Origin of the sequence: Roseivirga sp. BDSF3-8 (genome assembly GCF_041449215.1) — a bacterium.
Classification (GTDB): Bacteria; Bacteroidota; Bacteroidia; order Cytophagales; family Cyclobacteriaceae; genus JBGNFV01.
The window spans coordinates 2,576,130-2,633,800 of the sequence record NZ_JBGNFV010000001.1 but is presented as its reverse complement, the minus strand read 5'-3'; the positions used below and the strand labels follow the sequence as shown (position 1 = coordinate 2,633,800).

Below are 57,671 nucleotides of genomic sequence, written 5' to 3'. Positions count from 1 at the left end.
AGGTGACCGACGAGACCGGTGAAGCGCTGCCGGGTGTGAACGTATACGTGGCAGGCACCAACCGCGGTACTACCACAGACGTGGACGGTAACTACTCACTACAGGTATCCGCAGATGCCACCACCCTCGTCTATTCATTTGTTGGCTATACGCAGGAGACCGTCGATATCAACGGAAGGTCTACCATGAACGTACAGCTATACCCTTCTGTAGAGACCCTGCAGGAGATAGTCGTGGTCGGTTATGGTGAACAGCGAAAGCGCGATGTTACCGGGGCTATCAACTCCGTAGATGGCGAGCGAATAAGCCGAATACCCACATCCTCAGTGGCACAGGCCCTGCAGGGCCAGGTAGCCGGTGTCACCGTCACACCCACCTCCGGAGAGCCAGGCGCCTCAGCAGCCATCAGGATTCGCGGTGTCGGTACCCTTAATAATTCCAACCCTATATTTGTCGTGGATGGAATGATCGTAGACAATATCGACTTCCTCAACCCTAACGACATCAAGTCCATAGAAGTACTGAAAGATGCCTCCGCTACCGCCATTTACGGTACCCGGGGCGCCAACGGAGTAGTCATCGTGAGCACCAACCAGGGCGCATATGACCAGCCCACCAAGGTAAATTTCAGTGCCAGCTACGGCGTACAGCGTGTAATAGACGAGATAGACCTCGTAAATGCCAGTCAGTTTGCCGAACTCGCCAACGAACTTGCCGTAAACGAAGGCGGCACCCCCCTCTATCCCAACCCTTCATCTTTCGGAGAAGGCACCAACTGGCAGGACGAAGTATTCCGTAATGCCGCCATCCAGGACTACCAGGTAAACCTCTTCGGCGGATCCGAAAAGATCAACTACAATGTAGCCCTTAACTACTTCAGGCAGGAAGGCATCATCATTGGCAGTGACTTTGAGCGCTACACACTCAGGATAAATAACGAGTACAAGCTCGCCGACCCCGTTACACTGGGCCACAACCTTGCCTTTATATACAATAACAGCAACACCAGCCCCAACCTCGTCGTCAACGCCTACCGGGCCTATCCCATCTTCGAGCCATTTGACGAAGACGGATTTGCGCCCCTGGATCCCGTAGGCAACCCCATTGCCGCACAGTTCTACGACCGCAACGACAACTTTGCCCTGCGCTCAGTTGGTAACATCTACCTCGATGTAGACATTCTTAAAGACCTTACCTTCCGTACCAACTTTGGTGTAAACCTGGGCAGACGCGAACGTAAGAGCTACACCCCAGAGTTCTTTGTATCCCCCATACAGCAGGCACAGCAGGATCGCCTCACCGTATCCGGTACTAACGACCGCGACATCCTCTGGGAAAACACCCTGCGCTACAACAAAGAGTTCGGCGATCACAGCCTCTCCGCAGTAGTCGGCTATACCGTCCAGGACATTTACATCGAAGAGTTTAACGCCAGTATATCAGGGCTACCTGGTGAAGGCAAGAACTTCTGGTACCTATCCGCTGGCGATGCCACCACCTTTGCACTAGGTAGTGCCGGTGACAACGAGGCCGGGGAGAACCAACTCGAATCATACCTCGCCAGGGTAAACTACGCATACAAAGGGAAATACCTCCTTACCGCCAGCTTCCGCCGGGACGGCTCCAGCCGCTTTGGCGATGATAACCGCTACGGTAACTTCCCCGCCGTAGGGGTAGGCTGGAGAATCAGCGAAGAGCCCTTTATGGCCAATGTAGCCCTTATCAATGACCTCAAGCTAAGAGCCAGCTACGGTATCACCGGTAACGAACGTATTGGAAACTACCAGTTCGTACCCCTCGTACAAGGCAACCTCAATGCCGTATTCGGAGTAGATGAGACCGTAGTATTCGGCGCTACCCCCGTAGCCGCTGCCAACAGCAATCTGCGATGGGAAGAAACCGAGCAACTTGATATAGGAATTGAACTCGGTATACTACAGAATCGCCTCACCTTCGAAGCTGACTACTACCGCAAGCAAACGAACGACATCCTTGCCGTACTTCCACAGCCAGACTTCCTCGGTTTCGATTCAGATCCCACCATCAACTCCGCTTCAGTCACCAACAACGGCTGGGATTTCTCCCTTGCCTGGCAGGACGAAGTCAGTGACTTCACCTACGGCGTACAGGCCATCGCCTCCGTAGTAGATAATGAAGTCAACGAACTCGGCCAGGGGCTTGATGTCATCTTCGGCGGCCCTACAGGAGAAGGTGGTAAGCTCGCTACCCGCACCGTCGTAGGCGAACCCATTGCACACTTCTACGGCTACCGCACCATTGGCGTGTTCCAGTCAGAAGAACAGATCAATAACACCCCCAGCCTCCCCGGTACCGTACCCGGTGACCTCATCTTTGAGGACATAACCGGCGACGGCGAGATCAACGGAGACGACCGCACCAACATAGGCAACTCATTCCCTACCCTCACCTTAGGCCTTAACCTTAATTTTGCCTACAAAGGAGTAGACCTCAGCATGCTCTGGAACGGTAGCTACGGGTACCAGATATACAATGCCAAAAAGACCCAGCGGTTCAATACCTACAACTTTGAAACCTCCTACCTCGACAGGTGGACCGGTCCCGGCACCAGCAATACCGAGCCACGCGTCACCAACGGCGGTATCAACTACAACGTGTCCGACCGCTTCCTCGAAGACGGTGACTTTACCCGCCTGCGTAACCTGCAGATCGGTTACACCTTCCCACAGACACTCAGCGAGCGCTGGGGAATGGAGAAGCTCAGAGTATATGTGAACGGCACTAACCTGCTTACCATTACCGATTATTCCGGCTACACGCCCGAAATCAATCCCAACAGTTCCAACGTTTTTGATGTCAATATAGACAGAGGCGTCTACCCCATCTCACGCGTCTACACCGTAGGCCTTGATGTCTCATTCTAAAGAATAAACAATATGAAGAAGTGGTTTTTATACATCTTTCTAGGCACAGCCGCCACCTGCACCGTGAGCTCCTGCGGAGAAGATTTCCTTGAGCAGGACCCATTGGTACAGCAAACAGCCAGCAACTTTTTTGAAACAGAAGAACAGGCCATAGAGGCCACCAATGCCGTGTACTTTATGCTACGCGACTGGTCCGTTCACGTATTCAGCTACATAGGGCTTACCGACATCCACTCCGATGATGCAGTAAAAGGAAGCACCCCCAACGATGCAGCCTTCCTCCGTGAGCTCGACGACTATACATACGACCAGTTCAATATCGCATTCGGAGGCGTATGGAGTGGCTACTACCGGGGCATACGCCGGGCCAATGAAGTCATAGACAAAGTACCCCGGGCCAATATCAATGATGACCTCGGACAGCGCCTCGTGGGCGAGGCTAAATTCCTGCGCGCCTACTTCTATTTCTTTCTCGTAAGAGGATTCGGAGGCGTGCCCCTCCTTACCGGGCCCACCATCAGCGCGGAGGGCATCACCAGGGCCACCGAGGCCCAGGTACTAGACCAGATAGAGCAGGACCTCATTGATGCAGCAGCCGTACTTCCTGAAAAAAGCGAGTACCCAAGCACCGAACTAGGCCGTGCCACCCGCGGCGCAGCCCTCGGTTTCCTTGCCAAAGTATATCTCTGGCGTGACAACTATGATGATGCCCTTACCACTGCCGAGCAAGTCATCAACTCCGGTGAGTATTCACTGGCTCCTGATTTTGCCATGATCTTCCGCGTTGCCGGCGAGCATGGATCAGGGTCCATATTCGAAGTATCGGCCACCAGCTCACAGGTCGGTCACGGACAAGGCGGAGGTGGCTCACAGTTCAACCAGGTACAGGGCGTACGCGGTAACCCCAACCTCGGATGGGGCTTTAACTGGCCCTCACCCGAACTCGAAGCCTCATTCGACCCCCAAGACCCACGCCGCGATGCCACTATTCTCTACGTAGGGGAAGAACTGCCCGACGGTTCAGCCGTCATCGTAGACAACCCCAACCTCGAAGGGGAGCGCTATAACCAGAAAGCATGGGTATCCGAGCAGATAAACCAGGGAGCAGCCGAAGGCAATATCCGACTCCTCCGCCTCGCCGACATACTCCTTGTAGCCGCCGAGGCAGCCAATGAGCTTAACCAGACAGGCAAAGCCCAAATGTACCTCAACATGGTTCGCCAGCGTGCCCGCGGGGGAGACATGGACATCCTGCCCGACGTCACTACCAGCGACCAGGCACAGCTACGCACCGCCATATGGAATGAACGCCGCTGGGAACTCGCCATGGAGCAGCAAAGATGGTTTGACCTCAAAAGTCAGGGACGTCTCGAAGAAGCCATGCGCGCAGTCGGTAAGACCAATTTCGACCCCACGCGCCACATTTACTGGCCCATTCCCCAGCAGGAAGTAGACCTTACCGGGGGCGACCTCAGCCAGAACGACGGCTGGAACTAAGCCCCTTAATGCCTTAACTCAGAACCAAGGGAAGCCGGGGTGCCCGTATCACCCCGCTTCCCGCAGGTTCCCCATTTTTTCACCCTTACCCATAACAGAACCCTTCATGTTCAAATACACCGGTATACTCTGCCTCTGCAGTATCTGGCTGCTCATAGCTTGTTCCGATGAACAAACCGCTACAAACTCCGGCCAGAACCCCCCACCCGACACAGTACCCTCCCTTAGCGACCAGGAGCTGTTCGACATGGTGCATGAGCAGACCTTCCGCTACTTTTACGACTACGCCGAACCACAGTCCGGGGTGGCCCGCGAGCGTTTCCATGCCGACAATGTATACCCCCAGGACGATAAGAATATCGTTACCTCAGGCGGTGGTGGCTTTGGCGTTATGGCCCTCCTCGTAGGAATAGAGCGCGGCTGGATCACCAGGCAGCAAGGCTACCAACGACTACGTCAAATTGTCGACTTTCTCGAAACAGCCGACCGCTTTCATGGCGTGTGGCCACATTGGATGAACGGCGAAACCGGGCAGGTGAAGCCCTTTAGCGCCAAAGACAACGGCGGCGACCTCGTGGAGACCTCCTTCATGATACAGGGACTCCTTTGCGTAAGACAATACTTTAAAGACGGCAGCCAGGAAGAACAGCAACTTGCCGCCGATATAGACACCCTCTGGCAGGAAGTCGAATGGGACTGGTACCGCCGCGACGGAGAAAACGTGCTTTACTGGCACTGGTCACCCAATTTTGGCTGGGACATGAACTTCCCCCTCCGCGGCTATAACGAGTGCCTCATCACCTACGTACTCGCAGCCTCATCACCCACCCACGGCATACCCGCAGAAGTATACCATGAGGGCTGGGCACGTAACGGAAACATCGTAGACCCCGTCGAAGCCTACGGACACCGCCTAGACCTCCACCATAATGGCGCCGAAGCCTATGGAGGCCCCCTATTCTGGGCACACTACAGCTACCTCGGGCTAGACCCCCGCAACCTCAGCGACCGCTACACCAACTACTGGGAGCACAATACCAACCATAGCCTCATCAACTATGACTGGTGCGTCGAAAACCCCAATAACTACGAAGGCTATGGCGAAAACTGCTGGGGGCTTACCGCCAGCTACAGCGTAAACGGCTACGCCGGCCACCGGCCCGGCAACGACCTTGGCGTGATATCACCCACCGCTGCCCTCTCCTCCATACCCTACACACCCGATAAAAGCATGGCCGCCATGCGCTACTTCTACGAAGAGCTCGGCAGCAAAGTATGGGGCGTGGCCGGATTCTATGACGCCTTTAGCGAAGAGAAGAACTTCTATCCCCAGCGCTACCTCGCCATAGACCAGGGCCCCATTGTCGTAATGATGGAAAACCACCGTACAGGACTCCTGTGGGACCTTTTCATGTCTTGCCCCGAAGTACAGCAAGGGCTCGATAAGCTTGATTTCACCTATTAAAGAAACCCGAAAAATCTACAGATGCGATACATTTTATTTTTTGCAGGCCTCTTTTTCATCTGCCTGCCCGGATGCCAGTCCGATGCCCAGCCCCGCAAAACCGGCATCGCACAGGGCGGCAACGACTTTATAGACTCTCTGATGGCCGAAATGACCCTTGAGGAAAAGATAGGCCAGCTTACCCTATACACCAGCGGCTGGGACGTTACAGGTCCCACACTCAATGATGATTACAAACAGGAACTGGTGTCCGGCAGAGTAGGAGGATTATTCAATGCCCATACGGTAGGCTATGCCCGTGACCTGCAGCGCATGGCTGTGGAAGAAACACGGCTCGGCATACCCCTGCTGTTTGGCTATGACGTCATCCATGGCTACAAGACGATCTTCCCTATTCCGCTGGCCCAGGCCTGTTCATGGGACCTCGACATGATGCGCGAGTCCGCCCGCCTATCCGCCAAAGAAGCCGCTTCCGCCGGGCTCAACTGGACCTTTAATCCCATGGTAGACATTGCCAGAGATCCACGCTGGGGCCGTATTGCCGAAGGCGGAGGCGAAGACACCTACCTCGTAAGCCGCATTGCCGAGGCAAAAGTTAAAGGCTACCAGGGCGACGACCTCACAGACCCCTTCACACTCCTCGCCTGCGTCAAGCACTTTGCCGCCTACGGGGCCGCACAGGCAGGACGCGATTACCATACCGTAGACATGTCCGAGCGCGTACTCCGCGAGACCTACCTCCCCCCCTACAAAGCCGCCATCGATGCAGGCGTAGCCACCGTCATGTCATCCTTCAATGAAGTAGACGGCGTACCCGCCAGCGGCAGCAGCTACCTTATGAAAGACATCCTCAGAGAAGAGTGGGGATTCCAAGGCTTTGTCGTCACCGACTACACCTCCATTAACGAAATGGTACCACACGGCGTCGTTAAAGACGAAAAAGAAGCCGCGGCCCTCGCCATCAATGCCGGTATCGATATGGATATGCAGGGCGGCGTATTTAATCAATACCTCGCACAACTCGTAGAAGAGGGAAAAGTACCCCTGGCGGAAATAGACAATTCCGTTCGCCTTATCCTGCAGGCAAAAATAGACCTCGGCCTCTTTGAAGACCCCTACCGCTACATGGATGAGAACAGGGAAAAAGAAACTGTCTTCTCCACAGAGCTCATGGACCATGCCCTCGAGTCCGCTAAAAAATCAATGGTGCTGTTAAAAAACGAAGAAGTGAACGGCAGCCCCCTTCTGCCCCTTTCTCAAAGCACCCGGAAAATAGCCCTCATCGGTCCCCTTGCAGACAACAAGATAGACCTGCTCGGTACCTGGCACGCCTCCGGAGACGAGTCCAAAGTAAAGACCCTCCTCGCCAGCCTCAGAGAAGCCGCCCCCAATGCCGATATCCAATACGTCAAAGGTGCCGGATTTGAAGGAGACGACCAGAGCGGATTTGAAGAAGCCATCAGCGCAGCCAATGCCGCCGACCTCGTCATCATGGCCATTGGCGAAAACTACCGCCAGAGTGGAGAAGCCGCCAGCCGCTCCCAGCTCGGACTGCCCGGCCCCCAGCAGGCCCTCCTCGAAAAAGTACACGCCACCGGTAAACCCCTAGTAACCGTAGTCATGGCAGGCAGGCCCCTCACCATCACGTGGATGCACGATAACGTGCCCGCCATCCTGTACGCCTGGCACCTCGGCACCCAGTCAGGCCCCGCCATTGCCGATGTCCTCTTTGGCAACTACAACCCCGCCGGCAAGCTCACCATCACCTTTCCCCGTAACGTAGGCCAGATCCCCATCTACTACAGCATGAAGAACACCGGAAGGCCCTTTCTCGAAGAGCAAAAATACACCAGTAAATACCTCGACGTGCCCAATCAGCCCCTCTACCCCTTTGGCCATGGCCTCAGCTACACCACATTCAGCTACGGCGATGTCAGCCTTAGTCAGAACAGCCTCGATATGGGCGGCTCCCTTACCGCCTCCGTTCAGGTCACTAATAGTGGCGACAGAGAAGGCGAAGAAGTCGTACAGCTATACATACGCGACCTCGTAGGCAGCGTCACCCGCCCCGTAAAAGAGCTCAAAGGCTTTCAGAAAATAAGCCTCCAGCCCGGACAGTCACAGACTGTCACCTTTACCATACACACAGATGACCTCGCTTTTTACACCCGCGACATGAGCCACAAAGCCGAACCCGGGGACTTCAAAGTATTTATTGGTACCAGTTCCGCTGACACCAAAGAGGCAGATTTCACCCTCACAGATAACAGCCAGTAATGAGACCCCTGTTTTACCTCATACTTCTTTTGCTGCCCGCCGCCCACGCCTGCCAACAGGCCACCGGGCGGCAGGCTCCCCCACAGAACCTGCAGCTACAGCAGACAGGCAATAAGCCCAAAAACATCGTGTTTATCCTCAGTGATGACCACCGCTACGACTTCATGGGCTTCACCGGTAAAGTCCCCTTTCTGCAGACCCCCGCTATGGACCGCATGGCCGCCGGGGGCGTGCATGTGGAAAACGCCTTCGTTACCACATCACTCTGCTCACCCAGCCGCGCCTCCATACTGACCGGGCAGTTCTCACACCGCCACGGCGTCATAGACAACCAGTCACTCGTCGCTGACTCATCCGTGTTTTTTCCCGAGTACCTGCAAAAGGCCGGCTACAATACCGCCTTTATAGGTAAGTGGCACATGGGCGAACACCACGCCGACCCACGCCCCGGCTTCGACCACTGGGTCAGCTTCCGCGGACAAGGCCAGTACTACAACCCCACCCTCAATGTAGACGGGAAAGAAAAAGCCTTTAAAGACAGCACCTACGTCACCGACCTCCTCACAGACTATGCCCTCGACTTTATCAAAGAACAGGACGGAGAAAAACCCTTCTTCCTCTACCTCTCACACAAAGGCGTACACTCCGAGTTTGCCCCCGCCCCCCGGCACCGCGATGCCTACCTCGGCGAAGAACCCGCCTACCCTCCCAGCATGTACCCCCCTGCCACCGACACCCTCGACTACCGCTACCACCTCCTGCCCAACTGGGTAAAGGCACAGCGCAATAGCTGGCATGGAGTAGACTACATGTACCACGGGCAAATCTCCTTTCCCGAGTTCTACCGCCGGTACAATGAGACCCTCCTCTCCGTAGACGAAAGCATAGGCCAGGTACTCGACTACCTCGAGCAAAATGATATGCTCGATAACACCCTCATCTTCTACATGGGAGACAATGGCTTTTCATTTGGCGAGCATGGCCTTATAGATAAGCGCCACGCCTACGAAGAGAGCATCCGCGTGCCCCTGCTCGTATATGGCGGCGGTGACATGATCAAACAAGGCAAGATCAGCCAGATGGTGCAGAACATCGACATTGCACCCACCCTACTCGAACTCGCAGGTCTCACAAAACCCGCCAACATGGACGGCGCCTCATTCACCCCCCTGCTAAAAGGCCAGGACATCCCCTGGCGCGACAGGATATACTACGAATACTTCTGGGAGAGACCCTTTCCCCAGACCCCCACCGTACATGCCGTACGGACCGATAAGTACAAGTACATACGCTACTACGGCATCTGGGACATCAACGAACTATACGACCTGGAAAACGACCCCTGGGAAATGCGCAACCTCATCACCGAAGACTCCCTCAAGCCCCTCAGTAAAGAGCTGCGAAACGACCTCTTCGACTGGCTCGAAGAGTCCGGCGGCATGTCCATACCCCTCCGCAGAGACCGCGGGGCCAGGTTCGATCATTACTACCGCGATACGTATTAATCTTCATATTGAAATGGTGAAAAAGAGAAGGGTGAGTGCCCTTCTTTTTTTTGCCACAAAACTCCCCGCCTGTGATAATAGGAGAAGTCCGGCTTTCGCTTTCCATAGTCACGCTTTTGTGCCTGCCCCCGAGGGAGCATAGCCATCAACCTAAGCACCAATTCCCTTTCCTCAGATAAATATAGTCGTCAAGCTAAGGGCTAATTTTGAATGATTTGCGTACAAAAATATGGCACTCTGCAGCGGTAGGCACAAATAATTCCCCCCCCTGGGGGTGGGGACAGATGAAAAAACGTTCCAAAGTTTTTTCATTAGGGTGGTCCGACTTTCGGTGGTCCGACTCTCGGTGGGCCAACTTTCGGTGGGCCGACTTTCGGTGGGCCGCATCCGGCTGGGCCGCATCCGGCTGGGCCGCATCCGGCTGGGCCTCATTCCGCGACAGATAACAACACGCATATTTCATCAGGGCAGAGACGCTCAGACTGACCCGCCTAAGCCTAACCAATAGGCAAGTCCCTTCGGGACGCAGCCTTTGTAGCTCCAGATGCCAGATCAACCCTCAGTGCCGTAGGCACGCAGCCTAAGCACCCCTGTAGCAATAGGCACAAATTAATTCCCCTCTTGGGGAGAGGCCCGAACTTCCGGGCCCTGATACCAAAGCTTGCTTACATCCCAACCATAAAAAACACTGACAGCCAATTATCCCGCTCCGCTGGAGCTAAATACGTTCATTCTGAATTTCTACAGACACCTCGTCCCGCCCGGGCTAATGCCATGTTAGTTATGTGTGTGATCAATCTACAATACCTCCGTAGGTATATTTTACCGGAAAACGCTCCTTTAGCCGGATAAGCCGTTTCTCCCCCGGTGTCAATTCTATGATCTCATAAGGAGCTATTCCCACAAAATTGGTATATTTTAAATAGATGTAGGATGAGTCAAATTCTTTTCCTATTTGCTCCCTTATTTCTTTCCGGTACAGAATGTATTGTTGTCTGATAATGTCTTTGACTCTGATGTAATCTTCAAATCTGGCTTCCGGTGCCACATCGTAGACTATAGCATGTCTTTGGGGAAACCTTTTGATGAGGGAATACACCACCTCTCCCAATTTCTTATTACCTACCGACTGTCCATTCAAGGTGATGCTCCCATCTGCAGACAGATCGACTTTGATATGATTTACCAGCTTATAGCTTTCCGTACGATATGCCCAATGATGTATTGGTAAGACCAGCCTTCGATTGTCCGACCCTATTTCCTCAGCTTCATTAAGAAATGTTTCAAACTCAGCATAATAGAAGGGTATTATGAAATCCATACCATACGTTGGGTCTAAGGTATTATCATAGAGGCCCGGTGAAGGAACTGCTGTATTGATCCTGATATGACGGACACCTATTTTACTAAACCTGAAAATAAGGTCATTGACGTATTGCATTCGCACATTTCGGTCTATGTACAACACGGGAAGCACAAGCTCTGCTTCAGCCAGCCTGGCTTTTTCCATGGCAACTAAGGCAGGCACTGAATCCAACGTGACCTCTTCAAATTCATAGCGCCCAACCCTGGTTTTAAATATCCGCTCCCTATCACCGTCATGGGAAATAAACAGTCCCAGGAAAAGAGATGACCGGTAATTAAAGTTTCCGCTGCTTGCTTCCGGCACCTCTATATTATTATGAATAAAAACATCTGAGGCAAGCCAGCTATCGTCTATCCTCTTAGCGTCTATAGGTCGCCACTGAGCGATTACGGCGGCCAGTATGCTTACCATAAGAAATGTGAACCCCAGCCACTTTTGACCGTGCCTTCCTGTCTTCCGCAACATAGGCGGCCACATCATAAGAAACATCACCAATGGGAAGAGAAAGTACAGTATAGGATAGCTACCGAAAACAGACTGGCGATAGGGGATACGAAAAGCCGCGTAGAACATCGGAATGTATAGCAGCGCTTTACCGAGAATATACAGGAATACGTAAAACAGCACGGTTTGCAGATTAATCAGGCTTCGCTGATGTAGTTTTAAACGCGGTTGCCTCCATCTGATCGAATTTTCGAGGGCAAACCTGAAGCCGGCAAATAGGCCAAAAACCGAAGCAGTAAGGGCCGAGCTATAATAGAGAATAGTAGAATCCCCCTCTGAAAGGATGAAAGGTACCTGCCATCCCTCAACATGAAAATAAGTGTACCGGGCGCATTCCCACACTACCGTGATAAAACCAAACAGGATAATGGCATAGGCTACTCCCAGTAAAACGCCTACCCACACCCATCCCTTTACCAATAGGTCACTGAATCTGTAATATGTTCGGTTAAATTTCAAATATAGACCTGGTGTATTTTTCTACAATAAATAGGATCTATATTAATTTTGAAAGGGCAATTATATAAACGGACACACCTGATCCCTTTCTAGGTGCATGAAAAAAACAGGCATACGCAGAAGAAAAAAATATGCACAGCCATTACATCATGCTACGCATCACACATTCTGCAAATAATTCACACCGCATCCCAGCCCCCCAACTAATCTTCCGGAAGGCGCCACGATTAAAAAGGCAGGCCCCACTGTAAATTTCAGTCCACTTCCTATCAGCATAGCCCACAACCTAAGCACCAATTCCCCTTTCCTCAGATAAACATAGCCGTCAAACTAAGGGCTAATTTTGAATGATTTGCGTATAAAAATATGGCACTCTGCAGCAATAAGCACTAATCATTCCCCACCTGGTGGAGAGGTCCGACTTTCGAGGTCCATCCTTCCGTGATACCCGCAGAATGTCCCCCAAACAAATCCACTATTCAACCCAGAGCCCCTGATCCCCCCTGCCATAGCGCCGGAAACGCACAAACACACCTTTGCACTTTCCTAACAATCCACTAATTTAGCCACCACAGCATACCACCGGCTTTCACAGTTATCCACACCGAACTGCTTCGTCTCTAAGCCGTCTCTCGCTCGTAACTAATCCGCCATGAGTATGCTTTACCTATAGGAATCCTATAACGTCAGTATTTTTCAATACCTTTAAGCACCCTCAGGAGTTAAATTGTACTTTTTCACCTTTTACGGTTAACCATCCACCTCATGTACGGTCGGCTTTCCGTCTGTAAATAGGCCGTAAGCTGATCTGAAAACTCCAGCGAATACCTCTTTCCGAATTGCTTATCAATCTCCGCCCCATATTTATCCATAGCCTCCGACATCGCCTTATCTATTATTTCCATTGTCAACCCACCATTTTTTTCCTTTCCAGCTATATCCTCCGTTATCTCCTCACCCACCTTTCTCGTCAGATCAGAAATTTCAGGCACAGGCTTACCTTTAAACATTGTGATCCGCTGAAAATTCTCGCAGTTATCCATCAGCTCCAGCCGGACCGCGTTACCGATCACCAGTCCCGCCTCCTGCTGCGTCATACCCTCATTAGCCTCCATATGAACATTCATTGCCTTCACTATCAACTCCGTCTCCTCCTTATACACATTCTGAATAGACTGCATCACCAGCTCATTAAGTTCCGTTTCATCCATACTAAAATCCACATCATCCATCGAGGCGCAAACCTTTCCTGCCAGCTCAGCATCCGGAGACTGGCCCATACCTATTCCAAAAGAGAATATCAAAAAGCCAGTTAAAAAGTACATTTTCATAAAAAATATAGGTTAGTTCGATGATTAATAATGTGAATGGGAAAATGTAACCCCCTTATCTTAAACAGATTATCTTCCATCCACACCAGAATACTGTTTCTTGAAAAAGTCCCCTTCACAGTCACTATCTGTAGCCCCTGTAAGTACATTCCTAAGCCATCCCCCGCATACTACCCCCACCTTCTGCCAGCATATCCAATAAACTTTTAACACTGGCCGCCCATGCGCGTTATACTAGGATAAATACGACTATATGAAAGATTGGCACAAATTGGGTATTGCCCTAGGTGGCTTCCTTGCAGGAAGAGCCATTGCCCGCGAAATTCTTGCTTCAAAATACAGTTTTCACGATAAAGTAGTCCTCGTCACCGGAGGCTCCAGAGGCCTCGGCCTCGTTATGGCCAGGCAACTTGCCGAACAGGGCGCACGAATCGCCATCTGTGCACGTGATGAGGAAGAGCTCGAAGCGGCACACCACCAGCTACGTGCACACGGCGCCTGGGATGTACTCACTATACAGTGCGACATCACCCGCGCCACCGACATCAGCAATGCCGTTGAAAAAGTCTCCAACTACTTTCATGGCCTCGATGTGCTCATCAATAATGCCGGCCAGATACTCGTAGGCCCCCAGGAAAACATGTCTATTAAAGACTACCAGGAGCTCATGAAGATCCACTTCTACGCCCCCCTGCGCTTTATGCAGGCCGCCATACCCCTTATGGAAGAGCAGGGAGAAGGCCGTATCATCAACATATCCAGTATTGGCGGTAAGATAAGCTTCCCCCATCTCCTCCCCTACAGTACCAGTAAGTTTGCCCTTACCGCACTGAGCGAAGGCATGTACACCTCCCTCAGGAAAAAGAACATCATCGTCACCACCGCCTGCCCCGGCCTTATGCGCACCGGCAGCCCACGCAATAGCCGCGTAAAAGGCGATTATGAAAAAGAATACCGCTGGTTCAAAATCAGTGACTCCCTCCCAGTACTATCCGCTAATGCCGAAAAAGCAGCCGCTAAAATACTCAAGGCATGCCGCCGCGGTACACCCGAGATCATTCTTACCCTTCCCGCACGCCTGGCAAACTTTGTATATGGCATAAGCCCTTCACTCATGCTCCGTATGTTCGAGTATGCCGACAGCCACATGTTGCCAGAAGGCGACGGCAATAGTGCCTCATCCTACGGCTATGAGACCAAGTACGAAAAGGAAAGAACCGCCTGGACCCGCCTAACCGATGAGGCCGCCCGTAAAAACAACGAAATGGAAATCGCGCGCCTGCACCTGCCCACTAATGGCAATGGTAACGGCAACGGAGAAGCCCATTAAAACAAAGACTGACAGGCACCTATGCGGTTTTTTTCCATAAAAATTATACTTTTAGTATGATTGGCCATATGGCATGCCCTTTGCCGGACCACTAAGTAACATATGAAAAACAACCGCATCATCTCCTCAGCATACCTCTACACACTGCTATTCATCCTGCCCGGGTTCATAGCCTGCGGGCAGGAAGAAAAGCAGGTTATTCCTATCGATCTCGACGGAAAATATGGCGTCGTGTATGTAAACAGCTACTTCACCACCAAGTCCGATCAGGCCATCCGCCTCGTAGACGAGCAGGAACTGGGCCGCAACCTCGAAAAGCCCGCCAAGTCAGAGTGGCAGCCCACCCCCCGCAATAACTGGATGGGCAAAGGCACCCCCCGCGAGGTAAAGCCATGGATCACCATAGACTTTCCCGGCTACTACCGCATACATGAGATAGCCTTTTTTGACGGCCCCGGCGAAGGACGCTTCACCATCTACAGCGGCGATGTACCCGACTGGGTCCGCCAAGACAGCAGGCAGGCCCACCAGATAGTAGACACCACCCTCCAGCGCTACATGAAGTGGACCACCGTCACACCCGCCAGTCACCAACCCACCCGGCGCGTGCTCATACAGGTAGATGCCGCAGACAGCACCAACTCCTCCCCACGTGCCCCCATGGAGATCGTATTTTATGGAGAAAAAGTAAAAGACCTGGAAGAAATACCTGAATACAACACCCCCACACAGCATGCCCTCATTAAGGATTTTTGGGGAGTCAATACCTTTAACGACGACCCCCAGGGCCCTAAAATGGCCTTTAGCAGGCTAAGAAACTATCATAACTGGGAGTGGGTAGAATACAAAGAAGACACCCTCCTGTTTGAAGGAAACTCCAGGAACGGCTTTAACTTTAACCGGTACTACAATAACATGGCCCGGCTGGGCCTCGAAAACTGGCCCGTACTCAAAGCCACCCCCACCTGGCTCAGAAACAACACCGGCTCCAACAACTGGGCACCCGCCCCCCCCGCATCATACGACACCATGATGCTCGGCGGTATGTTCGGACAGTACGCCCAGTACCATCGCATTTGGGCCGATAAGTACGGCCAGCCCCGAAAAAATGATGAGGGCGCACCGGGTCAGATCCGCTACCTGCAGATAGGCAATGAGTGGGACAAAAACTGGGACGACCGCCAGTCCCTCATGCTCGCATGGGAGTACGCCCCCATGGTCAGCCAGGTATACGACAGCCTCCGGACCGCAGAGCGATACGTTGGCCTCCTCGACGCACCCGATGCCCGGCCCGACATTCACCGCAAAAAAGCCGTAGCCATGTGGTTCGAGGCATTCGGTAAGCCCTACCCCTTCGCCGCCCTTGCCGACCACCACTACAGCAATACCGCAGGCGGCCAAGGCTACAGCAAGGCCGGCATCAGCCCCGAAGCCGACAGCCTCCTCCTCTATACCCATACCGAAGAAATAGGCCACTGGATAGACCGCTGGCTGCCCGACAGCGTAGCGTACTGGCGTACAGAATACGGCTGGGACACCCACCCCCAGAGCGGCCAGCGGGCGCCCGCCATTGGCAATAAGAACGAAGAGCAGGTACAGGCCGAGTGGATCATCCGCGGAGCACTATACCATGCCGCCCTCCCCATCGATGAACTCTACATGTATATGCTACGTGATGTAGATGTCCTCACCGGAAAATACGCCAAAGGCAAATACCGCACCAGTGGATTCCTCAAGTCACGCGATGCTGACTACGCCAAAAAGCCCGCCTGGTACTACGCCAATACCCTCCTCCACCGCCTCGGTGACTACCGCTTCCATAGCTGGCTACCCTCCGGTGATAAAAACATACGCGTACAAAAATGGCTGCATGAAGATGGACAAACCCCCGCTTACGTCCTATGGAGAGGCACCAGTGACGGCAGCACCACTAAAGACTTCCGCCTCCCCCTCCCACAGAATGTCACCATCAGTCAGGCGATAGGCTTTGCTGATAAACAGCCCACCGGTACAGAATTACAAGCCCGCACAGAAAGCGGTGAGGTCATCATACAGGAGGTAAGCGAATCGCCCGTCATGCTATTTGCCAGTCAGAATAACGATCAGACCTCTGCTGGCGCCAGTGCCCGCCTAGTAGCCACGCCGTCAAAAAAGAAGAATCTGCCGCGCCTCTACCGCCTCACCCCCCCTATGGTAAGTCATAACAAGCCCAATGCAGGTACCGAACTGGTAGACAACCAGACAGGGGCCGGTGACCCCCTGGCCGGACAGGGTAACGTACTGGACGATGAGCCCAACTTCAGCAAAGGCTTTGACCTCCCCCTTACCACCACCATTACCCTCCCGCAAGAGGAGGAAGTTGCATGGCTCTACTTCTTTGACACCAATGGAGACGGCAGAATGTCCATAGAAGTAGAAGACGCCCGCGGCAATCGTACCCCTATAGGAGAGGAATACTTCCAGGTATACATGAAGTGGGCCGACTGGGCCGTAAACCAGAAAGTAAAGAAGATACACCTCACCTTTCACGAGCCAGGTGCCAACCTGAAAGAAGTATTGGTATATACCCGGTAAAAAGGATTGGATAAAACGAAAAAAGCTGCCCCAAGGGGCAGCTTTCTCAATAAGGCTATATCAATTATCAGTCACACGGCGAGTAACACGTGATCAGCTCCCGGGTGCCGCAGTTCAGGCCTGTGCCTCCGCCTCCGCCTCCCGTACCACCACAGCTATTACATCCGCCCGACCCTTCACCGGACTGGCAGTCTACAAACTGGCGGGTACAGCAGTCACTGTAATACCCACCCTTAACCGTTTGTGCTTTTTGGTCCGACAGGTTCGTCTGAAAGCTTTTTACAGAGATCACTTCAAGAGACAGCTTTTCTTTTTTCATAGCATTATGTTTATAAGTTAAATAAATACACAACAGCCTCTTCCATTAGCTTCAGCTATTATGTGGAGTACTCAGAGAAGAGCCCATTATATACGCCCGTCCCTCTGGCATTATTAAAATACAAAATAATAACCAGCACGCAAACAAGCCCTTACATGACATGATATTGAAATCTATCTGTTATAATACTTAAGACGATCTGCACCACCTATAATCAGGCCGTTTTCAGGCACCCACTTATCATACTCCATATATCCCGCCGCCTGTACAGCCGCTTCCTTCCCTCTCAGCTTTGCCACCAGGTGCAGCGCCCCGTCTATACCCGCCGAGATACCCGCCGTGGTTATCACCCGGCCATTATCCACAAAGCGCACATCCGCCCGCACATCCGCCTCCGGTACCAGCTCACGCAAGCCCTCTATACTTTGGTGAAAAGTAGTCACCGTAAGCCCATCCAGTTGACCCGCCCGGCCCAGGATAAATGCCCCTGTACATACCGAAAACAAGTGATCCGCCCCCTCAGCCCGGCTTTTCACCCAGTCGATTACCTCCGGATCATTAGTGGGCAGCCCTGAATTACCCCCGAAAAAAGCCAGTATATCAGCCTCCGGCGCATCATCCAGGCTATAGTCCGGCACCACCCTCAGCACCCCCTGCGAGATTATAGGATCCTTCGTCTTAGAAACAATAAACACCTCAAAGCCCGCGTAGGAAAAAACCTCCAGCGGCCCGGCAAAATCCAGCACCTCTACCCCGTCCTGCAGGTAAAAGGCCACCGTAATCTTATCATTATTCATTTGCTTTTCTCTTTCATCCGTAGCCATGTTCACCAGCTCCATACCGCAGTGCACACAATGACCTGCCTCCTCATAAACCACATCATCGCAAGCCAGACCGCAGGGGGGGCAGTAGAATCCGCCCTCTGGCAAAGACCGGTAAGCACTGGCAAAAAGGATAGCCACTGCTGCCAGTGAAATTAAAACAAAATTTCTCATAATTATCAGGGTTGATTTAGCGTAAAAGTAAATCCATCACCTCCCTCCCACAAGGACAGGATTACGCAATATCCGGCCAAAAATATTGTACATTGCCGCTTTAGTAAAACTGGGATAATAATGGAAAAGGCAAGGATCATACAGACCGATGGGTTTCTGCTGGCAGGGATGCCCATGGAAATGTCACTTAATAAGGACCAGACCAATATCCTTTGGCAGGCTTTTATGCCACGCCGCCAGGCCATCCCCCAACCCATAGGGCATGACCTTTATTCAGTGGAGATTTACCCCTCCGGCTTTGAGATGGCCACCTTTGATAACAGTACTGTTTTCACAAAATGGGCTGCCGTAAGAGTAGCTTCCGCAGATAACCTGCCTCGAAATATGAAGCCCCTCCAAATACCCAAGGGCAGATATGCCGTTTTCATTCACCATGGAGTGGCAAAGGATTTTAGCAAAACAGCCGCCTTTATTTATGAAGAGTGGCTACCCAAAAGCGGATACATGCTGGATCAGCGCCCCCATTTTGAGGTCATGGGCAAAAAGTACTACGGCCCAATAGACCCCCGCTCCCAAGAAGAAGTCTACATACCTGTGCGGCCTGCATAGGTGCGGCCTGCATAGGTGCGACCTGCATAGGTGCGACCTGCATAGGACAACCCCCATAGATTAATACAATCGCTTACAAAATCATAGCGCACCTACCCGTCAGGCCATAGCCTCCCGGTATTTATTTAATAAATGCCGCACCTGGTTAGTACTGGATAGCCCGCAAGCCTCCGCAATGAAATCCCGCGTGTGCCCCAGTCTTTCCAGCCGCAGGGCTTCCTCTGCCCTCAGTTTTTCATGGTACAGCCCGATTGTAATTCCGGTCGTTTCCCGAAATAGCCGCGTCAGATTTCGGGAGCTTGTCCCCACCACCTCAGCCAGGTCACTAAGTGTACATTTCTCAGCCAGGTGAGCACTCAGGTGCTCCTGCACCCTGTGCACCCTGCCGTTAAGGTGATTCCGGTATTGCAGGTACACACTTAGCTGTGGGTCCCCCTCTCCCCGCCTGTGATACACCACCACCTCCCTCGCCACCCGTCCCGCCAGCGTTGTGCCATACTCTTTTTCCAGCACATACAGCGCCAGATCGATGCCCGAAGCCACCCCCGCACTCGTCAGCAGCCTCCCCGCATCCGTAAAAAGCCGGTTCTCCTTAAGGTCAATAGCCGGAAACATCTCCCTGATCGTACGGTAAAACTTCCAGTGAGTCGTGCAGAGCTTTCCATCAAGTATACCCGAGGCCGCCAGCAGAAAAGCACCCGTACATACAGATGCCACATTTGCCCCTCCTTCATATGCCTCCCTCAGCCATTCAAAAAAAGCACTGCGTTCTCCATAAAAAGACTCACTGAGCAGCAGGTCCGATTCAAGCCCCGGCACAAATACGTAATCCCCCGGCTGTAAAGTATAGTTACTAAAATGCCCTAAGCGCCCCAGTACCAGGCCTGCCGTAGACTGCACCATCTCTCCCTCATCCGGAGAAGCAAACACCAGACGAAGCGGTGCCCCCATATCTGCCGCTTCATAAAAAATATGAGCCGCCCCCGTCAGGTCCAGTAAATGTACCCGTGGCGGCACGATAAAGACGATGGTTTTTTCTGTAATCATACAGTCCTGTAAAGCACTTAAAGGTAGACAGGCATAAGGTTTTAAAAAAATGAATCCTGACAGCCTTCTTTTCCGTTCAATAGCCTTTACATTTGGAGCAATACCACGACTAAGCGAGAACAGATGACCTTACAGTACATACTAGAGCTAGCTGGAACATACTTTTTTGCTGTATCAGGAGCCGTAGCCGTGCAGGACAAAGATCAGGACTGGTTTGGAGCCGCTTTTACGGGATTTATCACCGCAATAGGAGGCGGTAGCCTGCGGGACATCCTCCTGGGAAGCTACCCCCTCGTATGGATAGACGATGTACTTCTCATCTATGCCATCATAGCAGGTGTGGCCACCACATTCCTCTTCTTCCGTGTAATAGCCAAGCTGCGCAGAACCTTTCTGCTATTTGACTCCCTGGGAATAGCCTTTTTCACCATCCTCGGGCTGGAAAAAGCCCTGAGCCTCGGCGTCACCGCCGAGATTGCCGTGATCATGGGCATGTTTACCGGCGTAATGGGCGGAGTCATACGTGACACCCTCACTAACGAGATGCCCGTTATCTTCAGAAAGGAAGTCTATGCCACCGCCTGCCTTTCAGGTGCAGGAATGTACCTCACCCTTAAGTACTTTGGAGTAGAGCGAAGCCCTAACATGCTCATATGCATAGCACTCGTAGTCGCTATCAGGCTGTTGGCCGTCAGGTTTAAGCTGTCACTACCTACCCTCAAATAGAAAGAGCTGCCCCGGTAAAAAGGCAGCTCCGTTAACACAATGATTAAACTCTTTATTATCCTTCAGCAAGCCATTTTTTGGCGTCATGGATATTATTGAAGGACTTAATGTTATCTGTTTGAGGCATCGCCTTTTTGGCAGAAAGCTCGGCAAAGATGTTTGCTGAAAATATCCAGGCAAACTTTTCAAGGCCTGCTTCGAACATTTGAGGGAACCACACAGTAGATGTCCACTCGGCAGCTTCCTGCCATGGGCCGGTCACCTTTGAGTTGTCATTCAATACGTGGGTAACCCCTTTTTCCTTTACAATTTCAAGGATTGTTTCACCGGACTCCATGATCAATTGTTTGTTCTGGAATCCTAGCCAATTGCAGTAAAGATGGTTATCCTTCTGCGAGTAGCTGATCTCAATGTTTTTGGCCAAATGGACCACCTCGAATGAAGATACAGTAGCTGTTGAATCCATATCTGGTATTTTGCTAATTGTTAATAAAACAAATGTAGAGACGTTATATCAACTAATCAGGTAAGTAAACTATCAATTCTTACGACGTCCGGATTGGCACATAATTGTGCCCCTAAGGGGGTCAAATTGCCATTAATCGTCCCATTTGCACCATATCGCAACAAAGGAAACAGCAATATTTTATCATTGAGTATCAGAACGTTTCCATTTTAGTGTAAACCTACGTACCTCTTCCCCGGCCAGCACGGGAGGAGTAGTTAATAACAGGTAGTCATTTTGCACTGACACGTACCTGACCTGCTTATCTCCCACCCAGTTTGGAAACAGGGCCCCCTCCACTATATTCACAACCGTATCCGGTTCTTCCCCTTTTTCATAAGTGCCATAGTAAGCAAAATAAGAAGTGAAAGCAGCAGATATTTCTTCCGGTTCTCCACCTAAAATACCCTCCGATCCAAACCTGCTCCTATCAGACCGGTGCACCTGAACATTCATCCGGCCTCTGCCGTCAAACATCAGTATACCGCCCGGCCCGGGGCCGAAGTAATCCTTCTCATCTCCCCCTCCATCCCGGTACGTCCAGCTATCCAGTAGCCAGGTTCCTTTAATCTTTTCCAGTATATCCATTCCTGTCATAATAACTTACAAAAAGAAAAGCCCCCTGTACCCGGGAGGCACAGAGGGCTTGTGTATCAGCGTATTTTTTCGGTCAATCGTTTAGAAAGAATCCCTTTGATGTAACCAGTAAGATAGTCAGCATCATTCACCACGTAGCGATGTCCTCCCGGCCGCTTCACCAGGCAGAAAGTACCGCGGGTCATCCCCTTCCACTTTTGTACCTGGTCAAAAGTAAGCAGGTTATCCTCCTCAGCCCCAAAAGCTGTGAGATCAGCCGCCCACGCTTCCTGGGGCCTGTACTCATAGGTAGTGAGTACTTTCATATCATTCCGTATGGTACTGATCAGACGTTGCTGTAAGCCCTCATCACCCCCCAGGTTCTCTAACCTCAGTTGAGGATAAAACCCGGTAAGCTGTGCTTCCGGCATGCGGTAGTCCACAATGCTGCGATCATAGGCATCCGGCATAGGTACACTGGAGACCATAACATGTACCGGAGCCTGCAGCTTTGCCTTAGATATACTGCGCATAACCTCGTACAGCAATGCCCCTCCCATACTGTGACCAAAGAGCATATAAGGCCTGTCCAGGTAAGGCGTCAGCTCGTGGGTTATACCTTCTGCCAGTTCCACCATCGTCATCTCACCAGCGACCGGCTGGCCATCCCGGCCCGGCAGTTCTACAGCCAATATTTCAGTATCATGCCCTAAAAGTGGAATCCATTCTTCATACATCCCCGAATCACCGCCAGCGTCGTGAAAACATATCAACCGGTTCTTTGCTTCCCGTTGCACCCTCATCTGCCTGATGTACTGGTGCTCCACTTTCGTATCCCCGGCAGATACGGTCTCCAGTGACCTCATCACCTCCTTATACAGGAAAGACGAGAACTCCCCGAGAGTAGGGTGCTGCCGGAAAGATGCTACGGAAATTTTGAGCCCCAGGCTCTTCTCCATTTTGTTCCGCAACTGTATCGTCATCAGGGAGTCCACACCCAGCACACTAAAGGTCATGGATTTATCCAGTTTTTCCGGACTGGACTTGATCACATTGGCCACACATTCGATCATATTACTGAGAATAAGGTTTTTCCCCTCCTCAGCGCTCTCAAGCGTAGCAATCATTGCCGGCACATTGACAGTTTCCACCTGACAGGCCACCCCCTCATTCATTAGCGCGGCAAAATAAGGAGCCCTGCTAAACCGTGGATAGTACGAGGCCATCTTCTCCCCATTTATCTCACAGACACCTATCCGGCTCATATCCGGATGATAAGCCCCTGCAAACAAATCCATCGCAGCCTTGCTTTCCATGAAGACAAAGCCCTCAGCTTCGGCAAAGCGCTGCAGGTGAGACTTATCCGCCACCATTCCCACATCTTTTATTACCCCCCACTGCACGCTGGTAGCCGGCAGCCCCTGACCCCTGCGGTAGTCAGCCAGGGCATCCAGGCAAGTATTCGCCGCCACATAGCTGGCCTGGCCGGCCAGCCCGATCAGGGCAGAGGCAGAAGAGAACATGATAAAATGCTCCAGTGGATAATCTTTACTTAGTTCATGCAGGTTCCATGCTCCACGCGCCTTAGGGGCCAGAATCTGAGAAAGCTCAGTCCTGTCAAGGTCTGTTAGCGCATTAGGGCTTATTATTCCTGCAGCATGTACAATCCCCTTTATCACCGGCAGGCCCGTAGCCGCCTGGCTAACACTCTCGCTCAAAGAGACCATATTAGAAACATCCGCCTGTACAATCTCAATACGAACCCCCTCCTTACGATAAGCCTGTATTTTATCCATCACCTCGGCAGGTGCCATAGCCGTACGGCTAAGTAGCAGCAGGTAACGGGCCCCGTTAGATATCATCTGCTCGATAAAGCTGAAGCCAAGGCCGCGGAAACCAGTAACCAGGTAAGTACCGTCTCCTGCATACTGTACCGTATGCCCGTTTCCGGCATCCTCCATGGCCCGCAGGCGTGGGGCATACAGTTTGCTCCCCCTTAGGGCCAGCTCACTTTCAATCTCCCCCCCCGCCCTGAGCAGATTTACCAACGCCACCGCTTCGGCCGGACCCGGCTTTGGACTCAGGTCAATATACTTCAGGCCCAGTTCCGGCATTTCGTTCATTATCACACGCGCTATACCGCTTTTCGGTGCTTCTGCCAGATTTACAGGCCCGGTAGCCATCTTCAGAGGAATTAACCCGCGGGATAGGGTGTATAATGTAGCATCGCTCTTACATGCGTTCAGAGCCCTCGCCGTATAGATCAGACTCATGGCGGAGAAGCTATCAAATGGATCAGCAGCTTCCGCAGCATCTCCAAAGCAAGCCGCATGTATAACGCCGGTCCATGCTTTGGCTCCCGCCACCTGCCTATAGTGATCTTCCCTGGCAGGGTCCAGTGTCCATTGCCTGCCCTCTTCTACTCTCACCTCTTCACCAGGAATAGCCGTGAACACAGATAACTGTGCCTGCTCCATAGCCAGGGCCAGCTCTTTTGTGAATGAATTTTCATCCCCAATCAAAAGCCAGCATTGATCTTTACTACCTTCCACTGCAGCCATACCAGGCTGTTCTACAGTTACCCAGGCCTTTTCATACAGTCCTTCACCAGCCGTGGTGCTGTTAGCTGCATTGATCACCGTTCCTTCTATTCCGCTTGCCGTAAATACCGCCCGGTCATCAGCAAACAGGGTTAGCGATACAGCATACTTTTCCTTAGCACCTGTCACCAACCTATCGTCTGAATGCGCCACAAGCCTCAGCTTATCAAATGTAGCCGGCATTGTGTAAAAGGTGAGTTTTTCAATGCCGGTAAGGAAAGCTGAGCATTCAGAGCGGTCTTTCCCTGTAGTATCCATGTCGGCAAATACACTCTGAAAACAGCTATCCAGCAGCGCAGGGTGCAGGTTGTATGTTGGCAGGCCAGCCACTACCGTACTGGTCAGTTCCAGCCAGCTCCGCCATTCATTACCCCCATAGTACCCAAGGGCACTCAGCCCGCAGAAGTGATCGCCGTAGTCCAGACCCACATGCCTGAGCCCCCTGTAAAAATCTTTGGTCTGACTTATACTCACCGGCTCAGATACCGGCGGGCAGGATACAGGCACCAGTTGGTCTTCATCCATCAACTGCATACGCCCTTTACAAAGCTGCTTGTAAGGATTATCTGCCTGGCCGGTTTCGCGGTAGAAAATAAACTCCGTCAGTTGAGTATCCACGGCCATTACTTTCAGATAGATTTTGGCCTCTTTCTGCTCCTTCAGGTACACCGCCTGTTCAAAAACCAGGTCGGTTAGCCTTATTGTTTGGGTATCAAATATCTCACACCCCACCGACACAGCCATTTCTACAAAAGCCGCGCCGGGTAGCACCACCTCATCATTGACCGCATGGTCTTTTAGGTAAGGGTGCTTTGACGTGCTTATGACAGCATTAGCATACCACGTATTTGCCATGCCCGGAAGCTGGTAAGGCTCACCTATCAGCGGATGCTTACCCTCCGACTGATTACTCTTCATCGCACTGCGATCTTCCAGTGCATACGTTTCTCTCTGAAAAGGGTAGGATGGCAGGCGCACCCCATTCGGGCGCTCCATGTTATAGAACACCTCCCATACCGGATCAAAACCCTTTTCCATAAGGTCAGCAAAGTGGCCGTAAAAGATCTCACCTTCATTCTTACCTCTGAGCAGTGTGGGTGTACTGATGATGGCATGATCAAGAGCGCTGGCCGTTTCCTGTGTGGGAGTAGAAAGCACCGGGTGAGGACTTACTTCAATAAACGTAGTATACCCCTCAGATAGTAATTTTTCTATGACAGAAGCGTAGCGCACAGTCCCCCTTAGGTTACTTACCCAATACGCAGCGTCCATATCCTCCCCCGGCATTAATTTACTCTCTACCGTTGAGTAGAGTGAAACCTTCGCTGATGATGGCTTGAGGTCACCCAGCGCATCCCTTAGCGGCTCCATGAGGGGATCCATCTGAGGGCTGTGAGAAGCAACATCCACCTTGACCCTTTTACCAAACAATCCCCTTGCCTCCAGCTCCTTCAGAACCTCCTCAATGTCGGCTTCATCACCCGCCAGTACCGTGCTTTTAGCACTGTTATTAACGGCAACAGACAGGCGCCCTTTGTAATAACCGCACGTAGCCTCAGCCTCTTCATAAGTAAGTTCAGTCACCGCCATGGCCCCTCCTTTACCCGCTACTGTTTTCATAAGACGGCTGCGAGTGCAGATGATAAGGGCAGCTTCCTCCAGCGAGATAGCTCCGGCAATATGAGCCGCTGCCACCTCTCCCATGCTATGCCCCGCTACCGCATCCGGCTTTACACCCTTAGCCTCCCAAAGTCGGGCCAGCGCAATCATCACCGCACAAAGAGCAGGCTGGATCACATCGATCTCATTCAGGCGGTTTTCTTCCTGTGACGCAAACAGCACCTCTTGCAATGACCAATTCACGTAAGGAGCAAATGCCTCTTCGCATGCATCGATCGCCTGCCTGAACACCGGTTCGGACCCATAAAGCCCCGCTCCCATACCAGCCCATTGTGAGCCTTGCCCCGGAAAAATAAATACCGATTTATGCGGCCCACCGGATCCCGCCACCGCTTTATCCGCTTTTGCAATTGCCTCCTCCAGGCAGTTAATCAGCTCCCTTTTGTCTCTTCCATATACTGCCAGTCGGTAAGGCATTGGCTGACTACGCAGGGCAGCATCCTCACATAATTGCATAAATGCCTCATGGTGGCCATTCACCTGCGTGTTCAGATGATCCAGGTAGCGTTTGCCATAGACTGCCAGTGCCTGGGCCGACCGAGCGTAAACAGGAAGCATATGTACCCGCTCTTTCGGCCTTTCAGGATTTACTTTCACTCCGGCAGGACGGTATTCTTCCACCACCACATGAGCATTCGTACCACCCCATCCAAAGCTGTTTACGCCAGCCTTCATCGTCTCACCCGAAGCCACCGGCCAGTCGCCCGCTTCAGCCTGCACCTCCAACTTCAGTCCGTCAAAATCAATATCCGGATTAGGGGTATGGTAATTCAGGCTGGCCGGCAGCTGCCTGTGCTTCATAGCAAGAATAACCTTTATCAGGCCTGCCATACCTGCTGCAGCTTCAGTATGCCCTACATTCGTTTTCACAGACCCCAGGCGCAGGCGGCCATTTCTTCCCGTACTGAAAAAAGTGCCCAGCGCTTTGCATTCCGTAGGATCACCAAGCTTAGTCCCCGTTCCGTGAGCCTCCAGGTAATGCACCTTTCCAGGGGCTATTCCACTATTACGATAAGCCCTCTCCAGGACATCCAGCTGGCCCTTTACGCTAGTGGCAGGCAATGAAGCATTAAAGCCATTATTATTCATGGCACTGCCCCTTATTACAGCCAGTATATTATCGCCATCTCTTTCGGCATCTTCCAGTTTTTTCAAAATGACCATTCCGGCCCCTTCGCCCCTTACGAAGCCATCGCCTTCGGCATCAAAGGTACTGCAACGGCCCTTGGAAGAGAGGCCCCCGAATTTTGATAGCAGCACACTCTGGTCAATATCCAGTGTGTGGTTAATGCCACCAACCATGGCCTGGCGAATACTCCCCTCCCATAGTCCCTGTAGCCCAAGGTGAAGGGCTACTAATGAGGAAGAACAGCCCGTATCAAGCACTAAACTGGGCCCGGTAAACCCAAAAGTATAGGATACCCTATTGGCAATCAGGTTTGTGGACTGCCCCATGGCGCTGTGCTGTCGTACTGTGGCATTAAGGTGCTTCCGGTGATGCTCAAAATCATTCCAGATATTTCCAACATATACCCCTGTCTCACTCCCCTGCCACTTGCGCAGAGGCATATTACTATACTCCATCGCCTCCCAGGCCAGTTCAAGCATAAGCTTCTGGCTCGGAGACATTTCCATGGCCTCAGATGGAGAGATATTAAAGAACAGAGGGTCAAAGTCATCCGGATTTGACAGCAGGCTACCATGCTTTTGATTGGTCTTCCCTTCTGCACCTTTATCCGGATCGTAGTACTTATCGATTTGCCATCTTTCATCAGATAGCTCATTTACCGTCTGGAGCCCTTTAGAAAGCAGGTTCCAGAATGCTTCAGGAGTCTCTGCCTGTGGAAAACGGCAGGACACACCTATAATAGCAATAGGAGGAGTTAGCAAAGTATTCATACATAGTCAAGTTGAGGACAAACACTCGGAGAAATACAAAAAAACCCCTCCGATAGTTTTAATTTAAAAATTAATATGACTTTGATGAATTTAGTTGGAATTATAATTATGTAATAATTAACATTAATTCCGGAAGAGGAGTAACCTTTTGAGGATAATAAAATTATATATTTAGTAACGTGTGTTTCATACCCTTATTTCACCGCCATATACCTCCACATTGAAAAAGTGTTGACCACCTCAAACAATACAGTTCCCTAAAAACCGGCAATCAATAAGTGTTTAAACAGATTTTTTTAAGCAAAAAATACAATCGGTTTCCATAAATTAAGCAGCTATTTTTCAATATCTTACGAACATATCAATTCGTTTTTAACATCGAGAATCCATTTCAATACAAATAAAATTTACTGGAATTGTATTCTAACAAATGTTAGTTTTACGTAACATTTACTGATAAAAAAAAATTTTAGTAAATGTAATTCATTGAAAAATTATTTTTAATCTTAATAACATTAAATAGGCAAGGCAACTTCCTGGTTTAATTTAACTTATCAAATCTCATCCTTATACCCCATCGGATTTATCATACATAATCAAACAAGTAATATATGTGATAATAGAGGAGCCGGTGACACATTTAAGCGGATTCAGGAGGTTACCCCTATCTGGAGCCCCCATCAAATTAGATCATACTATGGAAAGTAACATCAAATAAAGGCAGCTTTATCTATGGGTGGTCCTTGTAAATAATAAATCCGCAATGATGAAAAAAGGAGACTGAGCGAGGGAAGAAAAAACACCTTGTCACGGAGGAATAGGAGGATGGGAAAAAGACCGGAAGGATGAGATCAGTCACACCCAAAACCTATTGGTCATAAATAAAAAGAAGAAGGGCTCCTTTGCCATTAATTAGGTCAGAAGGCAAAGGGCCACTTCTTCTTTCATCTTGTTCTGAATAGATTGTGACAAGTCGATTTTACATCATATTAATTGTTTCGATCGCCGTATTGTAACGTCATCCGCCGATGACAATATGAAATTGTCTGATTCACTGGTGTTTACCAAAGGTTTTTTCCCAAAGAGCCAATTGAGTTTCCCACGGCCACCTCCTTCATTCCCAAGCCATTAGGCAAATAGGCAAAAACTATAAGCCCATAGATTTTATCCATAGAAAAATCAAGACCAATAGGTAAAAACTATCGTATACTTGAATGATTAAGCAACTAAAAAGATGTCATACAACGAAACTATGGTGGCCTCCAAAACCACCACTCAACAACTTAATACACTACTCGCAGACCTGCAGGTCTACTATCAAAACCTGCGTGGCTACCACTGGAATATAAAGGGACGCCACTTCTTTTCCCTACACGAGAAATTCGAAGCCCTGTACCTGGATGCTGCTGAAAAGGCAGATGACGTAGCAGAACGAATACTGACGCTGGGAGACCGGCCATACCATACCCTGACAGAGTTTATCGCTCATGCTAATCTTGAGACACAAGCAGATATTTCGGACGGTGCCGAAGCAGTAGCGTCACTTCTAAGTGATATTGACCACTTACTGGCTTCGTTCCGATCTTTGCTAAGCACAGCAGGAGAAAATGAAGATGAAGGCACCACAGCCCTTATGTCTGATTTTATCAGGGAGTTTGAAAAAACAAGATGGATGTTTCGCTCCTGGAAGAGCTAATTGGATTTTAGGCTAATGAAAAAGCCCGGCTGAAATCAGCCGGGCTTTTTTTACAATCCACGCTAAGCACTCGCGGTTAAATAGCCACCTTGTCCAGGTTAAGGAATTCAATCTCGTCATTATCATTCAGAGAAATACCTACTACACCGTCCTTATCAATAGTGCCTGCAAGTATTTCCTTACTCAGCTTATTCAACAGCTCACGCTGCAGAACGCGCTTAAGTGGCCTGGCACCAAACTGAGGGTCGTACCCCAGGCGTCCCAGATGATCCAGCACGTCATTAGTGGCCTCAAGCTTGATCCCGTTTTCAGCCAGACGTTTCTGTACCAGCTTAAACTGTATATTCACGATTTTACGAATATCTTGTCTGCTCAGTGGCCTGAACATGATCGTTTCGTCTATACGGTTTAAGAACTCTGGTCTTACGCTCTTCCGCAGCATCTCAAACACATCTTGCTTCGTCTCATCTATTACATGATCCTGGTTTTCATCAGTCATGCCCTCAAACCTTTCCTGGATCAGACCGGAACCGATATTGGTGGTCATGATAATGATGGTATTTTTGAAGTTGGCCACGCGACCCTTGTTATCCGTAAGCCGGCCATCATCCAATACCTGCAGCAAAATGTTAAACACATCCGGGTGGGCCTTTTCAATCTCATCCAGAAGGATTACGCTGTAAGGCTTACGGCGCACAGCTTCCGTAAGCTGGCCGCCCTCATCATATCCTACATAACCGGGAGGCGCTCCTATCAGTCGGCTCACCGCATGACGCTCCTGGTATTCTGACATGTCTATTCTCACCATGGCGTTGTCATCATTGAAGAGGAATTCTGCCAGGGCCTTTGCCAACTCTGTCTTACCCACACCCGTAGTACCCAGGAATATGAAAGAGCCGATCGGCCGCTTAGGATCCTGCAGGCCGGCGCGGCTTCTCCTTACCGCATCAGACAGAGCCTGTATGGCCTCTTCCTGTCCTGCCACACGCCTGCCGAGTTCGTCCTCCAGGTGCAGAAGTTTTTCACGCTCGCTTTGCAGCATACGGCTCACCGGTATACCCGTCCACCGCGCAACTATTTCGGCGATATCTTCAGCGTCCACTTCCTCCTTCAGCAGACTTTTACCCTCCTGCATGGAACCGACCTTGTTCTTTAGCTCCTCGAGCCTTTTTTCAGTAGCCGGAATTTTAGCATACTCCAGTTCCGAGGCATGCGCATAGTCTCCCTCACGCTTAGCCTGCTGGGCTTCCTGCCGGTATCGCTCAATTTCCTCCTTGGCTTCACGAATACCATTGATCACCCCTTTCTCATTTTCCCATTGTGCTTTCAGCGTATTACGCTTTTCGTTAAGCTCACTGAGCTCTTTATTTAGTAAGCTCTCCTTCTCCTTATCATTCTCACGTCTGATGGCCTCACGCTCTATCTCCAGTTGCATGATCTTGCGCTGCAACTCATCCAGCTCTTCAGGCAAAGAATCTATCTCAATACGTAATTTTGAGGCAGCCTCATCCATGAGGTCAATGGCCTTATCAGGTAAAAAGCGGTCGCTGATATAGCGTTGGGACAATTCTACGGCAGCAATTACCGCATCGTCCTTGATCCGGACACCATGGTGCACCTCATACTTGTCCTTTATACCCCTCAGGATAGAAATTGCATCAGGAATATCGGGCTCGTCCACCATCACGCCCTGGAAACGTCGCTCGAGAGCTTTGTCCTTTTCGATATATTTCTGGTATTCCTTGAGCGTAGTGGCCCCTATTGCATGCAGTTCACCCCTTGCCAGGGCAGGCTTAAGTAAGTTGGCTGCATCCATGGCACCTTCACCGCCACCGGCACCAATCAGCGTGTGTATCTCATCGATAAAGAGGATGATCTGACCTTCACTGTCAGTCACTTCTTTTATCACCGCCTTAAGCCTCTCCTCAAACTCGCCTTTGTATTTGGCACCGGCTACAAGCTGACCCATATCCAGCGAAATGATAATCTTATCCTTTAGATTCTCAGGGACGTCTCCATCCACTATTCGCTGGGCCATCCCTTCCACAATCGCCGTCTTACCCACACCAGGCTCCCCCAGTAATATCGGGTTGTTTTTAGTCCGGCGGCTAAGTATCTGCAGTACCCTGCGTATCTCCTCGTCACGACCTATGACAGGGTCAATCTTACCTGCCCTTGCCTGATCGTTCAGGTTTATCGAGTATCGCTCAAGGCTCCGGTATTTCGCTTCAGCATTCTGGTCGGTAACCTTACTGCCCCCACGCAACTCATGGATCGCTTTGATAAGGCCATCCTTAGTAAAACCAACATCTTTAAGTGCCTGGCCTGTCTTCTCTTTACCTTCCAGGAGGCCCAGTATGATATGTTCAACCGCTACGAACTCATCACCGAACTCCTTCAGGTAGTTGGTGGCCTTTTGCAGAGCCGCAGCAGAATCATTACCCAGGTACGGGTTCTGACCGCTTACTTTCGGATAACCATTGATGATTTCATCAAGGCGGTTTTCCAATTGCATACGGTTAGCATCCATTTTTTTGAGAAGGAAGCTGATTACATTCTCATCGGATGCAAGTATGGCTTTCATAAGGTGAGCTGGCTCGATAGCCTGCTGCTGATTGCCTCCGGCAACTTCAGCAGCTTTCTGGATCACCTCCTGCGCTTTTATGGTATAATTATTAAAGTTCATCTATCTGTGGCATTGGATTTTCAAATGCTAACTATTTCGTTCGGCTATTTGTATTTCAAAACCCGTTCCAATTAAGAATTCACTAAAAACACACCACATTGAATGTCATTTTGACGCTTTTTTATAAAAAATATTTAAAAATTTGTCATTATGTCAGCATAAAAAAAAGCCGACTGGATAAGCCGGCTTTCCGAATAGATTCAATAAGATGGTACTCAGGCCGTTTCTAAAACCTCCTGCTTGACAAGTAATATGCCGCTGAATACAGCCTCTTTAACCTGATTAGCTACCAGAGCCCGCAACTGCATGGCCTCTTCTTCTGATTCCAGCTCGAACTCCTGCTTGGTTTTCTCAAAAGCTGCTTCAAGGGTGCCCCCCTCCTTGAAGGTTTGGATTACCAGATATGAGAAGTCATTTAGCGGAAACTCAGAAATGCCCAGCGCCTGGGCTTTCAGCAAAGTATACACCTCATCTTCAGGCTTTTCAGCATGGAAGTCAGTCTGTTCATCTTCAGCAGACCAATCGAAAGCAGTGGTGACTATCCTGGTATCATCGTCAAGGATCAGGTCAAGGCCTTGAATCCTGCCTTCATCCTCTTTAAGGTTTTCTTCCACATACTCATGATGCAGCATGTTCTTCACTTGCAAAAAGGCACAACTGGTAATCTGACGGTCCATATCTGCCTTAGCCTTTTCCAATTTATAAACGTCCTCAACCTGCTCTCTCTGGCCAGGCTCCAGGGCTGGAAGGACTTTTTGTATCTGCCTGTCAAAGCCGGTGAGAATATCTGAGGTATGGAAATCGTATGCTTCTTTACGCTTATCGTCAGTCAGTGACTTTTTAAGCAGGATAATGGTACGGGCAAAGTCCCGCTCAAGCACCATTTCCTTAAGTTCCCACTCCTTGAGGTCAAGGCCAGGAGCTGCCTTCAGTGCCGCTTCACGATCTTTCACTGTTTCCTGAACCACTGGTAGTACAATGGAAGGCACATTTTCAGGATCTGCCTGCTGCAACAGGAAGTAGCCAATTCCGGCATTTCCCATAAAGAGGCTACGATCTTCATTATCTTTAGCAAAGGCAAAGCCTGAAAGGAAAAAAGCGCCCTCTTCCAGGTCTTTCAATATGGCTTCAGCTATTACCTCCGTCTCTTCGGCAAACTGAGGTTCATTCCAGTGCCTCGCTGCCTCAAGCAGGGACATCGCATTACCTCCACGACCGTGACAAACAGTAAACGACCCCTTGGCAGTCTCTGAATAGGAAAGGGTAACCTGACGGGTCTTGTCCATCGCCTTAATGGCATCCTCCTTCAGGGACTCATCGCCTAACACCTCATAAGCTCTTATGCGTGCCAGTGCAATACCCGGCGAGCCGTGGCACCATGCAGCCATATCACCGGCTTCTTCGAAAAACTCACGATCACCCTTGATAAAAGCATCCTTATGCTCTTTATACGTATTATCATCAAAGATGCCTTTACGGAAGTCAGGCCAGTTACTCTTTTCTTTATCAAAATAGTGGTTCTCGTAATTGAACCCCTGATAAACCAGCCAGTTATAGGCAGGTAGGTTGAAAAAGCGGGCTAGCTCCAAAAAGGTCCATGATACGCCAGCTGCGCCATGACTAAATCCGCACAGACCTCTTACGCTCTGGTTACTGCGATCCCAGTAAAGGCCCCGGCGCCCAAGGCCGGCACGGCGTATGAGATGGTGAGTAACTTTCTGTAGCTTTTCTAAAAGCCACTCTTCACCCGTTTCATTATAAAGGTGAATGAGACCCAGCATGGTGCCTGAGGTACCATTGATCAGGTCATCTATCAGCCGTTCAGAACGGGTATATTCGTCTGCTTCCCTTACCAGCTCAAGGCCTTCATTTATATATTTTTCCTCATTGAGGAAGCGTCCCGCTTTCACAAGGGCATGAGCCGTGCCGAGCCTGCCAGTGAAATATGCGTAATAATTGATAGGGTTATCTTTGGCAAATTGAAGTAACCAGGGTGCTCCTTTAACTACCGGTACCTTGTATTTTTCTTCACCGGTTAGGCGATATAACTCCATGAAGAAAAGCAAAATGCCCGCTGCGCCGGAGTAGATGCCTTCACCTACATTCATCTCAACTTTTCTATCCTCGCCCAGGCTCAGCGTTTCCCAGGTCATTCCATTCTCATCTTCCATAGCGGCGGCGAGTAGCTGGTCTCCTATTTTACGCGCGCCATTGAGTAGTTTTTCTTTATCCATGGTTAGTCCTTCTGTAAAAAGTCACGATTAGTCAGACCTACAATTTACTAAGAGCATCGAAAAATCCGCTCATTACCAGGACAAAATTGCCCCTTCTGCATTTTAAGAAGGCTTTAAACCCCCTTATTTGTTACAATGAGGCCTTAACGCTACACAAGTAGGCGATTAATACCCTTACTTAAATTTGTTTAATTAGATTATTCAATATTTTTTTCCAATATACAGTGGTATAGTTCAATTTAACAACAGTAAAACACATATTATTTCAACTCGAAAGTGTCCCTCATTTAGCTTCTGAATAGTGGTACATTAGCAATGAGAAAACTAAAACGAGCCTTTCAACCGCTCAATTTTCACTGCTACCAAAGGGCTGACCACCCTGCAGATGGAAAAAACTACATTTGAAATAACCGGACAGATCTACCTCCGGAGACTAATACCGGAGGTAGATTTGATTTACGGAAAGCGAATGTCGGGAGACACACCGCAACTTCACGACCCTGTGAAAAAGAGGAATTATTATCGTTTCAACCGAAAACGCCTTGACCTATGAAAAGAAAGAACTTAAAACTGGACGACCTCAAGGTTAACAGCTTCATCATATCTCAACCTTCCCGCTTCAAAGCGGGGGCGGCACTTGAAGTTGACGCAGTGGGGATAGACACTAGCTGTGGTGAGCCCTGTAGCTGTGAATGCTAATCTGAAAGTCCAAAAAATACCATTATTGGTTATCTGTTTGTTTTATAATTTAAAAGGCCACGATCATCGTGGCCTTTTATTTTGTCGTTACTTTTCTACTGCCTCTTCTTCAAGCATTACATCCAGGCACTGCTTAATCAGGTAAGCAAGGTAAGCCTCGTCACGGTTTTGTATGCCCAGCCTGTTATTCGTCATGTGTACGTAACTATCGTATATACGCCACCTGTCAAAATCCGCCTGCTCAAAATCATCCGGCTTCTTATGAGGGTACCAGTCCGGCGGCTCCAGGCTGCCCTGCTTCTGTAGTTGTACGAGATTATCCTTCACCTCCCGCATATCATCAATCCAGGTGTTAAGCCATTCCTGCTCAAACTCCACTCCTTCTTCCATGGCTTCCCATACCATTTTAAAAAACGAAGTGATGGCCTCCTTCTGGCTTTCCCACGTCTTATCGAATGACTCAAGCGTTTCCTTTTTCCTCTTTTCCATCTCATCTTTTGAGATGTCTTTTTCAAAAAAGTAATAAGCCCTGGGCAACCAGTTAGTATAAAAGCGGTGAAAAAAGGCTTTCATCTCCCGGAGGTCCATACCCAGGCCGTAACTAAAGCCAAGGTGTAACTGAATGGCTGCACCCAGCGCACGGCTGTAGTCCCACCCGGAAGACTCGTCAATAAGAGCCAAAACCGCCTTGCTATTGGCCATAAACTCCTGTTCGGCTACCTGGATGCCTGTCTTGCCACCATAACGGATTACCTCCGGCTGATAGGGGATAAACTGTACCCTATTATTCGGGTACCACTGTCTTTCCTCATCAGCCTCTTTAAGCCACTCCGGCTCCTGACGGTCACTAGGGTGCTTCTCCATATAATTGGTAAAGTACTCAATGATCCTTGGCTTCAGGTCCTTCTCCATTTTTGCAGGATCTCCCTTAAAGCGCAGGCGAATGTGAGGCCCTTTTTCCCAATAGCGGATAAAGAAGAACTGGTCGGCCAGCCCTTCCTTCATGATCTGCTCGCAGAATGGTTTCACTGCATTGCTCAGGATGTCTTCCCATGGCTCGCCGTAGTACAGGTAGGCGGCCATCCAATTAGGATCTACCTCGGTAGATTCCTTCATCCAGTTCTTTCTGTTGTTGGTTTCTTCTGCCATAGCCTCTGTTATTTATACCACTGCACCACACATTCTGACACGAATGGCTTGCCATCTATATGTAGCAAGCTATCAGGAGAGGGTAGCATTTCATCTATTTTCATATTGCCTGGTACCTTCGCCATCATTTTGTCCAGCATTAATATCAAAGCCGGACTCTTAAAGCTAATGTATTGTGGCTTGTAATCATCCCGGCCAAGTTTTTTGGCAGCCTCAGGGTCATTGCTTTGCTGGCGACCCGGATTAAGAAATACAAAAACCTCATCAGGAATGCCAAGCTCTCGCCTCCAGGCATCTACCCTGTTAAAGTATTGCCATTCAGTTTCTGCTCCCTCTCGCGTAGGCAGCAACTCCTTAGGCACAGACCAGCTCTTACGCTGCAGGACGAGGTCACCATAGGTATACCGGGGAGACACCATTACTTTAGTGGTGTTGTCCTTTTTATTCTCTTCGCTTTGGCCTCCCTTTTCTTCCTGTAGCAGATTAGTACGCTTCTTGGTCAGGGCGGAAAGCAGTGGATTCACGAATAAGTATTCAGCATAAGTGAACTTCTCAAGTAGTTGGAATAACTGACTGCGGCCCATATGCCCCTGGAAGCCAAGGTCAAAGACATGCGCCCGCTTTTCACTGGGTTTATGGAAAAGCACCAGATCATTGCCATTTTCGCAACGAATCTCAAAGTCAGTAATCGCAAGCTGCTTGTCCTCAGGCAAACTATTATGCCCGCCAGGCATCCATACTTCAAATGGCATGAGAGGAGGGTGCAGGTTAGCATTGAAGTAACTGGCGTCACAGTCCTCTACAAAGATGGTATCCTCAGGTGCCACATTTACATTGTAGCGGCGCTGGTCCTCGGTTACCACTTTATCAAAGATGTGAAGAAAACGGCTGAACATCTTTCCGTATCCTGAGAATGAGGCATTGATCATAGCCTTCATCCGGCCATCTTCAGGATCATTAAACAGCTGCGTAAACATACCATAGCTATTTTTACCGCCAGCATCGTGTCCGTTTGAGCCGGTAAGCTTATTAGTTTCTCTGAGCTTACTGATCTCTACCTCCACATGGTCAGATGTGAGCTTGCCGCCATCCAGAAGACTGAGGTATTTCTCCTGCCAGCTTTCTCTGAACTCCTGGCGTTCACTGATACCAGGAATCTTAAGCGTAGCTTCCATCTCTTTAATTTCAACTTCCAGCCTGGTTACATCATCCTGCCCTTCCGGCTCAGACTCACCGGCAGGCACAGTCTTTTTATCCTTTTTGGCCGCAGACTTCAATCTGGACAGCTCCTTTTTCTTTTCCTGAAGTTCGGCTTCAGGCTTTTTGTAGTCCCTGAAGAAGTCCTCATAATAGGTAAGCAGGTTTACAGAGGCTGTATCACCGTACTTACTGACAAAGTAGTGACGCATTTTCTCGCGTTCATCAACATGCCCGCGGAAAAGTCTCATTTCCTGAAGCAGGTCATTTAACGAGCCTACCAGTTCATGCATACGCTCGCTATCCAGCGTGGCATCCACCTCACGGGTCGTATCTTCATAGAACATCTGCTCAGGCTTGAAGGTAAAGGTAGTGGACTCCTCATGTTTGAATACCTCTTCCTTTTCTTCGTCCTCCTGCTGTTCCTCCTTATTCTCTTCTTTGTTTTCTCCTTCCCCTTCCGCTTTTTCCTTTTCTGCTTTGGCCTTCTCACGACGCTCTGCCTCGCGCTCTTCATTCGTCTTACGCTCATCTTCCGGCAGCCCGGCTGCTTCATGTATTTTCATACATATGGCACGGAATTTTTCGTAAGCCTCCTTAAGAAGCATTTTACGTTCTTTGAATTCAGCATCGGCATACTTGCCAGCCAGGGTACGGATATAGTCAAGCGTATCCAGCAACTCCTGTATGTGAGGCACCCCGGCCCCAGCAAGGGGCGTAACCTTTTCCTTAAGCGCATAGTCCCAGTCAGGGTCTATACCAGACACGCCAATATTGTACTCCAGGAAGCCGTAATCGATAAACTGCTGAATATAAGCCTCCAGGTCTTCCTCGGAAGCATCAATATACTCGAGAGCATCCTTTATAATATCCTTAAAACGTACCCCCTGAGGCTCTTTTGAAGCCAGCTCACGAAACAGGTCCACTACCTGATTGGCCGGGATACGCTGGAAGCTTTCAATGTTATTGTTGTTAGTGAGATACAGGAAATGGTCCTCCTTCTGCTCTATGGTAGGATTAGGACGAAGAGGAAGCCACATATAAATCTCACGGCTCTTTCTGAAAAGTCCGTAAATGTACTTGAAGAGGTAGTTATTCAGTCGGATGTGACCAGTAATCTCCTGCTCACCATTCTCAGAGCTGATATTATAGCTTTTTTCACCATCCAGTTGAGCAACTTTACCCACCACCAGGTTAGTAAAGGTACTAAATGGCGAGGTTTTGCCGTACATTCGGGTGTAGTACTTAAGCAAACTCTGCTCGCTCTGCACTTCCTTTTTTCTGAATTTAGCGGGCTCTTTGCGAATGTAGCTTGACATACGATTGAGCAGAGACTGGCTACTGAGCACAAGCCCCTGCTTCAGCAACTCATCATCACTGAGCTTTTCCTGAAAATCCTTACGAAGTTCGATGAGTTCCTGATTAAAGACGCCTTCGCCCTCCTCCTCTTTGGCAGCCAGCTTTTCCTCCAGCGCCAGATAATCCTTCAGCTCATCTGTCTGCTGGGCATTAAGTATATCTTTAGCCGCGTCCAGATCTTCCTGTTTCAGGTTTCGATCATTATAAATATCGCGGCGAATATTAGTCAGGAGCTTTTGGTAGTCGTTATTCTCTAGTCCTTTGATAAACTCCATCAGACTATCGGAAAGTGCTTCCTTATCAGCAGCTTTTTTCTGCCTCAGCTCGGATATTTCTTTTGCCAAAGCAACCGACTTATCCGCATTTAGTCTTTGCAGTTTCTCAAACGTACCACCTCCTGTACGGATAAGTACATGTGGAAATACTTCCATAGCTTTTTCTTTTGGTTTAGGGTCCTTCAACATTGGCGGTATTTAACAAATAACCGCCCCAAAAATTAAAAAAAGCAGGCACACTACATACCTGCTTTACTATTAGATTTTCTTAGCTAAGATCGTCAAACACCGAGCGAAGCTGGTTAAACAGGCGTTCTATCAGGCGCAGATCCTCGGTAATGATCTCTGCACTACCCTGCATCTGCTGCTTGAACTCAAGATCTTTTTTGTAGCTACTCATGAGTCCGTTCGGGAGACTGATCCGAATGATATATGTATTCTCTTTGGTAGGTAGCATGGAGATATTCTCAATCTCTCCCAGCACCATGCCATACTCATCGTAAGGGTAGTTATCAAACTTAAGGTTTACCGTCTGGCCCACCTCCACCTTACCGGAGCCCACTACAGGCATTTCTACGTTACCGATGATATCCTGGCTTTCAGGTATGATATTAAATACTGTTTCACCTGCAGTTACATACTGATTATCAGTCCATACTTTATTCAATGAAACGCTTCCTGCAATAGGGGCTTCAAAAAGAAACTGTCTTTTCCATGCACTGATCTCACTTTGAAGGCTTTTGAGTGCATCATCGATTCCGCTTCGAAGGTTATCATTAGACTCAAGCTCCTTCAGTCTTAATTCATTGATCTGGTTCTCAATCTGAGAGATCTGGATACGGTTATTGATTATGCTTGCCTGATCTGCTTCAAACTGTCTTTTGGACTGGAGGTAGTTGGATTTCGTCTGCTCAAATTCGATACGGCTAATGGCATTAGATTCGTATAGAGAAGAGTCTGTTTCGTACTTTGATCTGTCCAGTTCAAGTTTTTCCTTGTGTATGGTGTTCTGCCTACGCAGGCTGGCATTGGATTCCTGGTAAAACTCAATCCGGTCACGAAGCGAAGCAATCTGCTTTTGGTGATACTGCAAATCGCTTTGCAGATTATAGTCCCTGATGGATTTCATGAACCGGAGGTAACCTGGCTGCAGAGAGCCTAGGTTAAGGTCTGATCTGATATCCAGATCGCTGACGTTCAGATTGTCACTATATATCTTTTCTTCCAGGTTTTCGATCTTACGGATAAGGTATAGTGCATCCTCTGTATTTGCCGGATTTTCTAGCACCCCTAGAAACTCATTTTCTTCTACCGCTTCGCCATCTTCTACAAAAAGGTTTATCTGGCCATTATCCCGTGCCACGAGGGTGGCGGGAGGATTGAGAGTGGTAAGCACCACTCGTGAGGTTATCGTATCAGGATACTTTATGAAGTAACTGGCGATCATAATGACCAGAAGAACGAAGAAAATGACGGTAATACCCCAGCGGATAATCCAGACTGGTGCATGGCTCAGAATCTCCTGCACTTCCTCACTCCTGAGCTGGAGGTTATTCACCTCTTCCTGAGAAACGGTCACCTCGCCTCGGGTATGCTGTTGCTCCTCTACTTCAATATGTTCGGGCATAGTGTTAATTCTTCCTTTTGTTGAAAACAAAATGTCAGGGACATTATTATCGTTCCCTTCATTTTTCTTCTGGTGTTAATTGCCCAATTCAAGCTGATTTTTTACCAGATTATAATAGGCACCTCTTTGAGCGGTAAGGTCCGTATGGGTACCCCTCTCAATAATCTCTCCTCTGTCTAACACCACTATCTGGTCTGCATTTTTTACAGTACTTAGCCTGTGCGCCACCACCACTACGGTTTTACCATTGAAGAAGCGGTCAAGGTTCTCCATAATGATTTTCTCATTATTAGCATCCAGGGCATTAGTAGCCTCATCGAAGAACAAGTATTCGGGGTTCTTATACACTGCGCGGGCTATGAGGATACGCTGCTTCTGGCCCTGGCTGAGGCCATGACCGTCACCTCCGAGTTTTGTATTGTAACCTAAAGGAAGGCCTTCTACAAAATCCTGAATATTGGCCATTTTTACTGCATATACGAGTTTCTCCTTATCTATGTATTCGTCGCTCACGGCAATATTACGCGCAATGGAGTCGCTGAAGATATAACCATCCTGAAGCACAGTACCGACCTTATCTCGCCAGCGTCTGTTGCTGAAATTGACCATATTGATATCGCCAATACGAATCTCTCCTTCGCTAGCCTCGTAAAACTTAAGCAGAAGTTTTATAAGTGTGGTCTTACCACTACCACTCGCTCCCACTATAGCTGTAATTTTACCTTCAGGCACTACCATATCGATATTCTTCAATACCATTTCGGAGTGGGGCCCTTCATACTGGAAGCTTACATCATTTACTCTCAGAGATTTGTCCTCTGGGAAAATGGTGATCTTTTCACTGGTCTCGTCTTCCTCATTATCTTTATTATGAATCTCACCAAGACGTTCAAGGCTTATCTTTGCGTCCTGTGAGGCATGGAGGAAGGTGATCATTTGGTTAATGGGCGTATTAAGCTGCCCGATTATGTATTGGATAGCCAGCATCATACCCAGGGTGATATCACCATCAATAACTGCCTTAGCGGCTACGAAACTGATGAAGATATTCTTAACCTCATTCAAAAATGAAGAACCTGCCTGCTGATATTGATTAAGCGCAAGGCTTTTCACATTTACCTTGAATAGGCTGGCCTGAATGCGTTCCCACTCCCACCGCTTTTGCTTTTCACAGTTATGCAGCTTTATCTCCTGCATACCATTTATAAGCTGAATAAGATTACTCTGATTGCGGGACATCTGGTCGAAAAGCTTAAAATCAAGCTCACGGCGTTTCTTCATAAAGATGAGCACCCATGCTACATACAAAGCACTACCTATCAGGAATATAGCAAATATAGTGAGGTCATAGTAAGCAAGAACGGCCCCGAAAATAATCAGGTTAACAAAGCTGAAAAGAATATTCAGCGTACTGGAGGTAAGGAAATTTTCTATCCTCTTATGATCGCCTATACGCTGCAGCAGGTCACCGATCATCTTCGTATCAAAGAAGGCGATGGGGAGCTTCATAAGTTTGATCAGGAAGTCACTGATGATGCTGATGTTGATCCGGGTACCGAGATGTAGTAATATCCAGCCCCGAATAAACTCCACGGACGTTCGCCCCACGAACAGCATTAACTGGGCAATAAGCACCAGGTTTACAAAAGATATATCCCTGGTATTAATACCCACATCTACAATAGACTGGGTAAGGAAAGGAAATATCAGCTGCAGCAAGGATCCAACCAGCATCCCTAGCAGAAGCTGGATGATAAACTTTTTGTAGGGCCGGAGGTACCGGAAGAGGAACTTAAAGCCTTCGCGCTTCAGATTCTTTTCATCTTCCGTGTCGTAAAAGTCAGGGCTGGGCTCCATTAGCAGGACCACGCCGGTTTCCTCACCGTTGGTCTTACTGTTTAGCCAGCCGTCCAGAAACTCCTTCCGTGTGTATTTTACAAGCCCATGAGCCGGGTCGGCACAGTAAACGTTGTCTTTTTTAAAGTCATAAACCACCACAAAGTGCTGTTGCCTCCAATGGGCAATAAAGGGCGTGGGAGCCTCGTCGCGCAATTTATCAAAAGGGATTTTGGCAGCAAGTGTACGGAAGCCGATACTTTCTGCAGCATCGCTTATACCGAGCAGGCTAACTCCCTCGCGGGTTATAAAACTCTTTTCACGAAGGGTTTGAAGCGTATAAACCTTGCCATAATGCTTCGCAATCATGCGAAGGCAGGTCGGGCCGCAATCCATCGTATCAAGCTGGCGGTAGAACGGAAATTTTTTAAAAATACTCACAGTAGACACAGTAGCCTGGTGCGGCTATATTTTGGTTTAGGTTCTTTCTTTCTTTCTCGCTTTAATATACCTCCGGTCAAAAACAATCAAAAGGAAAAAGGCGTAAGATTAAGACGTCGAATTGAATAATATTTTCCGTTTTTGGGTTTTGACCGATTACAAATCTTAAAAATTCCCCACACATTTAAAAGTAATTTTTTTTATATGAGTCGCACAAAACTTGAGATGCCGGGTGTTTTTTGTTATAGACAGCCTATCCAGGTCCGGATTTCGGACATTAATTATGGAAATCATGTGAGTAATGAAGTGTACCTCAGTTACATGCATGAAGCACGTAAGAAATGGCTTGAATCATTGGGCTATGAGGATGAGGTAAATGGCGTGGAAGGCGTAGGCCTGATCATGGCGGATGCTGTCGTGGTTTACCGTGCAGAAACCTTTTATGGCGAGACGGTGTTGGTGGATATCGCTGTGGAAGACATTCAAAAAACAGGTTTTGACCTGTTGTACAGGTTATCCGGACAGAAAAACGGCAAAGAGCTTACACGTGGTAAAACCTCAATGGTTTGCTTTGCCTATGAGGAACGGAAAGTTGCCCAAATGCCGGATAGGCTTAAAAAACGGCTGGAGACCCTCCCTCACACTATCGAATAGAGCATAAAAAGGATTACATTTGCAGCATGAGCAAGGCAGATAAGAAGCAGGACATACGCAGACTTTCCCCGGAAGAACTTAAAGCTTTTTTTGTACAAAACGGAGAAAAAGCCTTTAGGGCCAAGCAGGTCTACGAATGGCTGTGGAAAAAGTCCGCTCATAGTTTTGAGAGCATGACAAACCTGTCTCTTGGCCTCAGAGAAATGCTCAAAGAGTACTTTGAACTGAATGGGGTGACAGTAGATCAGGCTCAGCTAAGTAATGACGGCACAATCAAAAGTGCATTTAAACTACACGACGGTCATCTGGTGGAAGGCGTGCTGATTCCTACGGAAGATCGCATGACCGCCTGTGTGAGCAGCCAGGTAGGATGTTCCCTTTCCTGCAAGTTCTGTGCTACCGGGTATATGGACCGTAAGAGGAATCTCGATGCAGCTGAGATATATGACCAGGTGGTGCTGATAAACCAGCAAGCCATGGAAAAATATGGCATGCCGCTGAGCAACATTGTGTTCATGGGTATGGGGGAACCTCTGCTCAACTACGCCAATATGATGGAAGGCATACGGATGATAACCTCGCCGGAAGGCCTGAACATGTCCCCTAAACGTATTACGGTATCTACGGCGGGTATTGCTAAGCTGATTAAAAAGCTTGGAGATGAAGAGGTGAAATTCAACCTGGCACTATCCCTGCATGCTGCTAATGATGAGAAGCGGGATCGTATCATGCCAATTAATGAAACGAATACCCTCGAGGCTCTGCGTCATTCGCTAAATCACTATTACCGTAAGACACGGAACAAGCTTACCTTTGAGTACATCGTATTCTACAACTTTAATGATACTTTGCAGGACGCTGAGGAGCTTTACCAATTCTGTAAACGGGTGCCCGCCAAGGTTAATATTATCGAATATAACCCGATATCAGAAGCAGACTTTCTGAATACGGAAGAGGACCGGCTGGAAATGTTTCGAAAATACCTTGAGGAGCGCGGGGTAACAGTAAATGTACGCCGGAGCCGCGGAAAGGATATTGATGCTGCCTGCGGACAGCTGGCTAATAAAAAGCATGACGATCATGTAATCACTCAGGCCTGATGCCCTACACGCTGGCCCTGCTCATAACTTTCCTATTGACTGCTTTACTCACCGGCCTTATCTGGACGGTACAACTTGTTCATTATCCGAGCTTTTTAAATGTGGGAAGTGACTCTCTCAGCCAGTATGAATCGCTTCACCGCAAACGAATATTCCCCCTGGTGGGTCCTCTTATGGTGGCCGAACTGATAGCGACAGGATACCTGACTTTTACTCAACTCACTAATAACTATCACATATTGGCAGCTCTACTGCTGTTACCTATCTGGCTACATACCTGGTTTTTTGCAGCTCCTGCCCACTTCCTCCTCAGTAAGTTTGGGTATGACGAAAAGGTGATCAGAAGATTGGTCAGTAGCAACTGGATCCGTACGCTGGCATGGACGATCAGACTGACTATATACTTCGCTTTGGTTTATACGTTGATGTCGGATTACCCCCAGGGGGTTACCTGAAACCATGACAATAAGCCCTCAGGAGTTAGTTTTTGTAATTAATCCTATATTGCACCATGGATATGAACCAGGATTATAATACGTACTCTCTATTGCTGGATCGTACTGCCAGAAAGGTAAAGCAGTACGCCCAGAAGAAGTTCAAAGAGGGGGAGTTCGGTATTACCGTTGACCAGTGGGTGGTAATGAAACAACTTTATAAAGAAAATAACCTGAATCAGACGGAACTGGCTGAGCGGGTTAGTAAAGACACCCCCACCCTTACCCGAATCATAGATCTGCTGGTAGGAAAGGGTTATGTGGTCCGGCAAGTGCACCAGCAAGACAGAAGGAGCTTTATGGTGCACCTCACAAAAGATGGTAGCAATAAGGTAGAGAGGCTGTTGCCGGAGGTTAAAAAAATCCGCCTTAAAGCATGGGAGAACCTGGACCAGGCTGATTTCAATTCCTTTCAGAAAATCCTGAACACCATTCATCAAAACCTGAGCGAATAAAATTTTTATACTAATAGTTGTTATACTAATTATTAGTTTAGAAATTCAAGCGTGGTTTTCGAATGAAACGGAGCGATCTTATGATACAGACAGATATATGCATAATCGGCGCAGGACCTGTTGGCTTGTTTGCAGTTTTTGAAGCAGGGCTATTGAAAATGCGCTGTCACCTTGTAGATGCATTGCCGCAGCCTGGTGGTCAGCTAAGTGAAATATACCCGCAGAAGCCTATATATGACATACCCGGCTACCCTACTATTAATGCCCAGGAGCTGGTGGATAATCTGATGAAGCAGATAGAACCCTTCAAGCCTGGATTCACCCTGGGCGAACGTGTGGACACGCTGGAAAGAACCTCAGAGGGTTTTATTCTGGGCACCAATGAGAACACATCCATCATGTGTAAAGCCGTGGTGATAGCAGGCGGCCTGGGGTGTTTTGAGCCCCGAAAGCCTGTATTGGAAAACCTGGATAAATTTGAAGGAAGCGGCGTGCAGTACATGGTGAAAAACCCGGAGCAATTCAGGGATAAAAAGGTGGTACTGGCAGGTGGGGGCGATTCAGCTCTTGATTGGACCATTCACCTGGCTGATATAGCTAAGGAACTGACTCTGATACACCGCAACGAAACATTCCGTGGCGCACCAGACTCTGCAGAGAAAGTAGCAAAGTTGGCTGAAGAGGGTAAAATAAAACTGTTACTAAACACTAACCTTCAAAAACTTACCGGCAACGGCCGCTTGAAAAGCATAGAAGTCCTGAACAAACAAAAAGAGGAAGCTTCTATAGCCACTGATTACCTGATACCTCTATTCGGACTGAGCCCTAAATTGGGGCCTATAGCCAACTGGAAACTGGCCCTGGACAGGAACGCGATCGAAGTAGATACCCTCGACTATTCCACCAGTGTACCAGGAGTATATGCAATAGGCGATATTAATACCTATCCGGGCAAGCTTAAGCTTATTCTTTGTGGATTTCATGAAGCAGCCCTGATGGCTCAGAGCGCCTTTAAGCTTGTATATCCGGACCAGAAACTGAGCTTTAAATACACTACCGTAAATGGGGTGCCTACCCTCTGACCTATGGATGTAGTAGCATTTTATGTGGAAAACGATAGCGGTGTACGCGAAAAGACAGAGGCACCGGCAGACATGAACCTGAGCGTAATGGAAGTGCTTAAAGCTTCTGACTACCCGGTGTTGGCTACCTGTGGTGGCATGGCGCTCTGTGCCACCTGTCACCTAGAGGTATTGCAAGGTGCGGAAAAGCTCCATGAACCTTCGGACGCAGAACTTGATATGCTGGATACGCTGCCCAACGCCCGGCCTGACAGCCGCCTCGCCTGTCAGCTCAGGATAGATACTGCACTGGATGGTATGGTGGTAAAGCTTCTGGGAGAAGAGTAAAAAATCACCACCCTATCAAGTAAAGAATTATCCCCCAGGCACCTGCAGATTAGCAGGTGCTTTTTTTAATTACCCCCAAATAATGAAATCATTTTTTAGGTAATTTGCACCTCTATGGAGTGGAGTAGTATAAAAAAACAGGAAAACAGGAGACGTTTCTTCTTCGGGCTTAAGCTTTTGCTATTGCTCCTTCTCATTTTTTTAGACAATATCTATTTTGAAGAAATCCATAAGGAAGCAGGAGTCCCTGCACGCATTACTCAGGCACTGATATTTTATCTTACTGCTCACCTGGTCATCATACTGACCCGGCTCATCATTGTCCGTGTTTATATTCGCAAAAAGAAAGCCCCTAACCGCACCGATACGTTTGTCATAGGAATCACCCGTATCGCTTCCCTGCTTAGTGCGCTCGCCTTCGTTTTCTCCATCCTTTATGCTTTCGACATCGCCATCAAAGAGTTGTTTACGTCCCTCACGATCGTAGCGGCAGCTATTGCCATTATTTTTAAGGATTATATCGGCAATATGATCAATGGACTTATCATTATGTTCTCGGGCCAATTACAGGTAAATGACTACATTAGAATAGGCAATAACCGTGGGCGTATCATGGATATTACCTTTCTGAACATTCACTTGCTAAACGATGATGATGACATAGTGTACATCCCTAACACCACCATCATTCTAAGTGATGTTCTTAATTACTCAGCCGGCAGGCAAAATAAGGCAGGGGTAGAGTTTGAGATAGCTACCGGACGACTTACTGATCCGGAGGCATTGCATCAGTATTTAATGAAACAGATTACTCATTTTAAGGAAGTTGTACCCGGAACCGGCCGTCTGCGTATTGTGAGTATGTCAAAGGATTTTGCCGTTTGCAGATTTCAGGTTAGAATAAATCAAAGCCAGCGGGAAACTGAGAAAGCTATTAGGCAAAAGTTGCTGACCTCGGTGGCTACCTTTGAGGTGAGTGAATAAAGATGAAAAAAGATAAGAGTCGTTTTTTTCAGGATGTGTATGAGGTGGTAAGGTTAATTCCTGAAGGCAGAGTGACAAGCTATGGTGCCATAGCTAATTATCTGGGCACCAAAGGTAGCGCCCGAATGGTCGGGTGGGCAATGAATAACTCTTTTTCTGAAGTCGATTCCGTACCTGCACACCGTGTGGTAAATCGTAATGGTTTATTAACTGGTAAAAACCATTTTGCTACACCTACACTCATGCAGGAATTACTCGAAAAGGAAGGTATAAAGGTAAAGAACGATCAAATACAGCATTTTGATAGCTATTTTTGGGACCCCGCCATCGAAATCGGATTTTAGGTCAGACATTTCTTAACAGCACCATTTTGAGCTCTTCGGCTAAGGGGTGTTTCCACATGGTTAATTCATCACAGGAAAAACCCGCTACATCTAATCAAATTAGCCTAAATAACAGTGAAAACGTGATTTTTTCAAGTCCTGACCCATGTACCAACATGGACATTTTTAGCCGAATCTAATGGCATTTGTCACCAGGGATTTTTATCTTAAATACCTGTTTGAAATGAAAAAGGAAAAACTGTTATGAAAAAGAAATTGAACCTCGGCTCACTGGACGTAACAAGTTTTGTTACCAAAGACCTGCAGTCCAAAACCAAAGGTGGTACTATCAGGTATACGGACAATTGCGGATCTTCATTCCCTGATCCCTGCTTGCATTACATTACTGCTTGCTGTGAGGAAACTGATGACACCGTTTGCTAATTGATTATGATCTCTGCAGCAATCAATGTTTATCATATATGCACTGTTTGCATGCATGATTTAGAATAAATGCCGACCCTGTGATCCAGGACCGGCATTCTTAATTTATCACCTAACCAATAATCTAATGGAAAAGAACAGGAAAAAGCTAGGCCTGGATGCCTTATCTGTGAGCAGCTTCGTTACTGGTATGGAGCTTACCCGCGGCGGTCGTGATTTAGAACCCATTAACAGCGGACAACTTCAGAGTTGTGAAAAAACGCTATGTGGTCAATATTATACCTGTGGAGTATGCGCCTACTCAGGTCCGGCAGACACCTGCGACAATTGTAATACAATCAATTGCCCTGAGCCTGTTTAAGACTCCGTATTTATACAAACTAAACTATACTAAAATGAAAAAGAAAGTCACTCTAGAGAAGCTTGAAATCAGAAGCTTTATCACTGAAAGGGAGCAAAACCCTCTTAGAGGAGGAACCATTATCCGCACTACAGATGGGGGGAATAGTTCAGGGCCTCAGGCCTGCCTTACCGTTTATTCCATTTGCTGCGCTCCCAGCGAGTTCCTCTGCTGATATACTAATGCAATATGATTTATTCTAAAATGTAGTATTAAGCATCTTATTTCTTCAGCAGGTTCTGCCTGCAGCAAGGACTTGGTAACAAACCTTGGTACTGATCAGAAGCTTTCTGTAGGATAAATGCCCCAAGAAGGGGCCTACACTTTCCAATGCGCTAAGTAAAGACTATTCAGGCCGATCCTATCAGGAAAAACTGAACTTATTTTCCTTGGCGATCAATAGTCCTGAATATAAGGGAAGCCTAAAAAGCTTCCCTTCATTTTTTTCACATCCCTGCAGCCTTGTATTGCTTTTCATCCACAGTGCAATATATTTGTTTGTACTAGCTACATAATCACAGTGACTGAAGACAGAGATTACCGGGAAAAAATAAGCCAGCTCAACGATCTGGTAAACCTGGCCCGTATAGATGGCCGGGAGTCACTGCATGAAATTAACTTTATCAACTGGGTGGCAGAACGCCTCCACCTTACCCAGGAAGATATAGACAGGGTAAAGAATAGCGACCAGCCTGTGGAATTTACCGCTGCCCGCCATGAGTCCGGAAATATTGAGCGTTTTCACCGCATGGTACTGCTGATGGGAATAGATAAAAACCTTGCCCAGGAAGAAATACGCTATTGTATGGATATGGGCATGCGGATGGGGCTTAACGTTCATGCTGTTGTGGAAACCATTAGTAAGCTGGCTTCTAACCCTCAGCACATAGTCCACCGTAATGAAGTAGAGTCTATATTTAGAAAATACAGTAATTAATCCGCCACAGCCCCTTTATTTTTCCGTTTTATTACACTAAAAACAGCCAGAACGAAAACTACCCCTTCACCGTTTATGCCTTAATGAAACATCTTTCTTTCATAATAGGTACCCTGCTCATTCTTGGAATCACCGCAACATCTCCGGTTATTGCTCAGTGTAACACAGCCTCAAAGCTATCTTTTAAAGCCGGGGAAAAGGTTCTTTATGATGTGTACTACAATCTAAGCCTGATATGGGTGCATGCTGGCGAAGTATCCTTCGAGGTGGAAAGTACGAGGTACAAAAACCAAAATGCTTACTTACTAAAGAGCTATGGACGGTCCCTGTCCAAATACGATTGGGTCTATACAGTACGGGATACATTTGAAACTTACGTAGATGCAGGTAATCATGCTCCCCTGGCCTTTCGCCGCAAAACGCGGGAGGGAAGTTACCGGGTAAACAATTCATATAAATACATCCCGGAAAACAGCACTGTATATACTTGGGTGGAAAACAGCGATGCAAAAGAGATTGTAACCGACACCGTTGCACTGCCTGACTGTACATTTGATGTCCTGTCAGCTATTTACTATTGCCGGAACCTTGATTTTTCCAAGTACAAGCCGGGCGATAAAATCCCAATGAAGCTATTGCTGGACGGCAAAGTCTATGACGAACTCTATGTACGGTACCTTGGAAAAGAAGTAATAGAAGACCGCGAAGACAGAAAGTGGCATACCATCAAATTTAAACCGCTGCTGGTGGAGGGTACAATATTTTCCGGTGGGGAGGAGATGACCGTGTGGGTAACTGACGACGCCAATAAGGTGCCGGTAAAGATTGAGGCAGAAGTGCTTGTGGGTAAAGTTAAGGCATTTATACGAGAGGCGGAAAACCTGAGACTGCCCCTGGAAAATTCGCTGAATCAGTAATTTTTTAGTGAGCGAGCAGCTATCACAAGGGCGGCAATAAAAAGCAGCGCAGCATAAGTTAGCTTAAGCTGGTCCTCTTTTTGGTTCAGGTCAAGCGGTTTGCGGTCAGGTATACGGCCATATTTTGGTTGCATATTAAAAACAAACACATCCAGCATAGCCTTGGGCTTAGCCACCAGTTCCCGCAGCACCATATTCATAGTAGGCAGCCCATCAGCGGGGTAAGCCCGCGCCTGAACGTCAAACTGCCGACATAGAAACAGCGCTCTTTCGGTGTGAAAACGCTGCGATACGATTATAGCCTTCTCTTTCTTGAAATGTAATTTAAGCCGTACCACACTATCAAGAGTCCTGAACCCGGCAAAATCCAGCTTTATCAATCCCTCAGGTATACCTGCACGGATCAGGTCATATTTCATATCCCGGGGCTCATTATATGTATCACGTCCGTTATCCCCCGAGATAATTATGGAAGATACCTTTCCGGCCTGATACAGCTCCTTTACAGCATTTATCCGGTACGTATAATAAAGATTTTCCCCACCGGTAGAACGGAGCTTTTTATTCGTCCCGAGTAATAGTACAGCGCTTTTTTCCGGCACGTCTGATGCATCTGTGTATGTATCCGGAAGACTCCAGCCCACGATCCAGATATTGCACAACAGCACCACCTCTACCAGGACCAGTATGGTAGCACCGCTCAGTCTCAGAAACCAGATGCCCGTTTTATAAGCATCCCCCTTACTGGTAGGCTTTTTCTTCTTTTTTTCTTTTTTACTCCCAAACTTACGCCGGATGTAAAGATCATTGGCTGCAAACATCAGTAGAATACTGCTCATAATCACTGTTACGTTCAGCAGATTCCAGCTGTCAGCATGTTCAAAGTATTGAGTAGTGCCTTTAGCTAACCTGATCGTTTGGTCTTTACCTTCCGCCAGGTCATGCAGAAACACCTCAGCATCCTGATAGTATAGAAATACCATCACAGAAGCCGACAAGGTCAGCCAGAGTATCAGCCATCCGATGAATTTCAGCACTCGCATATTGCTACGTCTCAGTCAATAGCGAAAATGCAGAGTGAGGGGCATTGATAAAATGAAAGATGCTCCAGGAAGTTACTTATGGTCAAAAGACCAGCATTTTTTAAATATCTGGTGGGTTTTCAGGAGGAAAAGAAGGGGGAGTTACCGCACCGGAAGGGAGCAACTGCTCAAGACTAAGTTTGAGCATATCGCCCATACTTCTGCATTCTTTAAAACGCTTATCACCATAAAACCTCGCCAGGTCTTCGCCAAGTGATATCACATTATCTGTCGGACTGATATGATCGCTGGCCATCGCATCCAGTAGTTCATCTATAGCCAAATGAGCGCTTTTTACCCTGTTAGCGATAAGGCTCCTTTCTTCCTTCTGGTATTGCCGCACTGTCTCAGGTGTCATATGCCTAAGACCCAGCTCAATCAGGGGGTTATTTTGCTTAAAATACTGCGGAAGATAAATACTTCTCCTACCTTCATAGGACTGCTGGTCAAAATCAATAGCCCGGATCCGGTAGTGTATCTCCTCAAAATCCGGTGTAACATCTATCACAAAGTTACTACTGTGCATATCCCCCAACAGGCGGACAAAACAACGCTCATTGAATTTCACAAACTCCTTTGCCAGTCTGATCTCATTAAGCGTATTATCCTTCAGGTGATCTTTTATAAACTTATCTCCTGGTATACCGGCTATATGCTCCTCCACCAGAGTCTTACCATCCACCAAATAGTTAATCCGATTCGGGCTCAGCAAGTGCTCCAGTTCCAGGCCATAAATGCGACTGGCATCAGCATTTTTTATGTAGAAGTAGTCGAAGTTGTCATTGATCCGGTTCTGGATCCGCACTCGGAATGGCTGTGTATTGCCATAGGTACAAATATCCACCCTATCGATAAAGAGGTGCTGCATTACACCTATATCACCGGCCGCTTTCAGTTCAGAGTATATTTTTTTTAGCGACTGGTAAATTTCCTTCATGTCTTCCTGCGGATAGAAGACTGTTTCCCAAAGCGTATCATCGCCCTTGTTATCATAAAGGGGGATGCTGTTATCGTATCGCAGCAGGTCGCTGTAATTAAGAGGTAGCCTGGTTTCACGGTCGTGGTTTTCCAGGTATTTTCTCAAAGAATCAGAAATCGGGTAGGTCAGCTTCTTCTTACTGATCATTGCCGCCATATGCACCTTCGGTTTTGGTAAATATACCAAAGTAAATGGCAAAGCTTCATCAAGGTTTAGCGACTCAGGCCAATTCTTTGGAGTGATGGCTCCTTTTTTGCCTTCCTTTGCTTCTATTGGCCTCCTTTGTCAGCAAGGGTAAGATATGCGCTTCCGCACTGTCCACCCAGCTTTTGAAAGTGAGTGAATCACTTACATATTCCGGTAAGTATGAAAGCAACTGGTCCAGGTCAAAACTGTCACCCGTAACGCCCGCACCGGAAAGACATGCATCCAGCGCATTACAAGCCTGCTCGTAATGACCTTCCACCGGTACCAGCATAGCAGGCTTACCTAAGTACATGGCCTCGCAGACTGATTCGAACCCTGCCGTACTCGCATAAGCAGTACATGAGGCCATCATTTGCATGAACTTTTGCCCATCCAGCGGATGAAAAGTCAGATTTGGGTGCGGCGAGTAAGCTTCAGGACAGTCTCTGTGATCCCAGAAACAGTGCATCTGTACGTGGCGATTCCGTGCATGCCACTGCCTCACCTGGCTGGCATATCCATGGTTCACGAGGTAAGCCAATAAATAGCCTTTATCAGACACCTCCAGTTCTTTTATAGAGCAACGAACCAAAGGGGGTACTATATGCAAGCCATTAATATCATGGGGGGCATAATTTCTGAAACTAAGTGCCAGCTTCTTTTCGGCGCCAAACGAGGTAATCCTGTTGTTGAGCAAAAGTAGTCTACGCTCCCGGACCCTGCCTTCAGCAAACGGAAAGTCAGGGTGATGACTCAGATATTGATGTCCTATTACTATATATCGGGCCCGAGGACGGTAGGTATACGAATACAGTCCGCCTAAAAAATCATAGAAATTAATAATGACATCAGGCTCAGTACTGGTGACAATATGGTGGATGGCCCGAAGACTACGGATAAATGTCCTGTTGCGCAGAAGGTTCTGGGTAATGGTGGCCCTCAGGTTAATTCCTTTCCTCTCCTCGTCCGTCACAAAGCTCGGGCTTGCCACCCCATATACCGGACATGTAAAGTGAGTGGAAAAGAAGGAAGGTAACTGTCTGCGCTCGTGAGTACCTGCAATGACCGCCCTGACTTCATGGCCGTTTTTTCTAAGCATGTCGTACAGCGTCATAGCCTGAGTCATATGTCCCCTGCCTTCTCCCTGTACAATAAACAGATACCTCATGACTACTTCAGTCCGGAAATTTTACCCAGTAAGCTGTTAGTATAAAACTCATCCAGGCGAATAGCTACCTCATCATCCTCTCCGGTAGTATCTGGTTTCATAACGTTCATTACCGGTGTAGCCTGGGAAGGAGCCGTTTCCGTGTAATATGTCAGGTTCCATTCACCATTATGATCTTCGGTCAGCGCACTCATGGTTTCCACCCAGTCGCCTGAGTTCATATAGGCGACCCCTTCTATATCCTTCATCGCTGGTTGATGAATGTGGCCGCAGATGATCCCGTCACAACCCTGAAGGCGAGCAACTTCTACCAACTGCTTTTCAAAATCGTCTATGTATGACACAGCAGACTTCACGTGACTTTTGATCTTTTGGCTAAGGCTGTAATAAGGCAGACCGCGCTTACGCCGATAGAAATTGTATTGGCTGTTCAGCCACAATAAGAAGGTGTAACCTATATCTCCCAGTCTGGCCACCCACTTGAGCTTGGTGGTGATGGAGTCAAATATATCCCCATGCACTATATAATATTTACGGCCACAGGACTGGTATACCATGTCACGCTGAATATTAAGAGTGCCTACCTTCATCGGTAGCACTTGGTCCAGAAAGTCATCATGATTACCCCGCAGGTAGGTCACCTGCGTTTTATCCTCTTCGATCATTTTGAGGATGCGTGAAAAAAACCGGGTATGCTTCCGCTTCCAAGTGCCGGATTTCCTGAGCTGCCAACCATCCACTATGTCGCCATTCAGGATCAGGTTGTCGCATTTTATCTGCTTCAAAAACCTGACCAGTTCTTTGGCCTTAGAGCCTCTGGTGCCGAGGTGGATGTCTGAGAGCACCACCGTTTTGTAATAATTTCTCACGCGTTTGTGTCCCTTTTTAGCAAGAACACAAAAAGGCTTCAATACTTGATTAAAGCCTTTTTACCATATTAAGAAGTTATGTTTATCAGCAGATTTATTTATTAACTCAGCGTTAACAACCCTGCAGACGGATTTCAAGGCTTAAATGTCTCAAATGTCTTCTCTATTATATCACAGCACTCATGTAACTGTTCTTCTGTCATAACTAATGGAGGAGCAAAGCGGATAATATTACCATGAGTAGGCTTAGCAAGCAATCCGTTTTCTTTGAGTTTGACACAAAGATCCCATGCCGTACTGCTTTCGGGGGTATCATTTACTACCACTGCATTAAGCAACCCTTTGCCTCGTACCTTCCGGACCAGATCACAGCGTTCGGCTAGTTTCTCCATACGGCCACGAAATGTTTCTCCCAATTTACGCGCATTCTGAGCCAGATTTTCATCATTTACCACATCTAAGGCCGCCATAGCCACTTTACAGGCAAGTGGGTTCCCCCCAAAGGTGGAGCCATGCTGGCCGGGCTTGATCACTTCCATGATATGATCATCCGTAAGTACGGCTGAAACAGGATACACCCCCCCGGAAATGGCCTTTCCAAGAATTAGCATGTCTGGCCGGACGTATGTCTCCTGCCTCTCACAGGGGCCCTGGCAGCTACAATTTCCGCAAATAGCAAGCAAGCTACCAGTACGGGCAATACCAGTTTGTATCTCGTCCGCAATGAAAAGAATATCATGACGGGTACATACTTCGCGTACCTTCGGGATGTAATCATCTGCAGGGGTATATACACCGGCCTCTCCCTGAATTGGCTCAACCAGAAAACCAACCACGTGCTTATGCTCTGCAATGGCCTTTTCTAGAGCATTCACATCATCGTATGGTATACGAACAAAGCCAGGTGTAAACGGACCAAAATTGTTCCGGGCATTATCGTCATTACTAAAAGAGATAATCGTGGTAGTACGTCCGTGAAAGTTGTTATCGCATACGATGATCACTGCCTCATCTGCAGGTATGCCTTTTTTCTCGTACCCGTATTTCCGGCAAATCTTAATGGCTGTTTCCACTCCTTCAGCCCCGGTGTTCATTGGCAACACTCTGTCAAATCCGAAGTACTCAGTAATATACTGTTCGTAAACTCCTAGAATATCATTATAAAAAGCCCGGGAGGTGAGGGTAAGGGTTTCGGCCTGATCCTTCATGGCCTGAATGATGCGGGGATGACAATGACCCTGGTTAACTGCCGAATAGGCAGAAAGAAAGTCAAAATATTTATGACCTTCCACATCCCACACGTAAACGCCTTCACCTCGTGATAAAACGACAGGAAGGGGGTGGTAGTTATGGGCACCGTGCCGGTTTTCCAGCGCTATCGCCTGACTGCTGCTTTTTACGGCTTCCATCATATGCAAACGTTTTAAATGACTTAATAGGGCAGCAATTTAGAGCATTTGCCCCTAATAAAAAATGGAGAATCAGGGCACAGTGATTTAAATGTAACGGGAAGTTATAAATAGCTTCCGGACAGATACAATAGCCTCAGAAACCTTTGACAAATCACATATCGTTCATAGAGAGTCAGAAATATATTTGAATGGCACTTGAAATTATGAAATAGAATTAAGATATTTGCAAACTATTTCGGAAACCGAATTTCTGATCAAGGAATTTAAAGATATTTAAGACATGGCTAGAGTTTGTCAGATCACCGGTAAGCGCGCCAGAGTGGGTAACAACGTTTCTCACGCGAATAACAAAACTAAGAGGAAGTTTATGCCGAACCTTCAAAAGAAGAGGTTCTATCTTCCTGAGGAGGATAAGTGGATCACTCTTAAGGTTTCTGCATCAGCGCTTAGGACGATCAATAAGAACGGTATTACTGCCGTTTTGAAAGAAGC

The 57,671-nt window shown here is 48.4% G+C and carries 44 protein-coding genes (2 of these 44 cut by a window edge); 25 read left to right on the top strand and 19 right to left on the bottom strand.

Annotated features, from left to right (window positions below):
• From AB9P05_RS10925 to AB9P05_RS10905, 5 genes are all read left to right on the top strand, one after another.
• Positions 1 to 2,903, top strand: the 3' portion of a protein-coding gene (locus AB9P05_RS10925) for a SusC/RagA family TonB-linked outer membrane protein (RefSeq protein ID WP_371908864.1). It extends 115 nt beyond the left edge of the window; only the last 2,903 of its 3,018 coding nucleotides appear in the window; its start codon lies beyond the left edge, outside the window; the stop codon is at positions 2,901 to 2,903.
• 12 nt (positions 2,904 to 2,915) lie between these two features.
• Positions 2,916 to 4,400 carry a RagB/SusD family nutrient uptake outer membrane protein gene (locus AB9P05_RS10920; RefSeq protein WP_371908863.1) on the top strand — a complete coding sequence of 495 codons (1,485 nt, stop codon included), beginning with the start codon at positions 2,916 to 2,918 and terminating at the stop codon, positions 4,398 to 4,400.
• Between the two features lie 106 nt (positions 4,401 to 4,506).
• Positions 4,507 to 5,865, top strand: a complete 1,359-nt coding sequence (locus AB9P05_RS10915; RefSeq protein WP_371908862.1) for a glucoamylase family protein — start codon at positions 4,507 to 4,509, stop codon at positions 5,863 to 5,865.
• 21 nt (positions 5,866 to 5,886) lie between these two features.
• Positions 5,887 to 8,142, top strand: a complete 2,256-nt coding sequence (locus AB9P05_RS10910) for a glycoside hydrolase family 3 N-terminal domain-containing protein (protein WP_371908861.1) — start codon at positions 5,887 to 5,889, stop codon at positions 8,140 to 8,142.
• Positions 8,142 to 9,647 (top strand): sulfatase, encoded by a 1,506-nt coding sequence (locus AB9P05_RS10905; protein WP_371908860.1) that lies wholly within the window; start codon positions 8,142 to 8,144, stop codon positions 9,645 to 9,647. Before AB9P05_RS10910 ends, AB9P05_RS10905 begins: the two co-directional genes overlap by 1 nt.
• Positions 9,648 to 10,440: 793 nt before the next feature.
• Here AB9P05_RS10905 and AB9P05_RS10900 read toward each other — a convergent pair.
• Positions 10,441 to 11,976, bottom strand: coding sequence for a hypothetical protein (locus AB9P05_RS10900; protein WP_371908859.1), 1,536 nt, complete (start codon positions 11,974 to 11,976; stop codon positions 10,441 to 10,443).
• Between the two features lie 737 nt (positions 11,977 to 12,713).
• Positions 12,714 to 13,307, bottom strand: a complete 594-nt coding sequence (locus AB9P05_RS10895; RefSeq protein ID WP_371908858.1) for a hypothetical protein — start codon at positions 13,305 to 13,307, stop codon at positions 12,714 to 12,716.
• Between the two features lie 253 nt (positions 13,308 to 13,560).
• Here AB9P05_RS10895 and AB9P05_RS10890 point away from each other — a divergent pair, with 253 nt between their 5' ends.
• Together AB9P05_RS10890 and AB9P05_RS10885 are read left to right on the top strand one after the other, a co-directional pair.
• Complete coding sequence (locus AB9P05_RS10890; protein ID WP_371908857.1) at positions 13,561 to 14,637, top strand: SDR family NAD(P)-dependent oxidoreductase; 1,077 nt, start codon at positions 13,561 to 13,563, stop codon at positions 14,635 to 14,637.
• Between the two features lie 102 nt (positions 14,638 to 14,739).
• Entirely contained in the window at positions 14,740 to 17,211 is a 2,472-nt protein-coding gene (locus AB9P05_RS10885; RefSeq protein ID WP_371908856.1) for a hypothetical protein, read from the top strand.
• Between the two features lie 67 nt (positions 17,212 to 17,278).
• Here AB9P05_RS10885 and AB9P05_RS10880 read toward each other — a convergent pair whose 3' ends face one another.
• Both AB9P05_RS10880 and AB9P05_RS10875 read right to left on the bottom strand, forming a co-directional pair.
• Positions 17,279 to 17,530 carry a pinensin family lanthipeptide gene (locus tag AB9P05_RS10880; RefSeq protein ID WP_371908855.1) on the bottom strand — a complete coding sequence of 84 codons (252 nt, stop codon included), beginning with the start codon at positions 17,528 to 17,530 and terminating at the stop codon, positions 17,279 to 17,281.
• Between the two features lie 173 nt (positions 17,531 to 17,703).
• The gene (locus AB9P05_RS10875) at positions 17,704 to 18,525 is read right to left on the bottom strand and encodes a DJ-1/PfpI family protein (RefSeq protein WP_371908854.1); all 822 of its coding nucleotides are present in this window, start codon (positions 18,523 to 18,525) and stop codon (positions 17,704 to 17,706) included.
• 120 nt (positions 18,526 to 18,645) lie between these two features.
• On the opposite strand from AB9P05_RS10875, the gene AB9P05_RS10870 reads away from it, so the two are divergent.
• Complete coding sequence (locus tag AB9P05_RS10870; protein WP_371908853.1) at positions 18,646 to 19,134, top strand: GyrI-like domain-containing protein; 489 nt, start codon at positions 18,646 to 18,648, stop codon at positions 19,132 to 19,134.
• A 99-nt stretch (positions 19,135 to 19,233) separates the two neighbouring features.
• Here the strand turns inward: AB9P05_RS10870 and AB9P05_RS10865 are convergent, their stop codons facing one another.
• On the bottom strand, positions 19,234 to 20,181 hold the full coding sequence (locus AB9P05_RS10865; RefSeq protein ID WP_371908852.1) for a GlxA family transcriptional regulator: 948 nt from the start codon (positions 20,179 to 20,181) through the stop codon (positions 19,234 to 19,236).
• Positions 20,182 to 20,304: 123 nt separating this feature from the next.
• On the opposite strand from AB9P05_RS10865, the gene AB9P05_RS10860 reads away from it, so the two are divergent.
• The gene (locus AB9P05_RS10860) at positions 20,305 to 20,907 is read left to right on the top strand and encodes a trimeric intracellular cation channel family protein (protein WP_371908851.1); all 603 of its coding nucleotides are present in this window, start codon (positions 20,305 to 20,307) and stop codon (positions 20,905 to 20,907) included.
• Between the two features lie 55 nt (positions 20,908 to 20,962).
• On the opposite strand, the gene AB9P05_RS10855 is transcribed toward AB9P05_RS10860, so the two are convergent.
• From AB9P05_RS10855 to AB9P05_RS10845, 3 genes are all read right to left on the bottom strand, one after another.
• Positions 20,963 to 21,373: a hypothetical protein gene (locus AB9P05_RS10855; RefSeq protein WP_371908850.1), complete on the bottom strand. Its 411-nt coding sequence runs from the start codon at positions 21,371 to 21,373 to the stop codon at positions 20,963 to 20,965.
• A gap of 183 nt (positions 21,374 to 21,556) precedes the next feature.
• Positions 21,557 to 22,000, bottom strand: coding sequence for a lipocalin-like domain-containing protein (locus tag AB9P05_RS10850; protein ID WP_371908849.1), 444 nt, complete (start codon positions 21,998 to 22,000; stop codon positions 21,557 to 21,559).
• A gap of 65 nt (positions 22,001 to 22,065) precedes the next feature.
• Entirely contained in the window at positions 22,066 to 28,167 is a 6,102-nt protein-coding gene (locus tag AB9P05_RS10845; RefSeq protein ID WP_371908848.1) for an SDR family NAD(P)-dependent oxidoreductase, read from the bottom strand.
• A gap of 1,234 nt (positions 28,168 to 29,401) precedes the next feature.
• On the opposite strand from AB9P05_RS10845, the gene AB9P05_RS10840 reads away from it, so the two are divergent.
• Complete coding sequence (locus AB9P05_RS10840; protein WP_371908847.1) at positions 29,402 to 29,863, top strand: Dps family protein; 462 nt, start codon at positions 29,402 to 29,404, stop codon at positions 29,861 to 29,863.
• Between the two features lie 76 nt (positions 29,864 to 29,939).
• Here AB9P05_RS10840 and clpB read toward each other — a convergent pair whose 3' ends face one another.
• Complete coding sequence (gene clpB, locus AB9P05_RS10835) at positions 29,940 to 32,549, bottom strand: ATP-dependent chaperone ClpB (protein ID WP_371908846.1); 2,610 nt, start codon at positions 32,547 to 32,549, stop codon at positions 29,940 to 29,942.
• 215 nt (positions 32,550 to 32,764) lie between these two features.
• Positions 32,765 to 34,783 (bottom strand): lanthionine synthetase LanC family protein, encoded by a 2,019-nt coding sequence (locus tag AB9P05_RS10830; protein ID WP_371908845.1) that lies wholly within the window; start codon positions 34,781 to 34,783, stop codon positions 32,765 to 32,767.
• A 549-nt stretch (positions 34,784 to 35,332) separates the two neighbouring features.
• On the opposite strand from AB9P05_RS10830, the gene AB9P05_RS10825 reads away from it, so the two are divergent.
• On the top strand, positions 35,333 to 35,482 hold the full coding sequence (locus AB9P05_RS10825; RefSeq protein WP_371908844.1) for a hypothetical protein: 150 nt from the start codon (positions 35,333 to 35,335) through the stop codon (positions 35,480 to 35,482).
• An 87-nt stretch (positions 35,483 to 35,569) separates the two neighbouring features.
• On the opposite strand, the gene AB9P05_RS10820 is transcribed toward AB9P05_RS10825, so the two are convergent.
• From AB9P05_RS10820 to AB9P05_RS10805, 4 genes are all read right to left on the bottom strand, one after another.
• Positions 35,570 to 36,631: a thiopeptide-type bacteriocin biosynthesis protein gene (locus AB9P05_RS10820; protein WP_371908843.1), complete on the bottom strand. Its 1,062-nt coding sequence runs from the start codon at positions 36,629 to 36,631 to the stop codon at positions 35,570 to 35,572.
• A gap of 8 nt (positions 36,632 to 36,639) precedes the next feature.
• Positions 36,640 to 39,618: a lantibiotic dehydratase gene (locus AB9P05_RS10815; protein ID WP_371908842.1), complete on the bottom strand. Its 2,979-nt coding sequence runs from the start codon at positions 39,616 to 39,618 to the stop codon at positions 36,640 to 36,642.
• Positions 39,619 to 39,730: 112 nt separating this feature from the next.
• Complete coding sequence (locus AB9P05_RS10810; RefSeq protein WP_371908841.1) at positions 39,731 to 41,089, bottom strand: HlyD family secretion protein; 1,359 nt, start codon at positions 41,087 to 41,089, stop codon at positions 39,731 to 39,733.
• A gap of 75 nt (positions 41,090 to 41,164) precedes the next feature.
• Positions 41,165 to 43,360, bottom strand: a complete 2,196-nt coding sequence (locus AB9P05_RS10805) for a peptidase domain-containing ABC transporter (protein WP_371911348.1) — start codon at positions 43,358 to 43,360, stop codon at positions 41,165 to 41,167.
• Between the two features lie 210 nt (positions 43,361 to 43,570).
• On the opposite strand from AB9P05_RS10805, the gene AB9P05_RS10800 reads away from it, so the two are divergent.
• The 13 genes from AB9P05_RS10800 (at position 43,571) to AB9P05_RS10740 (ending at position 51,483) form a co-directional block, all read left to right on the top strand.
• Positions 43,571 to 44,020 (top strand): acyl-CoA thioesterase, encoded by a 450-nt coding sequence (locus AB9P05_RS10800; RefSeq protein ID WP_371908840.1) that lies wholly within the window; start codon positions 43,571 to 43,573, stop codon positions 44,018 to 44,020.
• A gap of 26 nt (positions 44,021 to 44,046) precedes the next feature.
• Positions 44,047 to 45,120 (top strand): 23S rRNA (adenine(2503)-C(2))-methyltransferase RlmN, encoded by a 1,074-nt coding sequence (gene rlmN, locus AB9P05_RS10795; protein ID WP_371908839.1) that lies wholly within the window; start codon positions 44,047 to 44,049, stop codon positions 45,118 to 45,120.
• Complete coding sequence (locus AB9P05_RS10790; RefSeq protein WP_371908838.1) at positions 45,120 to 45,575, top strand: hypothetical protein; 456 nt, start codon at positions 45,120 to 45,122, stop codon at positions 45,573 to 45,575. The genes rlmN and AB9P05_RS10790 overlap by 1 nt, the downstream gene beginning before the upstream one ends.
• A 56-nt stretch (positions 45,576 to 45,631) precedes the next feature.
• A complete protein-coding gene (locus AB9P05_RS10785; RefSeq protein ID WP_371908837.1) occupies positions 45,632 to 46,069 on the top strand; it encodes a MarR family winged helix-turn-helix transcriptional regulator in 438 nt (145 codons plus the stop codon).
• An 80-nt stretch (positions 46,070 to 46,149) separates the two neighbouring features.
• On the top strand, positions 46,150 to 47,151 hold the full coding sequence (locus tag AB9P05_RS10780) for an NAD(P)/FAD-dependent oxidoreductase (protein ID WP_371911347.1): 1,002 nt from the start codon (positions 46,150 to 46,152) through the stop codon (positions 47,149 to 47,151).
• A 3-nt stretch (positions 47,152 to 47,154) separates the two neighbouring features.
• Complete coding sequence (locus AB9P05_RS10775) at positions 47,155 to 47,478, top strand: 2Fe-2S iron-sulfur cluster-binding protein (RefSeq protein ID WP_371908836.1); 324 nt, start codon at positions 47,155 to 47,157, stop codon at positions 47,476 to 47,478.
• 114 nt (positions 47,479 to 47,592) lie between these two features.
• Positions 47,593 to 48,462, top strand: coding sequence for a mechanosensitive ion channel family protein (locus tag AB9P05_RS10770; protein ID WP_371908835.1), 870 nt, complete (start codon positions 47,593 to 47,595; stop codon positions 48,460 to 48,462).
• 2 nt (positions 48,463 to 48,464) lie between these two features.
• Positions 48,465 to 48,806 carry an MGMT family protein gene (locus tag AB9P05_RS10765; RefSeq protein WP_371908834.1) on the top strand — a complete coding sequence of 114 codons (342 nt, stop codon included), beginning with the start codon at positions 48,465 to 48,467 and terminating at the stop codon, positions 48,804 to 48,806.
• Positions 48,807 to 49,049: 243 nt separating this feature from the next.
• Positions 49,050 to 49,229, top strand: coding sequence for a hypothetical protein (locus AB9P05_RS10760; protein ID WP_371908833.1), 180 nt, complete (start codon positions 49,050 to 49,052; stop codon positions 49,227 to 49,229).
• Between the two features lie 127 nt (positions 49,230 to 49,356).
• Positions 49,357 to 49,590: a hypothetical protein gene (locus AB9P05_RS10755; protein WP_371908832.1), complete on the top strand. Its 234-nt coding sequence runs from the start codon at positions 49,357 to 49,359 to the stop codon at positions 49,588 to 49,590.
• Between the two features lie 34 nt (positions 49,591 to 49,624).
• Entirely contained in the window at positions 49,625 to 49,804 is a 180-nt protein-coding gene (locus AB9P05_RS10750; RefSeq protein ID WP_371908831.1) for a hypothetical protein, read from the top strand.
• A gap of 345 nt (positions 49,805 to 50,149) precedes the next feature.
• Positions 50,150 to 50,566 carry a hypothetical protein gene (locus AB9P05_RS10745; RefSeq protein WP_371908830.1) on the top strand — a complete coding sequence of 139 codons (417 nt, stop codon included), beginning with the start codon at positions 50,150 to 50,152 and terminating at the stop codon, positions 50,564 to 50,566.
• Positions 50,567 to 50,649: 83 nt separating this feature from the next.
• Positions 50,650 to 51,483, top strand: coding sequence for a DUF3108 domain-containing protein (locus AB9P05_RS10740; RefSeq protein WP_371908829.1), 834 nt, complete (start codon positions 50,650 to 50,652; stop codon positions 51,481 to 51,483).
• Here the strand turns inward: AB9P05_RS10740 and AB9P05_RS10735 are convergent.
• The 5 genes from AB9P05_RS10735 to rocD form a co-directional block, all read right to left on the bottom strand.
• On the bottom strand, positions 51,477 to 52,526 hold the full coding sequence (locus tag AB9P05_RS10735) for a vancomycin high temperature exclusion protein (RefSeq protein ID WP_371908828.1): 1,050 nt from the start codon (positions 52,524 to 52,526) through the stop codon (positions 51,477 to 51,479). The two genes, AB9P05_RS10740 and AB9P05_RS10735, sit on opposite strands and share 7 nt — an antisense overlap.
• A gap of 100 nt (positions 52,527 to 52,626) precedes the next feature.
• Positions 52,627 to 53,700, bottom strand: coding sequence for a hypothetical protein (locus AB9P05_RS10730; RefSeq protein ID WP_371908827.1), 1,074 nt, complete (start codon positions 53,698 to 53,700; stop codon positions 52,627 to 52,629).
• A gap of 64 nt (positions 53,701 to 53,764) precedes the next feature.
• Entirely contained in the window at positions 53,765 to 54,898 is a 1,134-nt protein-coding gene (locus AB9P05_RS10725; protein ID WP_371908826.1) for a glycosyltransferase family protein, read from the bottom strand.
• A gap of 2 nt (positions 54,899 to 54,900) precedes the next feature.
• A complete protein-coding gene (locus tag AB9P05_RS10720; RefSeq protein WP_371908825.1) occupies positions 54,901 to 55,767 on the bottom strand; it encodes a UDP-2,3-diacylglucosamine diphosphatase in 867 nt (288 codons plus the stop codon).
• A 134-nt stretch (positions 55,768 to 55,901) separates the two neighbouring features.
• Positions 55,902 to 57,179: an ornithine--oxo-acid transaminase gene (rocD, locus tag AB9P05_RS10715; RefSeq protein WP_371908824.1), complete on the bottom strand. Its 1,278-nt coding sequence runs from the start codon at positions 57,177 to 57,179 to the stop codon at positions 55,902 to 55,904.
• A 280-nt stretch (positions 57,180 to 57,459) separates the two neighbouring features.
• Here rocD and rpmB point away from each other — a divergent pair, with 280 nt between their 5' ends.
• Positions 57,460 to 57,671, top strand: the 5' portion of a protein-coding gene (gene rpmB, locus AB9P05_RS10710; RefSeq protein WP_371908823.1) for a 50S ribosomal protein L28. The gene runs 25 nt beyond the window's last position; only the first 212 of its 237 coding nucleotides appear in the window; its start codon is at positions 57,460 to 57,462; the stop codon falls past the right edge of the window.

Bases quoted from the DNA above. Each gene is read 5' to 3' on its own strand.
- AB9P05_RS10920 (WP_371908863.1), top strand. From the start codon at position 2,916: ATGAAGAAGTGGTTTTTATACATCTTTCTAGGCACAGCCGCCACCTGC.
- AB9P05_RS10915 (WP_371908862.1), top strand. From the start codon at position 4,507: ATGTTCAAATACACCGGTATACTCTGCCTCTGCAGTATCTGGCTGCTC.
- AB9P05_RS10910 (WP_371908861.1), top strand. From the start codon at position 5,887: ATGCGATACATTTTATTTTTTGCAGGCCTCTTTTTCATCTGCCTGCCC.
- AB9P05_RS10905 (WP_371908860.1), top strand. From the start codon at position 8,142: ATGAGACCCCTGTTTTACCTCATACTTCTTTTGCTGCCCGCCGCCCAC.
- AB9P05_RS10895 (WP_371908858.1), bottom strand. From the start codon at position 13,307: ATGAAAATGTACTTTTTAACTGGCTTTTTGATATTCTCTTTTGGAATA.
- AB9P05_RS10890 (WP_371908857.1), top strand. From the start codon at position 13,561: ATGAAAGATTGGCACAAATTGGGTATTGCCCTAGGTGGCTTCCTTGCA.
- AB9P05_RS10885 (WP_371908856.1), top strand. From the start codon at position 14,740: ATGAAAAACAACCGCATCATCTCCTCAGCATACCTCTACACACTGCTA.
- AB9P05_RS10880 (WP_371908855.1), bottom strand. From the start codon at position 17,530: ATGAAAAAAGAAAAGCTGTCTCTTGAAGTGATCTCTGTAAAAAGCTTT.
- AB9P05_RS10875 (WP_371908854.1), bottom strand. From the start codon at position 18,525: ATGAGAAATTTTGTTTTAATTTCACTGGCAGCAGTGGCTATCCTTTTT.
- AB9P05_RS10870 (WP_371908853.1), top strand. From the start codon at position 18,646: ATGGAAAAGGCAAGGATCATACAGACCGATGGGTTTCTGCTGGCAGGG.
- AB9P05_RS10865 (WP_371908852.1), bottom strand. From the start codon at position 20,181: ATGATTACAGAAAAAACCATCGTCTTTATCGTGCCGCCACGGGTACAT.
- AB9P05_RS10860 (WP_371908851.1), top strand. From the start codon at position 20,305: ATGACCTTACAGTACATACTAGAGCTAGCTGGAACATACTTTTTTGCT.
- AB9P05_RS10855 (WP_371908850.1), bottom strand. From the start codon at position 21,373: ATGGATTCAACAGCTACTGTATCTTCATTCGAGGTGGTCCATTTGGCC.
- AB9P05_RS10850 (WP_371908849.1), bottom strand. From the start codon at position 22,000: ATGGATATACTGGAAAAGATTAAAGGAACCTGGCTACTGGATAGCTGG.
- AB9P05_RS10845 (WP_371908848.1), bottom strand. From the start codon at position 28,167: ATGAATACTTTGCTAACTCCTCCTATTGCTATTATAGGTGTGTCCTGC.
- AB9P05_RS10840 (WP_371908847.1), top strand. From the start codon at position 29,402: ATGTCATACAACGAAACTATGGTGGCCTCCAAAACCACCACTCAACAA.
- clpB (WP_371908846.1), bottom strand. From the start codon at position 32,549: ATGAACTTTAATAATTATACCATAAAAGCGCAGGAGGTGATCCAGAAA.
- AB9P05_RS10830 (WP_371908845.1), bottom strand. From the start codon at position 34,783: ATGGATAAAGAAAAACTACTCAATGGCGCGCGTAAAATAGGAGACCAG.
- AB9P05_RS10825 (WP_371908844.1), top strand. From the start codon at position 35,333: ATGAAAAGAAAGAACTTAAAACTGGACGACCTCAAGGTTAACAGCTTC.
- AB9P05_RS10820 (WP_371908843.1), bottom strand. From the start codon at position 36,631: ATGGCAGAAGAAACCAACAACAGAAAGAACTGGATGAAGGAATCTACC.
- AB9P05_RS10815 (WP_371908842.1), bottom strand. From the start codon at position 39,618: ATGGAAGTATTTCCACATGTACTTATCCGTACAGGAGGTGGTACGTTT.
- AB9P05_RS10810 (WP_371908841.1), bottom strand. From the start codon at position 41,089: ATGCCCGAACATATTGAAGTAGAGGAGCAACAGCATACCCGAGGCGAG.
- AB9P05_RS10800 (WP_371908840.1), top strand. From the start codon at position 43,571: ATGAGTCGCACAAAACTTGAGATGCCGGGTGTTTTTTGTTATAGACAG.
- rlmN (WP_371908839.1), top strand. From the start codon at position 44,047: ATGAGCAAGGCAGATAAGAAGCAGGACATACGCAGACTTTCCCCGGAA.
- AB9P05_RS10790 (WP_371908838.1), top strand. From the start codon at position 45,120: ATGCCCTACACGCTGGCCCTGCTCATAACTTTCCTATTGACTGCTTTA.
- AB9P05_RS10785 (WP_371908837.1), top strand. From the start codon at position 45,632: ATGGATATGAACCAGGATTATAATACGTACTCTCTATTGCTGGATCGT.
- AB9P05_RS10780 (WP_371911347.1), top strand. From the start codon at position 46,150: ATGATACAGACAGATATATGCATAATCGGCGCAGGACCTGTTGGCTTG.
- AB9P05_RS10775 (WP_371908836.1), top strand. From the start codon at position 47,155: ATGGATGTAGTAGCATTTTATGTGGAAAACGATAGCGGTGTACGCGAA.
- AB9P05_RS10770 (WP_371908835.1), top strand. From the start codon at position 47,593: ATGGAGTGGAGTAGTATAAAAAAACAGGAAAACAGGAGACGTTTCTTC.
- AB9P05_RS10765 (WP_371908834.1), top strand. From the start codon at position 48,465: ATGAAAAAAGATAAGAGTCGTTTTTTTCAGGATGTGTATGAGGTGGTA.
- AB9P05_RS10760 (WP_371908833.1), top strand. From the start codon at position 49,050: ATGAAAAAGAAATTGAACCTCGGCTCACTGGACGTAACAAGTTTTGTT.
- AB9P05_RS10755 (WP_371908832.1), top strand. From the start codon at position 49,357: ATGGAAAAGAACAGGAAAAAGCTAGGCCTGGATGCCTTATCTGTGAGC.
- AB9P05_RS10750 (WP_371908831.1), top strand. From the start codon at position 49,625: ATGAAAAAGAAAGTCACTCTAGAGAAGCTTGAAATCAGAAGCTTTATC.
- AB9P05_RS10740 (WP_371908829.1), top strand. From the start codon at position 50,650: ATGAAACATCTTTCTTTCATAATAGGTACCCTGCTCATTCTTGGAATC.
- AB9P05_RS10735 (WP_371908828.1), bottom strand. From the start codon at position 52,526: ATGCGAGTGCTGAAATTCATCGGATGGCTGATACTCTGGCTGACCTTG.
- AB9P05_RS10730 (WP_371908827.1), bottom strand. From the start codon at position 53,700: ATGGCGGCAATGATCAGTAAGAAGAAGCTGACCTACCCGATTTCTGAT.
- AB9P05_RS10725 (WP_371908826.1), bottom strand. From the start codon at position 54,898: ATGAGGTATCTGTTTATTGTACAGGGAGAAGGCAGGGGACATATGACT.
- rocD (WP_371908824.1), bottom strand. From the start codon at position 57,179: ATGATGGAAGCCGTAAAAAGCAGCAGTCAGGCGATAGCGCTGGAAAAC.